Genomic DNA, 57,671 nt, shown 5'->3' with positions numbered 1-57,671 from the left:
GGGCTACGACCCCGTCGAGACGCCCCACCTGTTCCGGACGGAACTGTGGAAGAAGTCGGGCCACTACGAGAACTACGTGGACGACATGTTCCTCCTCGACGTGAACGACGAGGAGTACGGCCTGAAGCCGATGAACTGCCCCGGTCACGCGACCATCTTCGACCAGCAGTCGTGGTCCTACCGCGACCTGCCGGTGCGCTACTTCGAGGACGGGAAGGTCTACCGGAAGGAACAGCGCGGCGAGCTGTCGGGCCTCTCGCGTGTCTGGTCCTTTACCATCGACGACGGCCACCTGTTCGTCCGCCCCGACCAGATCGAAGACGAGATCAACCTCATCATCGACAACATCCTGACGGTGTTCGACACGTTCGGGCTGGACGCCGAAGTCGCGCTCGCGACGCGCCCCGAGAAGTCCGTCGGCAGCGACGAAATCTGGGAGCAGGCGGAGACGCAACTCCGAGCGGTGCTCGACGACAGCGGCATCGACTACGGCATCGAGGCCGGCGACGGCGCGTTCTACGGGCCGAAAATCGACTTCGCGTTCAAGGACGCCCTCGGTCGCAAGTGGGACGGCCCGACGGTCCAACTCGACTTCAACATGCCCGACCGCTTCGACCTCACCTACACGGGCGAGGACAACGAGGACCACCAGCCGGTGATGATTCACCGCGCGCTCTACGGCAGCTACGAGCGCTTCTTCATGGTCCTCATCGAGCACTTCAACGGCAAGTTCCCGTTCTGGCTCGCGCCCGAGCAGGTCCGCATCCTGCCCATCTCGGACGACCAGATGGGGTACGCGAAGAAGCTCCAGTACGAACTCGGCGACTTCCGCGTCGACATCGAGGACCGCTCGTGGACGCTCGGCCGGAAGATTCGCGAGGCTCAGACCGACCGCGTCCCGTACATGGTCATCGTCGGCGGCGACGAGGAAGAAGACGGAACCATCTCCGTCCGCGACCGCAAGGAGCGAGAGGCGAAGGACGTGAGCGTCGAGGCGTTCCGCGACCACCTCCAGAGCGAATACGACGAAAAGCGCCCCGAACCCGACTTCCTCGCCGACGAGGAGTGAGGGCCCCGGCCGTCAGGCGGTAACTGATTCTCTGTTTCGGCGGTTCCGTGCCGCCGCGTCCAACTCTCGCCGAACCGTCGTTCGGAACGACTCGTCTCTGATGAGGTTCGCGAGCACGCCGAAATGTCCGCAGTCCCACTCGCGGCGGTTCGGCCGCGGAACGCCCCACTCGTCGAGGAGCGCGCGGGCCGTGGACGCGGGAGCCATCTCGTCGCGCGTCCCGACGAACGGGAAGACGCGTTCGGGCGCGAGACACGGGTCTTTCGGCGGGTTCAACAGCGGTGCGAACTCGTGGAGCGCCTCGCCGGTCCAGCCGGCCGCGTCGAGCGCGTCGTCGATGTCGAGCAGTCTCGTGAGTCCCCCCGAGAGGAGCGTCTGGTCGATTGCGCCGGGCATCCCCACGGGGAACAGCAGGTCGGGGCGCATGGACTCCGGCCAGTCGCCGCACCGCCCGCCGACGTGGAGCGCGATGGCGCCCCCGAGGCTGACGCCGCCGACCCCGACGACAGGCGCGCCCTCGGTCCGCGCCCAGTCGATGAGGACGGCGGTCTCCAGCGCGGCCGCCGAGTAGAGCGTGAACAGGCCGACGGGCGCGCGGGCGATGTAGGGTTCGCCGCTGTACCGACCGAGTAGCTCGCGACGGCCGTGCCACGGCGCGTCGGGGAGGATGACCCGATAGCCCTCGGGGGCGAGCGCGCGGGCGACGTACTCCTCTTCGGGCCAGTAGGTGAGTTGGTCGTCGAACATCCCCCACCCGGAGTGGAAGACGAGCGTCGGCAGGTCGTCGGCAGCGTCGACGGGTTCGTACACCCGCGCAGTCGCCCGGTCGCTGAGATGCGGCGAGGGCGACCGGAAGCGGAGCAGGTACTCGACGGTTCCCGGCCCGCGGACGGTCGCGGAGCGCTCGACCCGGGGGAACTCCTCGGCCGCGCTGGACTCGGCGAAGCCGTACAGTCGCTCCGGTTCGGCGAGTTCGTGGTGCCAGCGGGTCCGCGCGTCCTCGGGAGAGGGTATCTCGAACTTCACCGGCGGCACGAGGTGTTCCTTCGGGAGGAAGCCGAAGATGTCGGTCGGTTTGGCCCGCCGTTCCGACACCTCGCGGCGCTCGCGCTCGACGGCGACGCGCTCGTCCGGCGTCGACTCGGCGTCGCCCCAGAAGACGCTGTCCCAGCGCTCCATCGTTTCGTCGTACGCGCCGCGGAGGCGGGCGTACTGCGCGAGGGCGCGTTCAATTCGGTCGTGGAGGTGTGGCGCAGGCGGCGCGCCGACCTCTCGGAGGTACGCTTCCGGACCCTCTGAGAGCGCCACGTCAGCCGCGGCGCGAGCGCGGACGACACCGAACTCGCGGGGAAGCGAGCGGGTTTTGAACGCCTCGAACGGGCGCGAGGTCAACAATCGGCCGGCAGGCGAGGTGAGCAACCGGTGTACCGCCGGGGTTTCGAGGTGGTCCATACCGTGTGATACGAGTGACAGGATAATGACCCTAGGCCCGCGTGTCGGAGAATGAGAACGGTCGGGAGGTGACGCCGCCGCTGGCACGACGACTCGGGAGACCGGAAACGGGGCTATCAGAGGTCCCCGTGATATTCTGCCTTCCGCGCCTCCTCTCGCAACGTGCGCGCGTCGTCCTCGTCTGCGCCGGGAGACGCGTCCGGTTCGCGCTCCCCGTTCGACTGCCGAAGGGCCAACGCCCACCCAGCGGTGTAGACGACTGCGGCGACCACGAGACCGACGCCGAGGCCGTACGCGTACCCCGAAACGGCGAACGCGAGAAACGCGATCGAAGGACCGCCGACGAGCGCGTAGCCGAGGTTGTCAGCGACGGTGCTCCGAAGCGACATGAAGCGTCGTTCGGCCGCCGAAGGCCAATAATTTGTGGCCACCGGTTCGGAGAGCAGAACCAGCCACTCGTCGTCGTAAATCAGATACTGCGATACGAAATGCCGTTCCGCGAGGACCGAGTCGTGCGATTCGAAAAGGAAGACAGTCGAGTGAGTCACTGGGAGGGGCGAAACAGAAACGGGGCGGCGCTCAGGCCGAACCGAACCGCCACCGCGTCGCGTCGGCCGGAAAGCCGGACCACGCCAGCACGCGCTCGGGTCGAATCCGAAACACCGGCGTCCCGTGTCGAATCCCGTACTTCGCCTCGTAGGCGTCGTCGATGCGAGCGAGGGTGGCCTCGTCGGCGGTTCCCTCGTCCAGTCGCTCGGCGACGCCTTCGAGGATGACCACGTCGGTCCCGCTTTCGGTGTGGACCGCGAGGCGCGGGTCGCTCGCGAGGTTCCTGACCCATCTGGTTCGCTCGCCGCCGCCGCAGTAGAACGCGCCGTCGACCCAGACGCCCCAGACCGGGCGGGCGTGCGGTCGGCCGTCGGGCCGGGTCGTCGTGACCCAGAACACCTCGTCGTCGGCGAACGCGGTTTCGACGACGCGCCACTCCAAGAGCCCCGCTTCCGATTCGGGGATGCCGTAACTCGGTTCGGTCACCGGGCGGTCGCGGGTCGTCGCGGGCGGCGCGTCGTCGGGCATGAGAGAAAGAGGGGCCGCGAGAGAGTAAGCGCGAAGCCCTACCACGTCGTGAGCGCGTCGGTCCCGTGGGACCACGTCAGGGCCGCGAGGAAGGCGAGGACGCCGGTGATGGCCGACGCGCCGCCGACGAAGAACACCCACTCCATGCCGACTTCGGCCATGAGGTAGCCGCCGAGGAGGGGCGCGACGACGCTGCCGGGCCGCCAGAGGAGTTCTCGGATACCGAAGCTACTGGCGACCCCCGCGCCGCCGGAACCCTCGTCGGCGAACAGCGCCATACTGGCCGGTTCGCGGAGACTGTCGGCGACGCCGAGCAGACCCGCGAGGCCGACAAGCGGGAGGAAGGCGGGCGAAAGCGGGCCGAGGAAGGGGAACACCGCGGGGAGCGCGAGCGCCTCGCCGACCGCGGGCGAGAAGGGGACGGCGAGCGCGATGAGGCCGTACAGCCCGCCGCCGACGAAGACGAACCGCGCCCGACCGTAGGAATCCGAGATGCGCCCGGTGTACGGCTGGCAGAGCATGTTGGTGAACTTCTCAGCGACGACGGTCGCGGCGACGGCGATGCCGCCGTATTCGAGGCCACCCGAGGCCGCGGAAACCCCGGCGTAGATAGGCACCCACGTCCGGACGAGGGTGACGGCGACGGCGTACTGGACGCGGAACGTCGCCATCGTCAGGATGCGCTCGTTGAGCGCGAGGTCCGTGAACGGAAAGCCGTGGACGCGAGTCTCGTCCGGGGGGAGAAACACCCAGATGGCGACGACGGCGATGGTGAGGAGAATCGTGATGACGATGAAGATGGGCGTGAAGCCGAACAGGTCGTAGAGGATACCGGCGCTGATGCTCCCGAGGATTGAGGCCGCGAAGCGGGCGGCGTTCGCCTTTCCGATGTGGTTCGCACGCGTCCCCTCGCGGGCGAGCTCGCCGACGAGCGCGAGCGACATCAGCCCCGCGCCGGTGACGGCGACGCCTTGTGCGGCCCGCACGAGGATAAACGAGAGACTGGAGTCGACGAGCGGGAACGCGGCGTAGACGACCGCGCCGAGACCGACCGTCCCCGCGAGCACGAGACGTTTGTCGTAGCGGTCGCCGGCCCACGACAAGGGTACGACAGCGACGGTCTGGGCGAGCGTGAAGCCGGTGGTGAACATCCCGATGACGAAGCCGCGAGAGAGGGAGAAGCCGCCGAGCGCGAGTCCGCCGAGCGCGAGTTCGGGGACGACGACCGCACCCGGGTCGAGTTCGTTGATGTACTTCGGGAGGAGCGTGACGAGCGTGATGAACCCGAAACCGCCGGCGAACCGAGTGAGATACAGCGTCCAGAATCTGAGACGGGTGCGGTCCATGGGCTGTGTGCGGCCAACCGGCGAAAAGAAGTTCCGGAACCGGCCGTCGCCGCGAGCGACCTAAAGCCCCATTCGATAACGGCGGTTAGCTTTATCTTTCACGGTGAGTGACATCTACTATGGAACTGGTGGGTGGAGCGATGGCGGCGAGAGGTGTTGAGACGCGCCTCATCAGAGTAGAGCGGGAGATGAACGACCACGGGGCGATGACCGTCCGCGTGGTCGAGACCGGAGAGTTGCGCACCGTGGTGGCGTGTGCGACTTCTGACCTGCGGGAGCGACTCGCCTCGGCGACGAGCGGGTCGGAGTTCCCCCTTCGACTCGCGGCGTCACCCGGCCGCGGGAACTCGTGGGTCGCGCTCGGTCGGTGAAATCAGGAGTCGAACAGGAGCTTCGCGCCGACCGCGAGGGCGCCGAAGAGCGCCACGAGCACCGCGCCCGCGACGACATCGGCCCCGAACAGCACTCCGAAATCCGGGGTGAACGCGGCGATGAACCGGTCGGGGTCGAAGTGCTCCCCGACGCCCGTGGCCAGCCCGAAGACGACGGCGACGAGAAGCGTAATGAAGACGAGGACCAGTTCGGTCCTGTCACTCTGGTTCATACTCGGTAGCGTTCGGAGCAGGGTATAAAACACCCGGAGGTGACGAGCGAGTCGGCAGTCCGACACGAACGGCCGAGACGGAGTCCCGACTGCCGGTGTGAGTCTGCGATGAAGGAATGGGCCGGACGAGATTTGAACTCCACTCTCTCCGCTCACTTCGTTCGCTTCGCTCCCTAGTTCAAATCGCACAGTCAACGTGGGCACACACTGAAAGCCCAGCCGCTCTCTGGGGACTGTGATTCCATCGGAAAGGTAGTGGGCCGGACGCGATTTGAACACGCGACCGTCTGATTAAGAGTCAGACGCTCTGCCTAACTGAGCTACCGGCCCTTGCAATCTCTCGTAACTGCCGGTAGGTAAAATGACTTTCCTTTCTGTACGACGACGGCAGGGACGCACACGCACGAAACAACGAACAAACGGTGGGTGTTAAGTGGCGGCCGACCGGAGTAGCGGGCAACGATGAGTGCAGGGGTCAGCATTTCCTCGATGTCTACGTACGCGATACTCGGCTGCGGGAGCGTCGGGCACGCGGTCGCCGAGGAACTGACAGACGAGGGAAAAGACGTCCTCATCCTCGACAAGGACGAAAGCCGCGTCGAAGCCCTGCGCGACCAGGACTTGAACGCGCAGACGACGGATATCACCGACCCGGAACTCGCCGACGCCGTCACCGGCCGCGACGTGATTCTCATCCTCTCGTCGGACGTCGAGGCCAACAAGGCCGCCGTCTCGACCATCCGCGACCGCGGCGAAGACCAGTTTATCGTCGTCCGCGCGTCGGACCCCGTCTCCGAGGACGAACTGACGAAACTCGGTGCCGACGTGGTCATCAACCCCTCCGAGGTCATCGCCGACTCGGCGCTCCGGAGCGTCGAGTCCGGCGAACTCGAATACAAGGCCCGCCAACTGGCCGACCTCCTGCGCGACACCGACCACGGGATGGCCATCCTCACCCACGACAACCCCGACCCCGACTCGCTCGCGTCGGCGGTCGCCTTACAGGCCATCGCCCGCGAATACGACGTCGAGGCCGACATCCTCTATTCGGGCGACATGGGCCACCAGGAGAACCGGGCGTTCGTGAACATCCTCGGCATCGAACTCACCCCGCGGGCCGACTCGAAGCCGCTCGAAGAGTACGGCGCGGTCGCGCTCGTCGACCACATGAAGTCGGGAATGCCCGACCTCGGTGACGCCGATATCACGGTCTTCATCGACCACTTCGAGCCTGACGACGGCATCGACGCCCGCTTTACCGACGTGCGGCCGAACGTCTCTTCGACCTCGACGATTCTCACGAAGTACATCCAGGAGTTCGACCTCAGCCCGTCGCAGGCGGTGGCAACGGCACTCCTCTACGGCATCCGCGCCGAGACGCTCGACTTCAAGCGCGATACGACGCCCGCGGACCTGACCGCCGCGGCGTACCTCTACCCCTTCGCCGACCACGATACGCTCGAAAAGGTCGAGTCGCCGTCGATGTCGCCCGAGACGCTGGACGTGCTCGCCGAGGCCATCCAGAACCGCGACGTGCAGGGCTCGCACCTCGTCTCGAACGCGGGGTTCATCCGCGACCGCGACGCGCTGACGCAGGCGGCCCAACACCTCCTCAACCTGGAGGGCATCACCACGACCGCCGTCTTCGGCATCGCCGACGACACCATCTACCTCGCGGCGCGGTCGAAGGACATCCGCATGAACATCGGGAAGATTCTGAGCGACGCCTTCACCGGCATCGGCGAGGCCGGTGGCCACTCCACGCAGGGGTCCGTCGAGATTCCGCTCGGCATCTTCACGGGCATCGAGTCCAACGACGACAACCGCGACACGCTCCTCCAACTCACCGAGGAAGCGGTAAAGCGCAAGCTCTTCCGTGCGATGGGCGTGGAGGGCGGCGAGAGCGGAAACGGAAGCTAAAACGTCAGACGACGAGCGACTCTTCGTCTTCTTCGGGATTCTTCAGGCGCTCGATGACGTCGTTGATGAGAATGACGTCACCGACGGCGCGGACCCACCGATACGGGATGAGAACGCCCTTCCCGGGTTCGATTTGATTGCGGAACAGTTCGTCGTTCAGCGCCGTCAACGCGAGACCGGTGACCGTCTCGTGGTCCAGGTCGAGGCGGACGTCTTCGACTTCGCCGACGAACACACCGTTGTTCGAGTAGACCTCCCGGCCTACGAGCGTCGTAATCTCTTCGGGCGTCCCGTCCATATCCGCCAACATGGGATGCCGGGTCTTAATTGTTCGTAGCCCGCGACTCGGGCCGCAGACACGCGGCAGACGGGCGTCCGACGCCGGCGGGAAATCGCCGGATAGTGTCGTGATATTCTGTTGAAAGGAGGCGTTCGAGCCGTCGGCCGCGACGGCTCGTTCTCGAGGGCGTTACAGCCGCGGCGCGACCAGTTGAATCGGGTGTTGCGTCGGCCGGCTGAGCAGCGAATCGAGCTGTTCGAGACAGGAGGTCCCGCTGGCGACGACGGTGCGGTCTCTGTTCTCGTCGGTCTGGAACTGCCCCTGTAGCTCGGAGCCGACGTCGACGCTGAGTTCGTAGTACTCCGACTTGTAGCCGAACGAACCGGCCATGCCGCAGCACTCCACGTCAGAGGTGGCAACGTCGTAGCCGAGGTCCGACAGGACCGCCTCGGTGTGGCCCTCGAGGCCGAGGGTGCGCTGTTGGCAGTGGCTGTGGTAAGCGACGCCCTCGCCCTCGCTCGTCGAGAGCGCGTCGGCGTCCGCACCGTGTTCGAGCAGGCCGAAGACGTACTCCATGACCTCGTAGCTGGCCTCGGAGATGCGCTCGAAGGACTTCTCGGGGAGGAACTTCTCGTACTCGGTTCGGAACATCGCGAGGTCCGAGGGCTCGATGACGACGATGTCGCGGCCGTCGTCGATGTGCTCCGCGAGGCCGGCGTACACGTCGTGAGCGTGGTCCTCCGCGGTCGCAATCATGCCCTGCGAGAGCGGGGCGCGGCCCGACGAGCGAACGTCGGGGACGATTACGTCGACACCGAGGGCTTCGAGGGTGCGGACGGCGGCCTTCCCGCGTTCGACCTGCACGTGGTTCGTGTACACGTCGGGGTAGAGCACGGCGGTCCGGACCGGGTCGTCGACCCGCGAAGTTCGGTTCTCGAACCAGTCTTTCAGCGTCTCGCGCTGGAAGGCGGGGAGTTCGCGGCGGGCGTCGATACCGAGGAACCGTTCCATGATGTCGCGGGAGACGCCGAGGCCGGCGGCCCAGTTGGAGACGGGCGCGAAGAAGCTCCCGACCTTCGCGGCCGTCTCGAAGTTGCCGAAGAAGCGCTTCTGGAGGCTGACGCCGCCGGGTTCCTCGTCGGGGGTGAGCCCCTCGACGAGCCAGTCGAGTTCGGACACCTCGCCGCGGTTGACTCGGTCGCGGACGACCGTGTTTATCCACGGGATGTCGATTTCGACCGGGCAGGCGGTGGTACACCGGCTACAGCCGGTACAGAGGTCGTTGAACTCCGCGGCGCTGTCGAGACCCTCGACACCGGCTTCCCAGCCGGTGCCGATGCCGCCGGAGTAGGTCTCGCCGCCGAAGGCGTGGCCGCCGACGTGCTGGAAGTTGGCGCAGACGTTGGAACACGCCGAACACCGGATGCAGTAGAGCGTCTCGCGCAGTTGGTCGTCCTCGCGCATGTCGAACCGCCCGTTGTCGATGAGGACGAGGTGGAAGTCGCGGTCCGTCTCGGTCGCCGAAAGCGGCGTGTCCGGGGCGTCGAAGTCGACGGTCGGCGACTCGACCGGCGGGGTCAGAAGCGAGATGTAGGAGGTGATGTCCTGTCCCGTCCCCGACTTGCCGATGAGTTCGACGAAGGGACGGAGGTCCTCGACGGTCGGAATGACCTTCTCGACGCCGGCGACCGCGACGTGCGTGTCGGGCACGACGGCCGTCTTCCGGGCGTTGCCCTCGGAGGTGACGAGCGCCATCGTCCCGGTGTCGGCGGTGATGAAGTTCGCGCCAGTCATCCCCACGTCCGCGCCCTCGATGAGTTCGCCGAGCTGTTCGCGGGCGAACATCGTGAGTTCCTCCGCGGTTTCGAGGGGCTCGTCGGGCTCGAACGTCTCGTTGAACAGGTCGGCGATGGCCTCCCGCGACTTGTGGATGGCGGGCGCGACGATGTGCGACGGCGACTCGTCTGCGACCTGCAGGACCCACTCGCCGAGGTCGGTCTCGACCACGTCGATGTCGGCGGCTTCGAGGTCCTCGTTGACCTCTATCTCCTCGGAGGTCATCGACTTCGACTTGACGACGCGCTCTGCCTCTTTGTCCTCGCAGACCTCGCGGATGTACTGGTTCGCGTCGGCCGCGTCGTCGGCGATGTAGAGCGTGCCGCCGTTCGATTCGACCGTCTCGCGCAACTGATCGATGAGTTCGGGGAGGCGCTCGATGGCGTCTTCCTTGATGGCCCGCGCTTCGGACTTCAGCCCCTCGTAGTCGTCGAGCGTCTGGACCGACTGGTAGCGCCCCTCGTTGAATCCGCGGGTGCTCGTGCCGACGGCGTCGCCCTCGGTCTCCATCAGCTGTCGGATCTTCGCCGCCTTGGCCTCGCGCGCCTTACTCATCGAGAATCACCACGTGGACTTCCTTCGGACCGTGCGCACCTTTCACCAGCGCGCCCATGTCGGCGGTGGCGCTGGGGCCGGTGGCGATGATGGCCGAGGAGTGCCCCGTGCGGAACTCCTCGCCCAGCCAGTCGAACGCCTCGGGCATGCCGGGGACGATGTCCGACCGCCGGAGGACGGCGACGTGGAGGTCGCCGAACAGACTCACCGGCTCGATGCCGTCGGGCGTGCCCTGCACGACGACGCTGCCGTAGTCCGCGATGCCCAGTCCGGCCGCCGTGATACCGGCGTTCGCCTCGTGGAGGTCCGCGGGGGTCGGGTCCGTGTTCACCCATTCGGGGAGGTCGACGCCGTCGTACGGGAGGTCAACGCCGATAGTCTGGTCCGAACAGAGTCCTTCGAGCACGTCTGCCAGCCCATCGGGAGACGCGTGTGTCCAGCCTACTTCGAGTCGTTCGAGGGAGTCCTCGAACGTCGCAACCGTGCCGGTTGACATACGTTGAGCTAGCGCGTTCTACATAATCGTTCTTCGGGTTCAGACACCCCGCTGTCGGTTAATTATGAAGGATAGGAGTCAGGAAAATCGGCCGGCCGCCTCGTCGGCGTCGGCGACCGTTCCCACCGCGTCGCGCTTGCCGGCGGCGGACTTCGTCACCGCGTAGGCCTGCACGACGAAGTAGCCCGCCCAGAGGAGGTAGCCGCCGGTCCCGCTCCCGAGGACCGTCGGGACCGTCCGGAACGTCTCGAGACCGATGGTGGTCAGCCACGTCCCGACGAGGAGGACGCTGAAGTAGCCATAGAAGCCCGTCGCCCACCACATGCCGACGACCCGCGCCCAGCCGGGTTGGATGTGTTCGGGGAGCCGAGTCGTGTTCATCACGAGGACGAGCGCGGTGTAGGGCCACATCATCACGCCGGACATCGCGGCCCCGACGACGAGGAAGAAAAACGGCTCTTGGCCCTCGAACGGTGAACTAAACAGGAGGATAATGACGACGCCCCAGACGCAGAAGGCGGTGAGGAGCCGCCAGAACAGTTTCGGGAGGTCCCAGCCGGCCTCCCGGCCGTAGGACTCGTAGAGGGCGTCGGCGCTGTTACGGACGAACGACTCGACAATGGCGTACTCGGTGGTAAAGAGCGCGACGAAGAGAACGGCGAAGACGAGAAAGGAACCGACCGGACCGAGCAGCGGGACGACATCGCCGAGCCACATCTGGATGGCGTTGGCGGTCGACCCCGACGCGTAGCGGATGGCCACGCTCATCAGCGCGGGGGCGACGAGGAGCAAACCGAACACGAACGTCAGGAGGTGTTCGAGTTGAACGACGCGCCACCAGCCGCGCCAGCGGCGGAGGTTCGTCAGCGTCGGGCGGAACGCGAACCCGTCGCGCTCGATGGGTTCGGGGTCGTCACCGCGCAGCGGGTTCTTCACGCGCCCCTGATAGTTGCCCATGCCGTAGCCCTTCTCCCGCATCCAGAGGCTCTGCGAGAGGTTCAGATAGCCGCCCGCGCCGGCGAAGGCGAGGCCACCGAGGAAGACCGCGATGTCGAGCCCCTCGGGGAGCGTCCCGACCGAGCCCGCGGCCGCGGGCAGGTCCGCGAACTCGACCCACGAGCCGGTGACGGCGACGAGCAACAGGGCCGCGCCAATGGCGACGAACAGGAGGCCGATTTGGAACACCTCGACGGCGTTGTACATGACCGACGACACCTGGTACGAGAGCCAGATGACGCCCATGAGGGCGGCGGCGACGAGCTTCCACGTCGCGAGCGACGCGCCGAAGAGCGCGACCGACCCGTCGAGTCCGAGCGCCGTCGTGGCGACCTGCGCCGCGCCGGCGGCCCACCCCGGCCACCCGAGGCTGATGAGGCCGCCGACGAGGAACGCCCACGGCCAGTACGACCCCACGCGTGCGAACGCGCGGAAGATACTCTCGCCGGTGGCGAGCGTCCAGCGCTGAAGCTCCGTGTTGATGAGGAACTGCGTGAAGACGCCGACGACGAACGCCCAGAAGACCCCCCAGCCGTACTGCGCGGTCAACACGGGCCAAAAGAGCGTCTCGCCGCTCCCGAGCGACGCCCCGAGCATGATGGCCGAGGGACCGACGACGTGGCCGACGCGGGGAACCCGCGGGAGGTCGGCGAGGCGGAACGACCCGCCCTCACCCGACTCGGGGTAGTCGTCCGAGTCGTCCGACTCCTCCAACTCCTCGTAGCGAAGTGGGAGATACCAGGTACCGCGGTACTGTTTTCCCTCGACTTCGGAGGCGTAGACGTCGTCACCGCCGGCGACGCTCGGTTCCGTCGAGGGCGCGGATTCCGAGGGTTCCGCGTTGGAGTCGTCCGAACCGGCGGATGTGTCCGCGTCTGAACCGGGGCGACCGTCGCTCACGAGCGGCCACACTCCGAGACGGAACTCTCAGACGACGAATCGCTTGACATCGATGCGTTTGCCGGAATTGTGGCCCGATAGTGTATAAATTCGTAGGGTGAGAGCCACGTTCGAAAATCGGACTACCCGCCGAGGAAGTGCCAGATGTGGCCGCGCTCTTCCGGCGGGTCGACGCCGGGCAGTTGCTTGAGCGCCGGTTGAATAGCGTTCCACCAGCCCTCGGCGGACTCGAAGCCGGCGGGGTAGTCGCGGTACACGTCCCGCAGGAAGTCCGCCTTTTTCGCCTCCGGATGGTCGGTGAGATACTGGTACGCCGCCGACAGCGCCTCGCGGCGGGCGTCGAGCATCGGGCCGCTCCCCGGCAGGTCGGCGCGCTCGATGGCGGACGAGACGGCGGGCGGGTGGTCGAGGCCGTCAGAGTCGTCGGCCTCGCCCGTGGCCGCGGTTTCAGGGGATGAGTCCGGGGCCGTCGAAGCCGCGGCCCGCCCCGCGGCCGAGTCCGCGTCGGCGGCCATCGGAATCCAGAACACCCGGCTCCGAGCGCCGACTTTCCGGGTGGCGAGGTCGCCGCGTTCTTCGAGTTCGTTCAACTTGTTGTGCGCGGTGCGCCGCGAGCAGTCGAGCGCCTCCATCACGTCGGTTGCGGTGAGGGGGCGAGCGGCGTCGTCGCGCTCCTCGAACACGTCCAAGACGGCGTCCAGCGAGATGCGTCCCACGTACTGTCCGTGCTCGTTTCGAGAGCGCGCGCGAGACTCATCTTCCATGATATGTCCTTTCCACACGACTGCATAAGCCTTTACACACGAGTGTACCACCGATTCAGTCGTGTGTTATGGCCGAGAAACACGTGTGAAGTGGCCGTTTCGGGGCTCGTTTTTTCCGATTTCGCTCCGAACCCGAACAGACAGGATAGACCATGAGGGACAAGATATCGGCGTTTAATCGCGTATTTGGCGCGTTATCCACGAGTGTACTGGATTCCGTACTCCGGAGAAGACGGCCCCAACCGATATGTCAGGAATAGCGACGAACGATAGATATATATCACAAAAGTTGTGTAGCGGATTCCACGATGCACCGCATCAGGCACGAATCTGGAACGGCACAGGCTGGAACGAACTGTGGGAGTGTGCGGTATGGTTAGCGCGACCGACGCGCTCATCGCCCTGCTCCCGCTCATCACCATCGCCTATCTGATGGTCGGGCGGTACTGGCCCGCGACGCGGGCGATGCCCGTCGCGTGGCTCGTCGCAATCGGGGCCGGCGTCCTCGGCTGGGGCATGACACCGCAGTGGATTATCGCGTCGACCATCAACGGCTTCATCACCGCCTCGAACATCCTGTACATCGTCTTCGGAGCTATCTTGCTCCTGTACACGCTCAAGCAGACGGGCGCGTTCGACGCCATCAACAACGGCTTCGCCTCCATCAGCGAGGATCGCCGCGTGCAGGTCGTCCTGCTGGTGTTCCTCATGGGCTCGTTCATCGAGGCGGCCGCCGGCTTCGGCACGCCCGCGGCAATCGTCGGCCCGCTCCTCGTGGGTCTCGGCTTCCCGCCGCTCGCGGCCGTCGTGGTCGCGCTGACGGGGAACCTCATGGCTATCACCTTCGGAGCGGTCGGCACGCCGCTCATCATCGGGATGATAGACATCTTCGACGACGTGCCGGTCATCACGAACGCGCTCGACGCGCAGGGTATGGGCGTCGAACAGTGGGTGTCCGAAATCGCCGTCTTCGCGGCGATGAACCACGTCGTCGTCGGCGTCGTGCTCCCCTTCATCGGCGTCGCCATGATGACGCGCTTCTTCGGCGAGGAGCGCTCTATCAAGCCGGCGCTCGAAGTGCTTCCGCTCACGCTGTTCGCGTGGGCGTCCTTCTCGGTGCCGTACTTCCTCACGGCCTACTTCCTCGGACCGGTGTTCCCCGGCCTCGTCGGCGCGATGGTCGGACTGCTGCTCACCGTCTCCGCGCTCAAGGCCGGCTTCTTCCACCCCGACGAGGAGTGGGACTTCGCACCGCAGACCGAGTGGCCCGACCACTGGGTCGGTGACATCCAACCCGGCGAGACGAGCAAACGCGGCGGCGCGGTCGCTGCTGACGGGGGCGTCGCCCAGCAGATGTCGCTCTGGAAGGCGTGGACGCCGTACGTCCTCGTTGCGGCCCTGCTCGTCGTCACCCGCGTGTTCGACCCGCTGACGAGTTTCCTCACGTCGAATCTCGTCTTCGAGTACGCCGACATCTGGGGCACGGGGCTGACCGGCGACTTCCAGTTGCTCTACCTGCCCGGCGCGGTGTTCCTCGTGGTCCACCTCGTCACCATCGGTCTCCACGACATGGACGCGAAACAGGTCAAAGCGACGTGGGCCGAGACCGCCGAGAAAGTCATGCCGGCGGTCATCGCGCTGCTGTTCGCCGTGGCGACCGTCCAGATAATGCTCCAGTCGGGTAACGCGACGGGCACCGACAGCATGCTCATCGTCCTCTCGGAGGGGATAGCCGGCATCGCGGGCGGTGCCTACCCGTTCTTCGCCGCCTTCGTGGGCGCGTTCGGCGCGTTCCTCGCGGGGTCGAACACCGTCTCCGACATCCTGTTCGGCACCTTCCAGTACGGCGTCGCCGACCAGATCGGCACGTCGAAGACCGTCATGCTGGGCGCGCAGGCGGTCGGCGGAGCCATCGGCAACCTCATCGCCGTCCACAACGTCGTCGCCGCGCTCGCGGTCGTCGGCCTCGTCGGCGAGGAGGGCCGCGTCATCCGCCTCGAACTCATCCCGCTTCTGTACTACGGGACCGCGACCGGCGTCCTCACGCTCCTGTTCAGTTACGTGCTGTTCCCGGGCGTGTTCTGACCGGTCGGCGCTCCCGACTCGGAGCGGCCTGACTCGTCCCGTGTTGCGCCGTCCCGGCCCGGACTGACTCAGACTGACCCGACCCGACTCGGTTCGGGTCGCGAATCGACTCGCAAACTACCCGCACGCGACCCGGAGCGACACCCGTCACCGGGTGTCTTTATCCGTTCACGCAAACCGACATACGACAGAGCTAATCAATGGCATCCAACACGCACGAACCGGCCACCGACCCCGCGCTCGCTGGCGATTACGACTACGTCAGCGACGACGTCGAGCGGCCGGGGCTGGTCGAAGACCTCGAATCCCTCGTCGAGGGCGACGTGCGCTTCGACTCCTACACGAGAACGCTGTACGCGACCGACGCGTCGGCCTACGAGCAAGTCCCCATCGGCGTCGTCATGCCGACCTCGACGGCCGACGTGGCGGCGGTGATGGAGTACTGCGCCGACCGCGAGATTCCCGTCCTCCCCCGCGGCGGCGGCACGAGCCTCGCCGGCCAGACCGTCAACGAGGCCGTCGTCCTCGACCTCGCCCGCCACATGGGCGGTGTCGAGGAAATCGACCCCGAGGCGCGGACGGCCACGGCCGAAGCGGGCGTCCGCCTCGGCGAACTCAACGAGGAACTCGCCCCCCACGGCCTGAAGTTCGCGCCCGACCCGGCGTGGGGCGACCGCTCCGCGCTCGGCGGCGCAATCGGCAACAACTCCACCGGCTCGCACTCGCTGAAGTACGGCAAGACCGACTACTACATCGAGGAGCTGGAACTCGTCCTCGCGGACGGCACGGTGACGACGTTCGGCGAGGTGAGCGTCGACGAACTCCGCGAGTCCGGCGACCCCGACGGCGACCTCGAAGCCCGAATCTACGCGGAGGTCGCGCGGATACTCGACGAGGAGGCCGACGAGATTTCCGAGCGCTTCCCCGACCTGAAGCGCAACGTCTCGGGCTACAACCTCGACATGCTCGTCGACGAGATGCGCGGCGAGCGACGCACGCCCGACGACGCGGGCATCGACGAGGACTGGGAGGCCGGCCGCGTCAACCTCGGTCGGCTCATCGCCGGGAGCGAGGGCACGCTCGGCATCGTGACGAAGGCGACCGTCTCGCTGGAGGAGATTCCGAACACCGCGTCGGTGGCGCTTCTCACCTACGACGACGTCATCGACGCGATGCACGACGTCGCGCCCATCCTTGAACACGAGCCCGCGGCCGTCGAGGTCATGGACGACGTGTTGCTCGACCTCGCGCGCGACACCGCCGAGTTCGCCGACGTGGTCGGCATGCTCCCCGAAGGCACGGACTCGACGCTCCTCGTGGAGTTCTACGCCGACTCCGACGAGGCCGGCAAACAGAAGGTGGCGAACCTCATCGAAGACCGCGTCATCGACCCCGACGGGACCGAGTTCGACCCCGACGAGGGCTCGGCCTCGGTGACAGAAACGGAGCGCCGCGCGACCGACTTCATGGAGGCCCACGACGCAGACACCCGCGCGAAGTTCTGGAAGATGCGCAAGTCGGGACTCCCGATTCTCCTCGGTCGGACGACCGACGAGAAGCACATCGCGTACATCGAGGACACCGCCATCCCGGCCGAGAACCTCCCGGCGTACGTCTCGGACTTCCAGGACATCCTCGACGAACACGACACCTTCGCCTCGTACTACGCCCACGCCGGACCGGGCGTGTTGCACATCCGCCCACTGGTCAACACGAAGACGGCCGAGGGCGTCGAGACGTTCGAGGCCATCGCCGACGAGGTGACGGACCTCGTCGTCAAGTACGGCGGCTCCGTCTCGGGCGAGCACGGCGACGGTCGCGCGCGGACCCAGTGGAACCGCAAACTGTACGGCGACCACCTCTGGAACGTCTTCCGCGACCTCAAGACCGCGTTCGACCCCGACTGGCTCCTGAACCCGGGGAACATCTGCGGCGACTACGACATGACCGAGAACCTCCGGTTTTCCCCCGACTACGAGTTCGACGCCGGCTTCGAACCGGCGCTGAACTGGGACAACGACAACGGGTTCGAGGGCATGGTCGAACTCTGCCACGGCTGTGCCGGCTGTCGCGGCCAGCAGTCCACGGTCGGCGGCGTGATGTGTCCGACGTTCCGCGCCGCCGAAGAGGAGATTCAGGCGACCCGCGGCCGCGCCAACATGCTCCGGCAGGCGATGAGCGGCGGTCTTCCGGAAGACGAGATGTTCACCGACGAGTTCGTCGACGAGGTGCTCGACCTCTGTGTCGGCTGTAAGGGCTGTTCGAAAGACTGCCCGAGCGAGGTCGACATGGCGAAGATGAAAGCCGAGGTCGTCCACGAGTACCACCAGCGCAACGGCTCCAGCCTCCGCGACAAGCTCTTTGCCAACATCGATTCGCTGTCCAAACTCGGGTCGGCGTTCGCCCCCCTCGCCAACGCGGCGACCAAGGTGCCGGGCGCGCGGACGGTCATGGAGAAGACCGTCGGCATCGCCAAGGAGCGGTCGCTCCCGAAGTTCCATTCGACGAGCTTCGTCGACTGGTTCGAGAGCCGCGGTGGGGCGGGCGTCCCCGAGGCGCAGGCCGACCGCAAGGTGCTGTTGTTCCCCGACACGTACACGAACTACAACCACCCCGAAGTCGGGAAGGCCGCCGTGAAGGCGCTGGAGGCCGCGAACGTCCACGTTCGGATTCCGGAGGGCGTCGCCGGCTCCGGCCGGCCGCCGCACTCGAAGGGCTTCCTCGACAAGGCCCGCGCCGACGCCGAACAGAACGTCGAGGTGCTCGCGCCCTACGTCGAGGAGGGCTGGGACATCGTCCTCTGTGAGCCCTCGGACGCGGTGATGTTCCAGTCGGACTACCTCGACCTGCTCTCCGGCGACGACGTGGAGGCCGTCGCGGCCAACGCCTACGGCGTCATGGAGTACGTCGACGCCTTCCGGCTGGACGAGTCGCTGTCGTTCCACCCGCAGGACGACTACCTGACCTACCACGGCCACTGCCACCAGAAGTCCACGAAGAAGGACCACCACGCGGTGGGCGTCCTCCGCCGCGCCGGCTTCGAGGTGGACCCGCTGGACTCGACGTGCTGCGGGATGTCCGGGTCGTTCGGCTACGAGGCCGAACACTACTCCATGTCGAAGGCCATCGGGAACATCCTCGAAGGCCAAGTGGCCGAGAGCCCCGGCGACGTGGTCGTCGCGCCCGGCGCGTCCTGCCGGACGCAACTCGAAGACATGGACGGCGCGAACGACGACCCGCCGCACCCGGTCGAAGTGCTCGCGCGCGCCATCGACGCGTAAAAGCGGACGCCGCGGCGCGTCTCGGTGACTCGGCGGCGGCCGCGGGACGGACACGACGGCGGTCACCGTCTCTCCTCGTTTTTCGACGCAGATACGTTTAGGGCGCTCCGCGGCCAACCGCGGGACGACCGAGATGCGAGTGAACCACCAATGACACCGATGGAACTCGACGACGTGCGTGTCGACGCGTACATGACGACCGACGTGGAGACCGTCGGCCCCGACGCGTGGGTCACCGACGTGGTCGACCGACTCAAGGCGGGGCCGCAGTACGGCGGGCTCCCGGTCGTCGACGGCGACGACCACCTCCTCGGGTTCGTCGGCGCGATAGACCTCTTGGAAGTCAACGGCGACGTGCGGGTCGAGTCGGTGATGAGCCGCGACCTCGTGGTCGTCCGCCCGGAGATGACGGTGAAGAATGCCGCGCGCGTCATCTTCCGCACCGGCCACCAGTTCCTCCCCGTCGTCGACGACGACCGGGTGCTGCTCGGCCTCTTTTCGAACGGCGACGCGGTGCGGAGTCAGATCGAACGGACGACGCCTTCGAAGGTCCAGAGCACCCGCGAGATGCTCGAACGGACCCACGACGCGTCCATCGGCGTCGCCGAGCGAGAGGTCACAGTCGACTCGCTGATTCCGACCCAACGGGAGGTGTACGGCGACGAGCTCGAAGGCCGGAAGTACGAGCTCCAGAACGGTCTCGCGGAGCCGCTCATCGTCGTCTCCCACGGTCCCGAAACGCTCCTCGTCGACGGCCACCACCGGGCGATGGCCGCAGATCGGCTCGACATCGACCGGATGCTCGCGCACGTTCTCACGGTCTCGCCGGAGGAAGTCGGCGCGTTGGGTCTGCGCCGAATGGCTCGCCTCGGCGGCCTCCAATCGCTCGCTGACGTGGAGGTCAACGACTACCTCCAGCACCCGCTCATCGAGAAGACCGAGCAGTAGGGCGGGAGCGACGCCGAAGGGTGCGAGTCGGAGCGGCGAGCCGAGTTACTCGGCGAGGTCGTCGAGCGCGTCGCCGAAGGCGGCGAGGCCGGCTTCCATCGCCTCGGGGTCGCCGCCGAGGGAGATGCGGAACGACTCCGGTGCGTCGAAGAAGCGACCGGGGACGACGAGCACGCCGCGGTCCCACGCGGCGTCCGCGACCGCGCCACCGTCGGCCAAGGCGTGGTCGAGGAAGGCGAACGTCCCGCCGGCGTGGATACGGCCGTCGAGTTCGTCGCGCTCGGCGACGAACGTGGCGAGGAGGTCGTGGTTCGCCGAGAGGTGCTCGCGGGCGGCGGCCTCTATCTCGTCGCCGTGGTGGAGTGCGCGCCGAGCGAGTTTAGTGCTCGGCTCGGCGACTGCGGGCAGGTACATCGACGCCGAGCGGGCGCGCTCGACGACTTCTTCGGGACCGATAATCCAGCCGACGCGGAGCCCACCGAGGCCGTAGAACTTCGTCAGCGATCCGGTGACGACGGTGTTGTCGAGGCCCGACGCCGTGATACCGCCGAAGGGACCGTCGGCGGCGGGGTCGACGAAGGGCGCGTACACCTCGTCGACGAGGAGGTAGCCACCGGCGTCGGCCGCGGCCGCTGCGACCTCGGCGAGTTCGGCGCGCGGCGTGAGCTTGCCCGATGGGTTGTGGCGGTTGGTGACGATAGCGTAGGCGAAGTCGTCTGTTGAGGCCCCGTCGAGGCGATGGGGTTCGAGTTCGTAGTCGTACTCGGGCGGGCGGACGAAGCGGTCGACGCGCGCGCCGAGCGCCTCGGAAGTGGCCACGAGCGGCTGGTAGCCGGGTTTTTCGACGAGCACCTGCGGGCGCGAGGCATCTTCGTCGTGGCCTTCGTCGTGGTCTTCGCCGCCATCGGTTGCGAGGTCGAGCAGGGCGCAGGCGGCGAGGAAGTTCGCGTTCGTCGCGCCCGCGGTGACGAGGACCGACGACTCGGGGACGTCGTAGCGCGCCGCGAGCTGTCCGGTGAGCGTCGCGTCCTCGGGGTCAGCGCGCCCCGCGAGGGCCGGCGGGACGAGGTCGTCGCTGCGCCGGGACGACCCGAGGTCGCTCGTCGCGAGGTCGTGGGCGGCCTCGTCCGCCCGGTCGACAATCCACTCTAGATAGGGGATTTCTGGGAACGTCGTCGTCATTGGGACTCCTTCGCGGTGGCTCCCGTAAGTCGTTGGGGTCGCGCGGACATCGGCCGCGGGCGCGGGGTCGTCAGCTCTTGTCGACCGGCGGTCGGGGGAGCGGCGAGGCGTCCGCCTGACAGTCCTCGATGCGCTCTCTGGCCCACGACACCGCCGACAGTGACTCGTTGTAGATGATACCCGCGAGCCCGTGTTCGGAGTACGCGACCAGGAACGCGACGGGACCGTCCGGGAGGTCGGAGACGACGAGACTGTAGGGAAGCGATTCGACCGACCGGAGCGAAAAGGAGTTGACCGACCACGCCTCGGCGAGCTGCGGCCGGTAGGCGGTGATGAGCCGTTGGATCACGTCGTCGGTGGCGACGAGGTCGACCGGAGTGCCGTCTTCGACGACTGCCCGGTAGTAGGCGTCGACCTGCGAGGGAAGCGCCCCACGGACGAAGCCGCGTATCGACGTCGAGCCCTCGACGAAGGACGTGAGCTTCGAGAGCGCGGGGCCGAGGCCGTCATCGGCGGCGACGACCTCACAGCCGTCGAGGAAGACCGGCGCGAGCGGCGCGTCCGAACTGAGCGAGTCGAGCACTGCGGCGGCCGCGTCGATGTCCTCCAGACACTCGACGAAGTTCGAGTACGTGTCGAGCGCCATTCGCCCGGCGAGCGTCGGGCGGTTGACGCGGTCGCTCGTCTCGACGAAACCCGCGCGCTCTAACTCGCGGAGGCCGCGGTCGACGGTCGAGCGCGACACCGGGAGCCCGCTCACGAGTTCCGCAGTGGTCCGAGGCTGGCGAACAACGGCCTCGAGCACGTCGGCCCGCGACGCGAGCACGTCGAACACCTCGTCAGCCTCGGACCGAACCATGTCGAACTACATGAACGTCGTACTACTTAAAGAACAGGAGAATCGAGCACAAGTATATAAAGAAACAATGTATTTATATACTCTAACTCACAGTGTGACTGAGTGATGCGATGGGTGAACTAAAGCGTGTAGCAGCAGTATGGGAGTGTGCCGGGGTGCCTCTGACAACCGGCTTTTCGTCCGAGCCGGGGTGCCCGGTCCGGTTCGGGCGTCAGAGGGGGGAGACATCCCCCTTCACATTTTGCTTCGAAATGCTGCTTCGACGAGCGGTGTCGCCGTCTCGACCGAGTCACCGCGCGCGAGGTGCGCGTCGCACGAACAGTCCGACGAGCCGAAGCCATCGACGGCGGTCGCGCCGAGCGACGACGCCAGTTCGACCGCGACCGCGCATTCCACGTCGCGGTCGGTAACGCAGACGACGCGCGCGAGTTCGACTGCCGGATGGCCACCGAGGTAGTCGACGTGCCAATGGCGAGCGTCGTGGTCGCCGGCCGCGACGCGCCGGTGGCGGAGGACGCGTCGCAGTCCGCCCGTTCCGAACGCGCTGCCGACGTAGACGTAGGCACCGGCGGAAACGCGGTGCTCACCCAACGCGCCGACGTCGATGGTCGCCGCGGGCGCGTCGAAGACCAACGCGTACGTTCCGACGGGCGACCGAGAACCGAGGGCCAGCGGGTCGTCGTCGGTGCCGAGGACCGCGGGGTCGAGCGAGTGGACTGTCGGGTTCTCGTCGGACGGGTTCCTCGGGTCGCTCATCGAGTGACGAACGTCGCCCCGACTACGAAAGTTCGGCGGGTCTCGGTTCGGCGTTGTCGAGGAGGTCCGAAAACAGACCGGCTGCGTCGGCGTCGAGGTCGTAGACGCTGTGGACGTCGTCGGGGTCGCGGCCGCGGCCGCTGGCGGTGCCGACGACCTTCGCGATTCTGTCGTAATTGTCGCGGACGAGACTGCCGAGGAGGCCGGGCATCCCGGCTCGATCGGTGAGTTCCTTCGCGGCGGCGCGGCCGGCGTAGACGCGACTCTCCCGCCGGTCGACGAGGACCATGGCGAACGGCACGTCCGCGAACTGGGCGTCGAGGAACGCCTGCGCCGCGTCGTCGTACCACGAAATCGCTTCCACGTCGTCGAGGCGCTTCAGCGCCGACGCGGCGACCGAGCAGTAGGCGCACTCGCCGTCGTAGATGAGGACGGCATCCGCGGATTCGTTCATAAGCTTCCGTCGGGACGCGAAGAACAAAAACGGCGTGGCTACTGTGACTCGTGCTACCACGCCAGAACTGCGACAGCGTTAGGGCGGCCACGTCCACAGTAGGCGTGTGGACGACCTCATCGAGTGGTTCCGGACCAGACCGTACTACGAGGGGCAGATTCGATCCCACCGCCGGTTCGAAGCGCGCGAGCCCACCTTCGCCGACGTGGATCTCGAACCGCGACTGGCGTCGGCCCTCGAAGACCGCGGCATCGACCGGCTCTACCGGCATCAGGCCGAGGCGGTCGAGGCGGTCCGCGACGGGAACAACGTCGTCTTGGCGACGCGGACCGCGAGCGGCAAGAGCCTCGCGTACACCGTGCCGGCGTTCGAGCGGGCGATGGACCACGGCGGCCGGACGCTCTATCTCGGCCCGCAGAACGCGCTCGTCGCCGACCAACTCGACACGCTGTCGGACCTCGCGCGCGCCCTCGGCTTCGGCAGCCGCGTCTCGGTCGACCAGTACACCGGCCGGCTGTCGAAGTCGGAGAAACGCGAGGTCAGAAAGCGGATGCCGACAGTCCTGCTTTCGAATCCCGACATGGTTCACTACGCGCTGCTCCCGCACGCCCACCGGCTGTGGGAGTGGTTCTTCTCCTCGCTTGAGACGGTCGTCATCGACGAGGTCCACGGCTATCGCGGCGTGTTCGGGAGCCATGTCGCCCTGCTCATCCGCCGACTCAAGCGCGTCTGCGAGCGGTTCGGTGCCGACCCGCAGTTCGTCTGCTGTTCGGCCACCATCGGCAACCCCGTCGAGCACGCCGCGCGCATCACGGGCGAGCGAGAGGACTCCTTCGCGCTCGTGGACGAGGACACGAGCGGGACCGGCGAGACCAACTGGCTCCTCTGGAACCCGCCGGAGTACGACAACCCCGACGCCGGCGGGTCGGGGCGGCGGCGCTCGGGCCACGTCGAGACCAAGAACCTCTTCGTCGACCTCGTCGCGCGCGGTCACCAGACGCTGGCGTTCACCCGAGCTCGACAGGCCGCCGAGCGGTACGCCTCCGAGAGCGCGAGCGACCTCCGGAGTCGCGGCGAGCACGAACTCGCCGGCGAGGTGGCGGCGTATCAGGCCTCGCTGACCCACAACCGGCGGCGGGAAATCGAGGCCGGCCTGCACGACGGCGACATCGCGGGCGTCTGGAGCACCAACGCGCTCGAACTCGGCGTCGACGTGGGGGGTCTCGACGTGGTGCTCATCGACGGCTACCCCGGCACGCGGATGTCCGCGTGGCAACAGGCCGGGCGGGCGGGTCGCGGCGATAGACCCGCGCTCGTCGTCCTCGTCGGCGGCGAGGACCAACTCGACCAGTACCTGATGAACCACCCCGCCGAGTTCTTCGACGGTGACCCCGAACGCGCCGTCTCGGACCCGGAAAACGACCATCTCCTCCCCTCGCACGTCGCCTGTGCGGCCGCGGAGAACTGGCTCTCGACCGGAGACGAGTCGCACTTCGGCGGGTCGTTCCCCGGCGTCGTCTCCAACCTCGAAGCCGACGGGACGCTGGCGCGCCGGGAGACGGACGACGGCCTCCGGTGGACCCACAGCGGGAGCGAGAGCCCGCAGCACGCGATGAGCCTCCGGACCATCACCGACCGCGAGGTGCAACTGATGGACACGCGGAACAACGAGACCATCGCCACGCTCGCGTTCGACGACGCGCTTCGAGACGCCCACCCCGGCGCGGTCTACCACCATCAGGGCCAGACGTACGAGGTCGCGGAGCTGGATTTGGACCGCGACGTGGCCCGACTCCAGCCGACGTGGGCGGACTACTACACCCGAGTCCTCCACGACAAGCACATCACGGTCGAGCGGGACATCCTGTCGAAACCGCTGTCGGCGCGGTCCGACGTGGAGGTCCGGTTCGCGGAGGTGACGATGCGCAAGCAGATAACGGGGTTCGAGCGCCGCGACCCGAAACGCGGGACGACCATCGGCCAGCAACTGCTCGACCTCCCGGAGACGAGTCTGCGGACGAAGGCGCTGTACTTCACCGTGCCCGGCGACGTGGAATCGGAGATGCGCGAGCTATCGGGCGACCGCCCGGAGGGGCGCGACTACGGCTTCAACGGCGGCATCCACGCCGCGGAACACGGGATGATTTCGCTGTTTCCGCTCCGACTACTCTGTGACCGCGGCGACATCGGCGGGCTCTCGACGCCGTACCACGCCCACACCGACCAATCGACTATCTTCATCTACGACGGCCACCCCGGCGGGGTCGGCATCACGCGCGCCGGCTACGACATCGTGGAGGGGTTGATGCGACAGACCGCCGACCTGATTTCGGACTGCGACTGCGAGGACGGCTGTCCCTCCTGCGTGCAGTCGCCGCAGTGTGGCAACGCGAACGACCCGCTGGCGAAGGACACGGCGGTCCTGCTGTTGGAGTCGCTGACCGGGGTGCGAGCCTGAAGCAGGGGATGGGCGTGAATCGCCCGCCCTCGACCACCTGCCGGATTAATTATCACTACATCGGCATTTCAGGCCCGCTATTCCGAACCAACAGCTATTTTTGGGAAGCCTAAATCCATAGGAGCAATGAACGCGGACATCTGCGTGGTCGTCCCGACGATTCGGGAGTACGAGTGCATGCGGTCGTACTTCGACAACGCGCGTGAACACGGGTTCGACCTCGACCGACTGTTCGTCCTCCTCGTCACGGAGGACTTCTGCGACGCCGAGGGGATGAAGTCGATGTTGGACGACGAGGGCGTCGCGGGCGCGGTCTTCGACGGAACCGCCCGCGAGGAGTGGTACGACGAACACGACGTCTCGGAGTACTCGCACCTCGTCCCGGCGGCGAGTCACGCCCAGACGAGCTTCGGACTGCTGTACATGTGGGCGCACCCCGAGTTCGATTACGGCGTCTTCATCGACGACGACACCCTTCCGCACGACGAGTGGGACTTCTTCGGTCGCCACATGGCGAACCTCGACCGCACCGACGAGGTGGAGTCGGTGTCGAGCGACGAGCGCTGGGTGAACGTCCTCTACCAGAACGCCGACGAACACGGGCTGTATCCCCGCGGGTACCCCTACTCGGCGATGGACGAGACGGTCGAAACCGGGACGCACGAACTCCGCGACGTGGTCGCCTCGCAGGGACTGTGGACGAACGTCCCCGACCTCGACGCGGTCCGCATCCTGATGGACGGCGACCTCGAAGGGCAGGCCCAGACCCGGACCGACTTCGACGACTTCGACGGCGACTTCGTCGCCGAACCGGGACAGTACCTCACCGTCTGCTCGATGAACCTCGCGTTCGAACGCGAGGTCATCCCGGCGTTCTACCAGCTCCCGATGGACGACAACGAGTGGGAGGTCGGCCGCTTCGACGACATCTGGTCGGGCGTCTTCCTCAAACGCGCCGCCGACGTGCTCGGAAAGGACGTGCTCACCGGCTACCCGCTCTGCGAGCACAACAAGGCCGCCCGCCCGACGTTCGACGACCTCAACAACGAGGTCCCGGGGCTCGAACTCAACGAACACCTCTGGGAGGTCGTGGACGCGGTCGGCGACGACGCCGACAGCTACGCCGGCGTCTTCGAGGCGATGGCCGACGCCCTCGCGGACGGCGACTGGTCCGACTACCGCAACGGCGACTTCTTCAACTACGTCGGCGAGCACATGCGCGACTGGCTGGACTGCCTCGACGCCCTCGCCGCGCCGCGGGCCGCCGCGCCGGCTGACGACTGATTGGCCGACGGTTGACCAATTGGTCGGCCGAGCGACGCGGGCCGGCGGACCGGCAATCGTCTCTTTGTCCCGCGGTTCGCCCGCTTTGCCCGACGAATCGGTAGGTATAAATGATTTAGGGAGACCTAAATCAATGTATGCAAGAACGCGACCGAGAGCTTCGCGGCCACAGTCGTCGCCGGTTCATCGCGACGACGGCGGCCCTCGGGGTCGGCACGCTCGCCGGCTGTACCGGCGGCGACGAGGAGACGGAGACGACGACCGAGTCCGGTACCGGCGGGGAGGTCGAACAGATCGGTTCCGGCCGCTCGCCGTTTGGTGACCGCGACATAACCGGCGGTGTGTCCGTCTCGGAGATGCCGGACCTCTCGGGCGAACTCACGCTCTACTCGGGCCGTGGCAAAGCGCTCGTCGGTGAACTCATCTCCTTTTTCGAGGAGTACTACGACGACTTCACCATCCGCCCGCGGTACAACTCGGCGACCGAACTGGTCAACCAGATCCAGACCGAGGGACAGAACAGTCCCGCGGACGTGTTCTTCTCAGTCAACGCCGGGTCGCTCGGCGCGCTGAAGGACGCCGGTCGCACGCAGGACCTCCCGAGCGAGGTGCTCGACCTCGTCCGCGACGAGTTCCACGACCCCGACGGGCAGTGGACCGGGACCTCGGGTCGCGCCCGGACCGTCCCGTTCAACACTGACCAGTTCGACGAGTCGGAGGTTCCCGACGACATCATGGCCTTCCCCGACACGGAGGCGTTCCGTGACAACATCGGTTGGGCCCCGACGTACTCCTCGTTCCAGGCGTTCATCACGGCGATGCGCGTCCTCGAGGGCGAAGAGGCGACCAGAGAGTGGCTCCAAGGGATGCAGGACCTCGGCGTCACGGAGTACAACGACGAGTTCCTCGTCTCGCAGGCCGTCGCCGACGGCGAAATCGGCGCGGGCTTCGCTAACCATTACTACATCCAGCGCATCCTCGCCGGCCGGTCGAACGCGCCGCTTTCGACCGCTTTCACCGCGGGCGACGCCGGCTCGATTTTCAACGTCGCGGGCGCGCTCGTCCTCGACACCGCCGAGGACCCCGAACTGGCGAGCAACTTCGTTCGCCACCTGCTATCGGCCGAAGCGCAGGACTACTTCGCGCGGACGACCTTCGAGTACCCCCTCGTCTCGGGCGTCGACCCAATCGGCGAGCTTCCGAGCATCGACGAACTCAGCCCGCCGGAGGGCCTCGACCTGACGCAGCTCTCGGACCTCGAAGGAACCGTGGAACTCTTGCGTGAGGTGGGTGTTCTCTGAGGTAGCTCACTCATGGCGACCGAACAGCAGACGGGGACCGGTGGGGGGGACGACGAGCAACCGCTCGGCCTGACCGTCGCCAGCGGGGCCGTCGCCGCCGCCGTCGTCGTCCCGCTGTTGTGGCTCGTCAAGACCGCGCTCGAAGTCGGGTTCGCCGAGGCGCTGTCGCTCGTCACCCGACCGACGACCGTCGAAGTGTTTCTGAACAGCGCCGTTCTCGTCACGCTCGTCACCGCCGCGTGCATCGGGCTCGGCGTCCCGCTGGCGTATCTGACCGTCCGGACCGACCTGCCGTTCAGGCGTTTTTGGACCGTCGTCGTCTCGCTCCCGCTCGTCATCCCAAGCTACATCGGTGCGTTCGCGTTCGTCTCGGCGTTCGGCCCGCGGGGCGCGTTCCAGCGGCTGTTGGCCCCGCTCGGGGTCGAGTCGCTCCCAGAAATCTACGGGTTACCCGGTGCCGTTTTGGTGCTGACGCTCTACACGTACCCGTACGTGTTCATCACCACCCGGGCCGCGCTGAAGTCGATGGACACCACGCTCATCGACGCCGCGCGGACCCTGAACCACACCCGCTGGGAGTCGTTCAAGCGGGTAACGGTCCCGCAGATACGCCCCGCGGTCGCCGCCGGGTCGCTTCTGACGGCGCTGTACGTCCTCTCGGACTTCGGCACGCCGGCCATCATGAAGTTCGACGCGTTCACCCGCGTCATCTACGTGGAGTTCGGGACGTTCGGCCGCGACACCGCGACGCTCCTGTCGCTCCAACTCATCGCCGTGACGCTCCTCATCTTGACGCTCGAATCGCAGATTCGCGGCGACGAGCGCACGACGACCGGCGGGCGCTCGGGAAGCCCAATGCCGCTCGGCCGGTGGAAGTACCCGGCGCTCGGCTTCGCGGCGCTCGTCGCCACCGTCGCCCTTCTCGTCCCGCTCGGCATCCTCTTTACGTGGCTCGCGCAGGGCGTCGCCGCGACGAGTCAGTCGCTTGCGTTCCAGCCCGAGTACGCGCTCAATTCGGTCCTCGTCGCGGCCGCGACGGCGGGCGCGGCGACGCTCGCCGGCCTGCCCGTCGCCTACCTCGCCGCCCGGCACCCCTCGCGGCTCAGTTCCGTCTTCGAGCGCGCGACCTACGTCGGCTACGCGGTGCCGGGCGTCGTCCTCGGGCTGGCGCTCGTCTACTTCGGGAGCTCGTACGCGACGCTCATCTACCAGACGCTCTACCTCCTCGTGTTCGCGTACGTCATCCGCTTTCTCCCGCAGGCAATCGGGTCGCTTCGGGCGTCGTTCCTCCGGGTCGACCCAGCGCTCCCCGAGGCGGCGCGGACGCTCGGCGAGACCCCGTCGGGGGCGTTCCGTCACGTGACGCTTCCGCTCGTCGCGCCCGGTCTGTTCGGCGGCGCGGCGCTCGTCTTCCTGACCACGATGAAAGAACTACCCGCGACGCTCCTGCTGCGCCCCTCGGGGTTCAGCACGCTCGTGACGCACATCTGGACGGCCTACGAGCAGGGCTACTTCGGCCAGGCCGTCGTGCCCGCGTTCATCCTGCTTTTCGTCTCCGGGCTTTCGATGCTCGTCATCATCACGCAAGAGGGATACGATGTCAAATAGCACACTTTCGACCACCGACCACTCGAACCGCACTGAATCCACCGGCTCCGAGGCCGACGACGCGGACGCCGGCGGCGTCCTCGAACTCGACGGCGTCTCGAAGTCCTACGGCACCGAGTCGGTCATCGCCGACCTCTCGCTCAGCGTCGAGGAGGGTGAAATCCTCACGCTCCTCGGCCCCTCGGGCTGTGGGAAGACGACGACGCTCCGGCTCATCGCCGGGCTCGACCGCCCCGACGGCGGCGAGGTCCGACTGAACGGGAACGTCGTCTCCGGCGGCGGCACCTTCCGCGCGCCCGAAGAGCGCGGCGTCGGCGTCGTCTTCCAGGAGTTCGCGCTGTTCCCGCACCTCACCGCGGCCGAGAACATCGCCTTCGGCCTGAAGGACCTCAACGAAGCCGAGCGCGACGAGCGCGTTCGCGACCTCCTCGACCTCGTCGGACTGGAGAGCCAAGGTGACAGCTACCCCGACGAACTCTCCGGCGGCCAGCAACAGCGGGTCGCCCTCGCCCGCTCACTCGCGCCGGAGCCGGCCATTTTGCTTCTCGACGAGCCCTTCTCGAACCTCGACGTTGACCTCCGCGTCCAGATGCGCGAGGAGGTCCGCCGCATCCTCAAGGAAGCCGGCGTGACGGCCGTCTCCGTCACCCACGACCAGGAGGAGGCGATGTCCATCTCCGACCGCGTGGCCGTGATGAACGACGGCGACCTCGAACAGATCGGCGAGCCCGAACAGGTGTTCCAACACCCCGAATCGCGCTTCGTCGCCGGCTTCCTCGGCTACGCCGGGTTCCTGCCGGGACGCATCGCGGGCGACGTAGTCGAGACCGAACTCGGGACGGTCGGCCGCGAGCAGATACACGGTCTCGCGCCCGAGTACGACGACACCGACATCGACATCCTCGTCCGCCCCGACGACGTGTCGGCGCACCCCTGCGGCGACGGCGGCGAGGGCCACGGCAAAGTCGTCGGGAAGCGCTACCTCGGGCCGACCATCCTCTACGAGGTCGAACTCCACGGCGGCGACAACCTGCTGTGTATGCACAACCACGACGAGACCGTCCCGACCGACGGCTGCGTCGAGGTGACGCTCGACGCCGGCCACGAACTCGCGTGGTTCCCGCGCGAACAGCGTCCCGAGACCGGCCCTTACTCGGACTGAGAATGGGTCGGCGAGACTCGAACACGGGCGGCTCTCTCCCGCTCGGCGGACGCGTGCGAGCCGCAGTCCGCAGGCTCGCGTTCGATTTTGACGTTACCATCGACATCGACCGGACTCGAACGCGAAGACGACTCGCCGCGCTCTGCGTCTCGCTCCTCGTCGGGCTCGTCGTGACGTGGTTCGCGGTCGACCTCTTTCCGTACCACACCGTCAACGACGACGAGGGCGTCTACCTCACGCAGGCCGCGATGCTCCTCGAAGGCAAGCTGTTTCTCTACCCCGGCCAGCTGACGGAGGCCGTCAGACCGTGGTTCTTCGTGGTGCAGGAGACGCCGAGCGCCCCCGGCGGCGTCCAGCTCTACTCGAAGTACTCGCCGGCCGTGCCGGCGCTGTTCGCGGTCGGCCTCGCGTTCGGGCTTCCGAACCTCGTGTTGGGAGCCATCGCCGCGGTGTCCGCCGCTTTGGTCTACACGCTCACGGCCGACGCGTTCGACCGGACGACCGGCGTCGTCGCGGCGGGCCTGCTCGGCCTCTCGCCGCTGTTTCTGCTCACGTCGTCGACGTTCCTCGCGTACGCGCCGACGACGATGCTCAACCTCGGCTTCGCCGTCTGCTACGTCCGGGCCGCCCGGCGTGACTCCTCAGGCTACGCCGTCGTCGCCGGCGCGCTCGTCGGCGCGGCGTTCTTCGCCCGCCCCTACACCGCGGTCCTGTTCGCCCTGCCGTTCATCACCCACTCGCTGTGGGCGCTCGCGACCGCCCGCCGCGCGGGGACCGGCTGGGTCGTCCTCCGCCGGTACGTCGCCGTCGCGCTCCCCGGCCTCGCGTTCGTCGGCCTGACGCTGGCCTACAACGCCGTCGTGACGGGTGACCCGCTCACGTTCCCCTACATCGCCTTCGCCCCGCAGGACGGCATCGGCTTCGGCGAGCGGGCCATCCTCGGCTACGAAGTCGTCTACACGCCCGCGATGGGCGTCGAGACCGCCGTCGAAGCCCTCGACCTGCTCGCGACGCGCTGGGGGCCGATGGGCTGGCTCGGCACCGTCGCCGCGGTGTTCGGCCTCGGCGTCACCGCCCGTCGCTGGTGGGGTCACAAGACCGGACGGAACCTCCGCGGGAGCGCGAGACGCCGCCACCACGGCCTCGGCGGCCGCGACCGCGCCTTCGCCGAACTCTCCGACGACGCCCTCGCCTGTGTCGTCGCGGCCGTGTTCGCCTCGGTGTTCGTCGGCAACGCCGCCTTCTGGGGGACGCACAACGGCCTCCGAAACGGCCTCATCGACCTCCTCGGACCCTTCTACCACTTCGACGCGCTCGTCCCGCTCGCGGTGTTCGGCGCGGCCGGAGTCGTCGCCGGCGCTCGCCTCCTCCGCCGGCTGGCCCACCGCCGCTTTTCGGCCTCGGAGGCCCGCGGTGTCGTCTTCTCGGTGCTCCTCGTCTCGGCACTCGTCGGCGGCGGCGTGACGGTCGAGGCCGTCGAGGAACCCTACGACGAGAACCGACTCCGAACCGAGAACCTCGCGGCGACCTACGAACCGCTCCTCGACGCCGGCTTCGAACACCCGCCGCTGACCCCGTCGGTCCCGGGCGTCGAAGCCACCGGTCTCGGGAACGGTGGCAGCGGAATTGGAGTCGGTGGCGACTCGGCCGCGGCGGACAACGAGACGAAGGCGCTCGTCTTCCACCCCAACCCCTACGGCGACTGGTCGGCCCATCCCTTCCAGACGCTCCGCAACGACCCCGGCTTCGACGGCCCGGTGGTGTACGCCATCGACGACGGGGCCGAGCAGGACTTCGCGGTCCTCGACGCGACGAACCGGACCCCGTACCGGTTCACCTATCGGGGGACGTGGAGCGGGGCCGAAGCGCCCGTCGAACCGGAACTGACCCGGCTCGACGTGCTCGCTGGCGAGCGGGTCGACGCGACGACGACGCTCGGCGCGCCCGAGGGGACGAAGACCGTGTCGGTTCGCATCGAGACCGACGAGGGTTACGCCCGCTACGACGCGGCGATGGCCGAAAACCTGACCCTCGAGTGGTCGCTGACGCCGGCCGGCGTGGCCGTGACGAACCGCCCGCTCGCCGCCGGCCCAGAACGGCTGTCGATTCCGCCGGGCACGAGCGAGGTCGACCTCGCGGTGACCTACGTCGGTGATTTCGGCGAGACGGTCACGTACCGACAGACCGTGACGGTCGAGCGCTCCGGCGACGAGGTGCGCGTCATCTGGCCGCCGGAGACCCGCGTCTGCCGGCTGACCACCGACTGCGGGACCGACGGCGAGTGGGTCGGTCCCGACGGCGACTACCTCGACGGCGTCTCGGTCGAGACGGACGCGCGCGTCGTCTGAGCGAGAGCCGGCGCTCTCGGGCAGTAGGTCGGAAAAAATGAAACGTCGCGTCGCGGTCGGCGGCTCAGTCGTCGGCCGGGCCGGACGTGCTCGACGAGCCGAGGAAGCCGTCGATAGTCGCGCGCTTCGCGATGTGCGGGCGGTAGACCCACGCGTTCAGCAGGAGGATGGGAACCATCGTCGCCGCGACGAGCGCGTAGCCGACGTGCAGGTTCGGCAGGAGCACCGACGAGTAGACGAGCGGGTAGGCGATGCCGCCGATGGTACCGACGCCGCCGACGACGCCCGCGACGGCCCCGGAGCTGTTGGGGAACATCGCCGGGACCTGCGCGAAGATGGCGCCTTCCGCGAACGCGCAGGCCATACCGACCATGAAGCCGGCGGCCACCGCGATGAGGACGGCCCCGGAGAGACCGGCGAGCGTCATGGCGAGCATGGCGACGACGATGAACGAGAGCGACACGAACGTCCACTGCTCGCGGTACCGGCCCTTGAACATGGGCAGGATGTCCATCTCCTTGCGCGCCAGCACGTCGCTGACGTAGCCGCCGATGGGCCGGAGTAGGCCGGCCGCGATGGAGAACGTGGCCGCGAACGTGCTCGCGAGCACGAGGTTGTTCGTGTTGAATGCCTCGCGGTAGTAGGTGGCGAGCCAGCCGTTCATCGAGAGTTCGAGGCCGAAGCTCATGACGTAGGCGAGCGCGAGCGCGACGGTCCCGTACCGGGTGGCCGTGTGGACCCACTGCTTGAGCGTCGCGTTGTCGGCGGTCGCCTGCCGACGCTCGTCGGTCGCCGCGGCCTCGCCGAGGACGTAGTAGGCGACCGCGAGCAGAATCGAGACGATGCCGGTGTAGAAGAACGCCGCGCGCCAGTTGCTCTGGAAGAGCGGCCCGCTCCAATCCGCCCCGAACACGCGGGGCAGGATGAGCGCGCCGCCGGCGGCACCGGCGTTCCCGACGCCGGCGTAGATTCCCTCTGCCATGCCGAGGTTCTCCTCTTCGAACCACTCCGAGACGTGCTGGATGCCGATGACGAACGTGATGCCCGCCGTGGCGACGATGAGGCGCTCGATGAAGAACACGGTGTAGCTCTCGGCGAAGGCGCTCGCCATCGAGAACACCCCGACGTAGCCGAGGACGATGGCGAACACCACCGGCGCGCCGAACTTATCGGAGAGCCAGCCGGTGAGGATGCGGCCGAACGGCGCGAGCCAGATGGCCGCGCTCGCCAAGATACCGATTTCGGCCAGCGAGAGCCCGAACTCCTCCGCCATCGGCCCCGTGAAGGGCGCGAACGAGAACCAGATGAGGAAGGAGAAGTTGAACCCGATAGTGGCGAGCAGCAACGTCCGCCACTTGGTCATCTTTACGAGACCCATACGCCGACCCCCGCCACAGTAGCACAATCGTGTACAATTCTGCCATTTTCTTGCATTGGTTTGGACATCATGTAGCGGATAGCACAGAGTTCTCATTGAAAAGCTCTGCCCACAATTCCCCATAAACACTTATCGAATGTTTAGAGAAATAGACCAAATAGGAACAATATTACCAATATTATTCGATAATATACCGAGTTGTACTGTGGACATATGTCCAAAAACACTCTGAGAATATGAATCTGGTGGTGAGTTCTCGGCGACCGTTACAGGTCGCGTCGCCAGATGACGGCCGCCCCGTTGGTGAGTGCGACCGCGAGCGTGTCGGTCGAGGGGGTCGAGTCGTCGAGCTCCTCGACGCCGGGAGCGACTAACGCCGGTTCTCAGCCGTCGGTACGGTCGGCGTGCAGGGTCGGGATGGGGAGTTCGTGCTCATGGTGTATCGGGCTGGTCGGGTCGAACGGCGGCGAAATCAGAGGTGGAGGCGAAATCGAAGGTGGAAGCGAAATCGGAGACCGCGCGAACGTGAAACGGGACGTGCGAGACGTTACGCGAGCGGGCAGACGACCACGTCGTCGACGCGGATGCCGCCCTCGGCGGCGACGGAGTCACCGGAGACGATATCGGTCGCGTCGACCGCGAGGTCGCCAACGTCGACCGTGGTCGCGCCGGGGGCGAAGTTGAGCGCACAGAGGTACGAACCGTCGTCGTGGTCGCGAACGAACGCGACCGCGCTGTCGGAGTCCGTCTCGTAGTCGATGCGGCGGAACGTCCCGTCGTACCGGAGCGCGGGCGTTTCGTCGCGGACCTCGATGAGGCGCTCGTAGTGCTCGCGGATGTCGTCGCGGGCGTGGTCCCACGCGAGGGCGTCGCGCCGGCCGCGCTGGCCGATTTCCTGCCCGCCGTAGACCATCGGCACGCCGGGGAGCGTAAACAGCGCGCCCGCAGCGGCCAGCGCCTCGTCCTCGCCGCACTCGACGATGTAGCGCGTCTCGTCGTGGTTTTCGAGGTAGAGCATGAACGCCGCGTGGTCGGGGAAGCCGACCTGCGTGCGCTGTTCGATGGCGTCGAGGATTCGTTCGGCGGGCTCGTCGCCGCGGCCGACCTGCCGGAGCGTGAAGTACAGCGTCGTGTCGAAGTGCATGTCGAACATGCCCTCGTGGAAGTCGGCGATGTACGGGATGGTCTCGTCCAGCAGCAGGAACTCGGGGTCTTTCGCCTTCACGCGGTCGCGAATCTCCTGCCAGAACGTGTCGGGGACGGCCCACGCCATGTCGCAGCGAAAGCCGTCGACCACCTCGGCCCACATGTCCACCGCATCGAGCAGGTAGCGACGGACTTCGAGGTTCCGGTAGTCGAAGTTAGCGATGTACTCCCAGTCGAAGTAGGTGCCCGGCTCGCCGCTTTCCTGCCACTCGTACCAGTCGTAGTACTCGGAGTCGGGGTTCTTGTAGGCGTCCTCGAAGAACGGGTGGGCGCGGGCGGAGTGATTGAGCACGAGGTCGAAAAGCACCTTCATGCCGTGGTCGTGGGCGGCCTCGACGAACTGCTCGTAGTCCTCGCGGGTGCCGAGGTCCTCCGCGATGTCGTAGAAGTCCACGATGTTGTAGCCGTGGGGCGCGTGGTCGTTCTGGAGGACGGGCGTGAGCCACAGGCAGTCGACGCCGAGCGATTCGAGGTAGTCGAGACGCTTTTCGAGCGCCTCGAAGGTGTTGTCGGCGTCCTCGTCGTCCGAGGCGTAGCCGCGGACGTAAATCTCGTAGAGCGTCACCTCCTGTGCCCACTTCGGCGGGTCGTTTGGCCGGGAGATGGACGCCCCCCGCGCGCCCGAGCCGTCGGCGTGGCCCGTCACGTCGGTCTGTACCGCGTCCGTCTCCGCCTCGGCGAACCCGCCGTCGGCGACGGCCTCGCGCTCGACGGTCACGGTGTCGGGCACGCTGTACGTCTCGTCAAGCGCGACCGCGTGGACGCGGAGCCGGTCGCCGACCGCCGAAAGCGGAACGCGAAGCTCCCAGCCGTCGGTCTCGACGGCCGCGTCGTCGACCTCGTCGCGGTCGTCGACGACGAACTCGACCACGAGGTCGTCGCGGTCGGTGTCGCTGTCGGGGTTCGGTTGCGGGTCGGCGCGGACGACGACGACGCCGTCTTCGACGGTCGCGTCGAGCCTGATTCGAGGACGGCCTCCCTGTCCCCGCTGGGCGTCGCCGGCACCGCTTCCGGAGCCGGACGCGCCGCCACTGAACCCCGCCGGGCGCGCGGAGCCGCTCTGTCCGCTGTAACCGCTCATTCCGCTCATCCCGCTCGCGCCGCTCCTGACGGAGCCGGCGGGCAGGTAGGAGCCGGGGAAGACGCGGACCGTGAGCGTGTGCGTCGCGTCGGGCGTGTCGAGTTCGACGACGTAGCGTCCGGCCGCATCGGGCGTGAACTGCACGATTGCGGTGTCTTCGTCGAATTCGAGGCTACTGGCGACCGGCGCGCTCCGAACCCGCCACGAGTAGTCGGCGTCGGGGTCGGGGTCGCGAGGCGCGAGTTGTACTGACTCGCCGACAGCCATGAACTGCGGCGGTCCTGGGTGTTGCATACTCACAACCAACGTGCCGGGTGACTTTGAGTTTACCCCTGGAGTGACCGACATACCGGTGGGAGACGGGTTCTACCGATTCGCCTCGGCGTCGGTCGAATTCGTCGGTTTGCAGGCATAAATGATGGGAGATGGGCGGCCAATACTTATGGTTCGAGACCCTCGTCTACCTCTATGCGACTTCGGACCGCCTTAAACGAATACAAACGCGACCGGGGCGGACGCTTCCCAGAGGAGTGTCGGACCTCGGACGGCGCGTTCTCCGGTCACGGAGACCGACTCGTCTACGTCGGCCTCGATGGGTCTCTCCGGGACTACTCTGCTTCGCTTTCGGGCCTCTACGGTATCGACCGTTCTCGGTTCGGCATCGAGGCGGACGGTGAGACGCACTGGTTCGACGAGTTGGAGTCCGTGCGACAACACTACTACCGGGAGACGAGCCTCGTCGAGACCGAGTACGACGCCGGGGAGTACACCGTCCACCAGTACGACCTGACGCTCGGTCGCGCTCACGTGACGCACGTCGAGCTTCGCGGCGCGATTCCCACCGACGCCCACCTGACCGCCTTTCTCACCTTCGCCCCCGAGGGCCGAGAGACGCGGGTCGGCCGCCTCATCCACGAGGCCGGCGGGCCGAACGACACCCAGGCGGTCGAGGTGTTCCACCGAAACGAACACGACTACGTCACCGCGTCGACCGGGCTCACCGACGTTCGCGGACAGATTCCCGAACGCTTCGACGAGATTCTCTCCGACGACAGCTTCGACTTCCCCCGGGAGGCCGTCCTCGACCGCTACGAGGACACCCACCTCTCGGGCGACGTAGTCGTCAGCGCCCCGCTCGAACAGGAGGGCCGCGCCGCGCGGACCACCCTCGTCACCCAGCTTTCGGACCACAACGAGATGGCGCGGACCGACGCCCTCGCCGACCTCCGACACTGTTCGGTCCAGCACGCGACCGCCGACGCGCTCCGGGAGGCCGCCCGCGAACAGGCCGAGGTGTTCGTCCCCGACGGGACGCCGCGCGAGCGAATCGTCCGCGCCGACCTCCGGGCGCTGTCGCTTCTGACCGCGCCCAGCGGCGCGCGCATCGCCGGCCCCGAGTTCGACCCGTTCTACGCCCACTCCGGCGGCTACGGCTACACCTGGTTCCGCGACGACGCCGAGGTCACGCAGGCGCTCGCACACGCCGACGGCGCCTTCGGCCTCGACCTCGGCGACCGCCTCGCCACGAGCGCCGAGTTCTACTGCAAGACGCAGCTCGCAGACGGCACGTGGCCCCACCGCGTCTGGGCCGTCGATGGGACCGTCGCCCCCGGCTGGGCCCACGGCCGCGTCGAAGGCTCCGGCGACGAGGAGTATCAGGCCGACCAGACGGCGAGCGTCGTCGCCGCGCTCGCGTCGCTCCTCACCGAGCGCCGCGACGACCTCGACGACGAACTCGTCGGTCGCATCCGCTCAACCATCGCCGCCGGCGTCTCGGGGCTCGACAGCAGTCTCGAAGACGACGGCCTTCCGAAGCCCTGTCAGAACGCGTGGGAGAACATGAGCGGTCGATTCACGCACACGGCCGCGACGTTCCTCCAAGCGTACGCTACGGTCGCCACCGCGCCCGTGAACGACGACCTCCGGGAGCACGCCGCCGAGCAGGCGACCGCGGTGTACGAGGGACTCGACGAACTGTGGTCCGAAGAGCGTGAAGTCTACGCCCTCCGCATCGACAGAAGCGGCGACCTCGACGACCGCCTCGATTCGGCCACGTTCGCCCTCGTCGACGCCGTCGACGCCTACGCCGACATCGAGGAGATCGATTCGAAGACCGGCAACCGGCTCGTCAAGCACATGGCCGCGACGCTGAAGGGGCTCTACCGGAACCCCCGCGGCGACGTGGCTGGGTTGGTCCGGTTCGAGGACGACTACTGGCGCGCCGACGGACAGGACGGCGAGAAGGTCTGGTCCGTCTCGACCGCGTGGGGCGCGAACGCCGCCGCGAAGTTCGGCGTCCTCTGTGACCGCATCGGCAAGGACGGCCGCCGGTTCGTCGAGCGCGCGACGAACCTCTACGAACTGCTCCAACCCGACGGCCCCCTCACGACAGAGGCGGGCTACCTCGCCGAGCAGGTGTTCGACGACGGGCGCTTCGACAGCGCGACGCCGCTCGGATGGCCCCACGCCATTCGGATGGAGACGACGGCCATCCTCGCCGACATCGACGCGCTCCCCGCGCCGAAGCCCGCACCGACCGGCCCGGAGAACCGACCGCGGTGGACGACCGGCGAGAAGTACGGCATCGGAACCGTTGCCGACCACTACACCGAGGACCCCTCGCGCGTCTGGTTCACCCTGACCGAGGGCGCGCTGACCGAGGTCCGCTTCCCGCGGGTCGACCTGATGAACCTCCGGACGCTCGACTTCCTCGTCGTCGACGCCGACCCCGACGACGAGTACACGGCGCGCACCCACAACGAGACACGGCGGGACGACCACGCCGACACGGTCGAACGCCGGGCCGAAATCGTCGAGGACGACGCGCTCGTCTTCCGCCACGTCGTCACCGAGACGGGCGACGGCCGCGGCCACGAGTGGGAACTCACCGTCGAGTACATCATCGACCCCGAACACGACGCGATGCTCGCGGACGTGCAGTTCGAGTCCATCGACGGCGACGAGTACGAACTGTACACCATCGCCGACACGGCGCTCGCGAACACCGGGACGAAAGACCGCGGTATCCGCCTCGGCCAACTCGGGAGCTACCACCTCGTCGCCCGCGACGCGGGCGCGTTCGACGCCGGCGAGGGCCACGAGCCACTCCTCATCGACCAGGACGGCAGGGAGTACAGCGTCGCCATCGCGCTCGCCGCCGCCGGCCGGTTCGAGTGGGCCACCGTCGGCGTCGCGGGCTCGCGGTATCTCGCGGACTTCTTCTCAAAGGGCGAGCTCCCGAGCGCCCAAGAGCGCATCGACGACGAGAACGTCGTGCTTGTCGGACGCATCGGCACGGGCGACAAACTCGCGGAAACGCTGGCGCTCGGCTTCGCCGAACACGCCGACACCGCCGCCGCGCTGGGCGAGGCGGCCGGCGCGCTCACCCACGGCTACGAGACGGCTCGGGCGGCCTACACCGATTCGTGGGCCGACTTCCTTGCCGACAAGGAGCTCCCCGGCTCGGTCGCCGACGACGGCGAACTCGCCGCGCAGTACAAGACCGCGCTCATGAGCCTGCGGGCGGTCGAAGACAAGACCTACCTCGGCGCGGGGCTCGCCTCGCCGTCGGTGCCGTGGGGCGAGGCCGTCCCCGCCGAGGAGGCGAAGGGGTACGGCTACAACTTCGTCTGGTCGCGTGACCTCTATCAGGTCTTCACCGTCTTCGAGGCCGTCGGCGACGTCGAGACGGCCATCGACGCGCTGGAGTACATCTACACCTACCAGCAGGACGACCGCGGCTTCATCCCGCAGAACACCTACCTCAACGGGCGGACCCGCTGGGGCGGCGAGCAGATGGACAACATCTCGTTCCCGCAGGTGATGGCGTACATGCTCAAAGAACGCGGCGTCACCTTCGACGACGTGGCCTACGACTACGAGAACGTCAAGTACTCCGCGGACTACGTCGCGCGGAACGGGCCGCCGACCGCACAGGAGCGCTGGGAGGAGGAAGCCGGTTACTCGCCGTCGTCCATCGCGGCCGAAATCGCCGGACTCGGCTGTGCGGCGTCAATCGCGCTCGACGAGGGCCACACCGAAGACGCGCTCGTCTGGCTGGCGCTGGCCGACGACTGGACCGAGCGCGTCGACGACTGGACCGCGACCCGAACCGGCACCGACCGCAACACGCACACGCCGTACTACGTCCGCATCACCCGCGACGGCGAGCCCGACGCCGGCCACCTGCGGACGCTCGCGAACAACGGGCCGACGCTCGACGAGCGCGAGATAATCGACGCCGGGTTCCTCGAACTCACCCGCCTCGGCATCAAGCCCGCCGACGACGAGATAATCCGGAACTCCGTGAAGGAAGTCGACGAGACCATCCGCGTCGACACGCCCCACGGACCGGCGTTCTACCGGTACAACGGCGACGGCTACGGCGAGCGCGAGCGCGACGAAGAGGGCGCGCCGTGGTCTGTCGACGCCAAGGGGAAGGGCCGACTCTGGCCCATCTTCACCGGCGAGCGCGGCGAGTACGAACTGCTCGCGGGAACCGAAGAGGGCGACCTCGCGCCGGACAACCTGCTGCGGACGATGGCCGCCTTCGCCAACTCCGGCCGCATGCTCGCAGAGCAGGTCTGGGACCGCGAACACGCGACCGACTTCAACTGGGAGTTCGGCGAGGGCACCGGCAGCGCGACGCCGCTGGCGTGGTCGATGGCCCAGTTCATTCGCCTCGCCCACGGCGTCGAGGCCGGCGAACCCGTCGAGACGCCCGCGTTCCTCCGCGAGCGATACGTCGAGTCCGAGCGCCCGAGCGGGCCGTCGCTCCGCGTGAGCACGCGCTTCAAAGGCGACAAACTCGTCGTCTCCGGGCAGACAGACGCCGCCGTCGTCGCGGTCAAGACGCCCGGCGAGACCCGACTCGTCGAGCCCGACGACGAGGCGTTCGAGGTCGAAGTCGCCATCGAGTACGGCGAGAACCAGGTGACCGTCGCCGCGGCGACCCACGAGGACCTGACGAAAGCCGGCACGACCGTCTCGCGCTTCACGCTCTGAGGCGGCGCGAGGCGACCGGCCGCCGACCTCGACTCGCGGTCGGCGATTGATTTCTTCGTCCCTTCGTTCGAACCATCCGCCAGCATCGCTTTTCCGTCTCCGGCCTAACGGTCGGGTATGCCGGTCTACCAGCGTCGAACCCGAATCGCCGCCCCGCTCGAGCGCGTCTGGGAGTTCCACTCCGAGGTGTCCGGACTGGAGGCGCTCACCCCGGTGTGGATGCACCTCGAAATCGAGTCGGTCCGCGGCCCCGACGACGAAGAAGACCCCGACGAACTCGTCGCCGGAGCGGAAATCGAGATGTCGATGCGACCGTTCGGCGTCGGCCCGCGCCAGCGGTGGACCTCACGCATCCTCGACCGCGAGTCGGGCGAAGGGACGGCGTGGTTCCGAGACGACATGGTCGGCGGCCCCTTCTCGCGGTGGGTCCACACCCACCGCTTCGTCGCCGACGGTGACGAGACGATTCTCGAAGACCGCGTGGAGTACGAGTTGCCGTTCGGCCCGCTCGGCGACCTCGCGGGCGTCTTCGGCGGTGTCGGCGTCGAGGGGATGTTCCGCGCGCGCCACGCCGAGACGAAGCGACTGTTGGAAGAACAGTAGAACAGCAGTCGGATCAGAGCGCCGACGGTTCAGTCATCGCTGAGCGAGAACCGCGGTTCGACCTCGGAGCGGACGCCGCCAATGTCGAACTCGAACCGCGCGCCGCCGAGGTCGGGTTCGGGCGTGGTGGCCACGATGTCCCACCCGTGCGCCTCGACGATGCTCTCGACGATAGAGAGCCCGAAGCCCGTGCCGGACTCGGACGTGGAGTGGCCGTGTTCGAAGACGGTGTCGCGCTCGTCGGCCGGGATGCCGGGACCGTCGTCGGCGACGTAGAAGCCGGTCTCGGTGGGACCGACGCGAACGGTCAGTTCGTCGCCCGCGCTCGTCGTGGACGACCCGGACGACGCGGTGTCGCCGGCGGGCGCGTCCACAGCTTTTCTCGACGCGCCGTCTGCGGAGGCGTCGTCGCCGCCGTCGCGGCAGGGACCACCGTGTTCCACGGCGTTCCGAAACAGGTTCTCGAACGCCTGCTGGAGCCGGCCTTGGTCGGCCTGCGTGGACCCGAGGCCGTCCTCGACGACGAGGACCGCGTCGTCGCCGGTATCGACCGCCTTCCACGCCCGCTCGGCGACGTTCTCGATGGCGACCGAGTGCGTCTCGCCGACCTTTCGGCCCTGTCTGGCCAGTTTGAGCACGTCGTTGAGGAGCGTGTCCATCCGGGTGACGCCGTCGAGCGCGCGGTCAAGGTAGGTCACATCCTCTTCCTCGCGAGCGAGTTCGACGAACCCCTTGGCGACGTTGAGGGGGTTCCTGAGGTCGTGGGAGACGACCGACGCGAACTCCTCGAGACGGTCGTTCTGCCGCTGGAGTTCGCGCTCGCGTCGCTGGCGGGCCAGCGTGTGCGTGACGTTGTTCGCGACCGAGCGCAGGAGGTCGACTTCGGTGTCGGTCCACGAGCGACTCGTCTCGACCACGTCGAAGACGACGAAGCCGACGAGCGCCCACTTCGAGACCATCGGGACGGCGACGAACCCACCGGTCTCAGCGTCGGTGAGTACGTGCTTCGTGTCCGACGCCTCGGGCGGGAGGTCCGAGACTCGGTGGAGGCGGACGTTTTCGAAGCGATGGAGTCGTTCGACCAGCCAGCGAGCGTCTTCGAGGGCGACGCGCGCGGGATGCTCGCGCGGGTCGCCGCCGCGCCAGTCGTGCATCCGCGCGGCGACGTTCGTCTCGTCGTCGTAGAGGTAGACCGAACAGCGGTCGAGGTCGGCCACCTCACCGACGGACTGGAGCGTCCACTCGATTTTCGTGCCGATTTCGTCGGTCTCGGCGCTCATCAACGACGTGGACGTGTCCAACACGGCGTCTTTCAGGCGCGTCTCGTAGCGCAGACGGTTCCGGCGGCGGCGGCGCTCGGTCACGTCCTGTAGCGTTCCGATGACGGCGGGTTCGTCGTCCTCGGTGGGACGGAGCGCGAGATGACCCTCGCACAGGAGGTCGTCGTCGTGCGGATACGCGGGACCGGGCGAAAGCACCGTCTCGAATCGTTCCGTGTCGGGGGCGTCAGGGGCGACGACTCGCTCGAAGGCGGCGCGAATCTCGTCGTCGGATTCGGCGGCGAGGTCGGCGAACTCACGGCCGATAATTGCTTCCCGGTCGTAGCCGGTGAGCTCGCAGAAGACGCCGTCGGCGGAGGTAAAGCGACCGGACGAATCGAGCGAGTAGACGCCGCTGTCGAGCACCTCGATGGCGGTGCCGTACCGCTCGGAGGCCGCCTTCGCGCGGTACTGCGAGACGGCGTTGACGACGCGGTTGGCGAGGACCGTGTACTGGTCCGTGCCAGTGTCTTTCTGCATGTAGTCGGTCGCGCCGACGCGGAAGGCGTCGCGGGCGACCTCCTCGGAGCCTTTGCCGGTAAAGAGGATGAAAGGGAGGTCGGGGTGTTCGGAACGGACCGCGCGGAGGAACTCCAGTCCGTCGATATCGGGCATGTCGTAGTCCGACACGACGCAATCGACCTGTTCCTGCCGGAGTCGTTCGAGGGCGTCGGCCCCCGAGTTCGACGTCGAGACCGAGAGGTCGACGTCGCCGGCCTCGCGTTCGAGGTAAATCGACACGAGGTCCGTCAGACTGGGTTCGTCGTCGACGTGGAGGACACGTACGTCTGCCCCCGACCCGTCGTCCATACGGAGTAGCGACCGCTCACCGTAATGAGCGTTGTGACGCGGTTATCAGCTCCGATAACGAACTCGGGGACAGGAGACGAACAGCCGCGTCTGCGGGCGATCATTCGAAGGCAGTGCCGTCCTCTCGAGGCGGGAGAGGTCAGGACGCGCTGACGTAGATACCGCCGAGGACGACCGCTCCGCCGAGGACGGTCGGGAGCGTGGGAATCTCACCGAGGAGAAAGAGCGCGAGAATCGTACTGCCGACGGGCTCACCGAGAAGAGAGACGGAGACGACGCTCGATTCGAGGTGGGCGAGCGCCCAGTTGATGACGGTGTGGCCGAAAACGCCCGGTCCGACGGCCATCCCGAGAAACAGAAGCCACTCGCGGGGCGGATAGCCGGTAAGCGGGTCGCCGCGGCCGACCGCGACGACGAGGAGCGCGGCGGCACAGACCGAGTAGACGACGACCACGTAGGGGACGAGCGAGACCCTGCTCCGAACGCTCCGGCCCGTGAGGACGTATGCGGCCGCCGTCACGGCCCCGACGACCGCCAGTCCGTTTCCGAGAAGCGGGCGCGGCGCGCCGCTGGCGGTGAGGAAGTCGGAGACGGACATGAGCACCATTCCCGCGAGGGCGACGCCGATGCCGATTGCGGTGCGGCGACTCACGCGCTCGTCGAGGACGGCCCACGCGCCGACGGCGACGAACAGCGGTTGAGACTGCACGAGCGTGACGCTCGCGGCGACCGTCGTGTGGTTGAGGCTCTCGAACCACGACGCGAAGTGGGCCGCGAGCGCGACGCCCGCACCACCGGCCGCGAGGAGGTCCCGACCCGAGATGGTCGCCAGCGCGTCGCGGTGGCGGACGAGCGCGACCGGCGCGAGGAGGGCCACGGTGAACAGGACGCGGTAGAAGGCCTTCACGAGGCTCGGCGCGGCGCTCCAGCGGACGAGGATGGCGCTCGTGCTGACCGCGAGGACGGCGATGCCGAGGCCCGCGAGCGGCGAGATTGGGGCGTCGGAGTCGGGCGTTGACACACCCCCACGTCGCGGGGGGTCCGCTTACCGTTTGTGGGTCTCGGTGAGTCGCAGCCGGCCGGCGGGAAACAGGGACGGGAACGGGTCGGGAAGCGGGGACGGGAACGGGGCGGGAAGCGGGGACAGGAACGGGTCGGGAAGTGGGGACGGGAACGGGGACGGGTTTTCCCCGACAGCGCTACCCCTTCCGGGCTCGAATCAGCGCCTTCGGGTTGGCGAACGAGACGACCTCGTCGCCGTCGAACACCACGTCGAACAGCGCTTTCGCCTCGTCGGGCGCCTCGCGGAAGCGGCGTTCGAGTTCGGCCCGGTCGTCGGGCGAGACGTTCGTCCGCTCGGTCCACGGGTCGAACTCGAGGCGTATCGCTGCGGTCTCGACCGCTTCGACCGACAGGCCCGCGGCCTCGAACCACTCGCGCCACCGCGAAACCGGGTGGAGTTCGACGTGGGTCGGGTCGCGGAGCACCTCGACGCCGTTGAGGAACTCGGCGAGAGTCGCGTCCTCGGGCGCGACGTTGTCCTCGAAGGCGAAGACGCCGCCGGGTTCGAGGACGCGGGCGACCTCGGCGACGAACGACTCGGGATCGGGGAAGTGGTGCGCGGCGATGCGGCAGGCGGCCGCGTCGAAGGAGTCGGCAGCGAAGGGAAGGCGCTCCGCGTCGGCGACGACGCCCGCGACGGGGTACTCGCGGACTGCGGTGGCGACCATCTCGGGGGCGGCGTCGGCCGCGATGACCGAGGAGACGCCGGTATCGGCTATCGCGCCCGCGGTGTGGCCGGCACCGGTCGCCACGTCGAGCGCGCGGGTTGCGCCGCGACACCACGACGCGAGCGTCTCGCGGTCCTCGCCGAGGCGGTGGACCTCGCTGTCGAAGTACGACTCGGCGGCGCTCCCGAACTGGGCGGCGGTTCGACGTTTCTCGTCGCTCATGGCGCGGGATTCGCGCAGGCCGGTGAAAAAGGGACGCGAGGAGACAGGTCGGGACGCGGGCGAAATTTCCTCGTTTCGTCGGCGCGCGGGGTGCGCGGCGGTCAGTGTGCGGGACGACGCTACGCCGCGTCAGCGTCCACGTAGTCCGGGCGCTCGGCGTACGGAATCGGGTCGCGCTCGCCGAGGTTCTGGAACGCCTGCAGGCGGAACGCACAGGAGTCGCAGGTGCCGCAGGCGGGTTCCTCGGCGCGGTAGCAGGACCACGTGTGTTCGAAGGGGACGCCGAGTTCGAGGCCGTGGCGGGCGATATCGGTCTTCGAGTCGTGGACGAACGGCACTTCCAGCGAGATGGTCGTGTCGGGTTTCGTGCCGACATCGACCATGGTCTCGAAGGCGTCGAAGAACTCGGGTCGGCAGTCGGGATAGCCCGAGTAGTCCTCGGAGTGCGCGCCGACGAAGACGGCGTCGCAGTCGTTCGCCTCGGCGTACGAGACGGCCATCGACAGGAGGTTAGCGTTGCGGAAGGGGACGTACGAGGTCGGAATCTCGTCGGCGTCCATGTCGGCGTCGGCGACGGCCATCGAGTCGTCCGTGAGCGACGACGCGCCGATCTGCTTCAGGTGGCTCGTCTCGATGTGAAGGAAGTCGCGGGCGTCGAGTTCGTCGGCGAGCGCGCGGGCGCAGTCGTACTCTTTCGACTCGGTCTTCTGACCGTAGGAGGTGTGGAGCGCGTAGAGTTCGTAGCCGCGTTGCTTGGCCTCGTAGGCGGTCGTCGCGCTGTCCATGCCGCCGGAGAGGAGGACGACGGCGCGCTTTTCATCGGTCGAATCGGGTTCGTCAGTCATGTGCGTTGGTGAAAGGGCGTGAGTTGGTTCGAAGCGGTTGCTCGACGATGCGAATCGGATCGCGCCGCGTCACGTCTCGGGCGCGTCGTTCCAGAGGTCGACGTGAAGTCGCGGCGTGTAGCGGTAACCGAACGTCGCAGCGAGGTCGGCGACCTCGGTCCGGGTGCGGGCGAGTTCGTCGCGGGTCTGTCCCTCGGGCATGAGCAGCACATCGCTGTCGCGCACCTCGCGGTCGGCGACGCCGCGCACGTCGGCGACGAGCGACTCGATTTCGCCGAGGTCGTCGCGGCCGGTGACGACGAACTTCAGTTGGAACTCCGCCGCGTGTTCGACCAACGAGGCGAGCGCGTCGAGGTCGACGCGGGCGTTTTCGTGTCGCTCGGTCCAGACGCCGGGGTCAACGTCGGCCGGGGCGTTCTCGGGCGTCGGCGTCGACGACGCGAGTTTCGGGCTGATGCTCGCGAGGTCGACCGGCGCGTCGGTTTCGAGCGTCCCGTTCGTCTCGACAGTCAGGTGGTAGTCGTCGGCGAGCGCCGACAGGAGCGCGTCGGTCTCGTCGTGGACGAGGGGTTCGCCGCCGGTGACGACCACGTGTTCGGGGGACAGCGACTCGACCTCGGCGACGATTTCGTCGAGGCTCATCCATGCGTGAGTCGGCTCCCACGAGGTGTGAAACGAGTCGCAGAACCAACAGCGGAGGTTACAGCCGCTGGTGCGGACGAACGTGCTCGGGACGCCGGCGAGTTTTCCCTCGCCCTGGAGCGACGCGAACAGTTCGTTTATCGGAAGGCGGTCGCCCGCAGAATCGGTGTCCTCGCGGGCGACGGTGTCGGAGACGGGCATCAGAAGCCGGCGCAGAGTTCTGACGTCTCGCTGACCGAGACGGAGACTTCGGAGACGGTATCGGGGAGCGCCGCGAGCAGTTTCTCCTCGAGGACGACGGCCATCACCTCGGCCGTCGGCGGCGCGTCGAGAACGACCGCTCCGTCGGCGTCGCCGGAGCGCTCGAACGCCTCGACCAGCGGGTCGCCCGACTCGACGAGGAAGCGGTGGTCCCACTCGTCGATGACGTCGGTGACGACGCCCTTGTCGACGACCCAGCCCTCGTCGGTGAGGTCGCCGACGACGCGGACCGAAATCTCATAGTTGTGCCCGTGCGGGCGGCTACACTTGCCGTCGTGGTGGAGGAGGCGGTGTCCGGCGCTGATGCGAATCGGCCGGTCGCGACCGATGTGGAGGGCGCGCTCGCCTGCTCGGGACAGCGGGGTCTCGTCGTCGGCTTCCGCCGACCGTGCGTGTTTTAGTGTTCCCCGAGGCATACCCGGATATTATCACGAGAGTATATAATTCTCCTGTCTCGGCCCAGTCGGGCGAATGTCGAGTCCTGTCGGTCGCGGTCTATTCGGGGAGACAGACAGGATGCGGCCGCGCGGTCGGGCGCGGTGGGTGCGGTCGGGTGCGGTCAGTCGCCGTCAGGCGCTACGGCTGGTCGGCGATTGCCTCGCGCCACTGGTCGGGGACGCGGGTCGGGCGGCCCTCGTCGTCCATGGCGACCTGGACCGTCTCGCCGGTGGCGACGACTTCGCCCTCGTAGGAGAGCGTGTAGTAGATGGGGAAGCTCTTTCCGCCGGGCTCGCCGGCCTCGACTTCCACCTCGACGGTGCCGACGCTTTCGATGGGCGCGCGGTAGTCGAGTTCGAGGTGCGCGACGACGATGTGGGGGGCAGAAAGCGGTGTGTCCATTACCTCCTCGAAGAAGCGGACGCGGGCCTGCTCGCAGTAGGTCGCGTAGACGGCGTTGTTCACGTGTCCGAACGAGTCGTGGTCGCGGAACCGGACTTCCACCTCGGCAACGAAGCTCATTGCGGTGCGCGACACGGGCGAGGAGTATAGCACCGACGGTTTGTCTCTGGTGGGACCGGTGGACGAGAGGACGGCGAGTGAACGAACTGGGACGGCTCAGTTCGCCGTCCGAACGGACTGGTCCGTGACAGTAGACTGCCGGCCGTGGAGTGCGACAGCCTTCCAGACGTTCGAACGCGAACCAGCGCGGACCATCTCGACGGGGACGCGAGCGCCCTCGGAGAGGGACGCCAGCGTGTCGCGGATGCGCTCTGATTCATAGGCCACAAGGTGGCGCGTTTCGTTCGTCTCGTGCAGTTCGACCGTCATCGTCTCGTGGTCGTTCATCTCGACGCGGACGTTCACCAACACCGGCGCGGACGCGAAGGTCACCATCACACTCACCTACGAATTCGCCCGGCATAAGCCGTTATAATACTGATATCTTCGGGTATGGACTCTACATAGACGACGAGAGAGCCACGACCGAGAGGGTGACCAGCAGGGGTACAGCCATGTCGAGTCGGGCCTAACGGCCGACCGATGGGCGACCCCGAGTCTCGACCCGGGCGCGACCCGGCCGGCCCGACCGTCACGGTCCGCGTCCGCGATACCGACGGCAAGCGCGTCACCGAGCTCAGCGTCGAACGTGGGACCGTCCTCCGCGACGCGCTTCTTGAGGCCGGCATCTCGCCGTACGCGCGTCTCACGAAGCGTACGAACTGCGGCGGCCGAGGCCTCTGTGCGACGTGCGGTGTCCGGATTCGTGCTGGCGAGCCGACGGCCGACCACTGGCACGACGACCTCGCGGCGCGGTTCGGCTACCCGCGACTCTCGTGTCAGATTCACGTCGACGAGCCGATGACCGTCGAACTGGTCGAGAAGACGGTGTGGGGCGGGCGGGAGTAGAGGGTGTTGTGGGCGAGACTAAGGGAGTGAACTGACCAGTACGAGAGAAGACAGTCCGCTCTCCCCGATTTGAACTCACTCGCAACGCTTCGCGTTGCTCGCTGCTCAAATCGGGTTGAGGAGTCCTTCACATTCAACACCGCTCGCTGCGCTCGCGGGTGTTGAAGTTCAGTCCGCTCTCCCCGATTTGAACCCAGTCAGACGACGCGTTCACTTCGTTCACGCGCTGCGACTGACCTGCTCAAACCGGCTCGACCGGATTTTGCAAGCAAAATCCGCTCTCCCCGATTTGAACGGGGGACAAGCCGATCTACAGTCGGCTGCTCTGCCAGGCTGAGCTAAGAGCGGTCAAGAGAATCTCAGTCTACGGTTAGACTTAAGAATTCTCATTCCGGGCGGCCAAGCGCCCGACGACGGCGCGATTACTCGTCGGACATCATCGACTCGGAACCGTCCGCAGACGCCGACTCCTCCCCGTCTGAGTCGGGGTCACCGTCACTCGCATCGGTGTCGAGGTCGTCAGAACTCGTCTCGCGGACGCGAATCCCCTTTCCGGCGAGGTGTTGCATCTGGCGCTGGGCGAAGTCCTCCTCGCTGGTCCCGCGGGTGGCGAGCACGTAGACGAGCGCGCTCCCCGTCGGACGCATGGTTCGACCGGCGCGCTGGGAGCCCTGCCGGCGAGAGCCGCCGAGCCCGGAGGCGACGATTGCGAGCCCTGCGTTCGGGAGGTCGATTCCCTCGTCGCCGATGCGGGAGATGACGAGCGTGTCGAGGTCGCCGTCGCGGAACGCCTTGAAATACGCTTCACGGCGGTGGTGACGGGTCTCGCCGCTGACGAACGGCACGTCGAGCGCCTCGGAAATCGCCTCGCCCTGGTCGAGATAATCGACGAAGACGAGCGCCTTCGAGTCGGCGTGGCGGGCGCGGAGCCGACGAATCTCGAATATCTTCCCGGGGTTCATCGCGGCGAGCATGTGCCGCTCGCGGCCGTCGCTGGACGCCCACTCGTTTCTGTCCATGTCGTCGCCCCAGCCCACGTAGCGAATCTCGACTTCCGGCTCCTGAACGTAGCCGGCGTCGAAGAGCTTCCCCCAGTCGGTGCCGATAGGCGGGCCGATGAGCGTGAAAATCTCGGCTTCCTTGTCGTCCTCGCGGATGGGCGTCGCCGACAGCCCGAGTCGGTGTTTAGACTGGAGGTCGGCGCTCCGCTGGAAGACGCGACTCGGGATGTGGTGGGCCTCGTCGTAGATGATGAGCCCCCAGCGACGCGAGTCGAAAAGCGAGCGGTGGCGGTCCATCCCAGCGGTCTGGTAGGTGGCTATGGTAACGGGTCGAATCTCCTTCGCGCCGCCGTGGTACTCGCCGATTTGGTCGGCATCGAGGTCGGTCGTCGAGAGGAGTTCCTCGCGCCACTGGCGGGCGAGTTCGCGACTCGGGACGAGAATAAGCGTCTCGCCGCCGACCGCGGCGAGCGCGCCGATACCGGCGATGGTCTTCCCCGCCCCGGGTGGGCCGACGAGAACACCGGCGCGCTGGTCGACGAAGCGGTCGACCCAGTCTCGCTGGTAGTCGCGGAGGTCGACGCCGAGCGTGACGTCGAGTTCCTCGCCCTCCTCGAGGTCGCGGTCGTCCTCGACGGGATAGCCTGCGTCGTAGAGGATGCGCTTTATCGCCGCGATTTCCTCGTCTCTGACCCACGCCTCCGTGTCCGAGATGGGCGCGTAGACGTGGTCGTCGTCGAGTTTCTGGAGCGCGACGTTGCCCATGAGGCTCTCGGTGGCCGCTTCGAGGACGGTGTAGCCCTCCTCGTGGGAGTAGAGGCGGAACTGGTGGGCGCGCTTCCATTGGTCTTCGACCCACACTTCGAGGTGCGGCGACCGCTCGGGGAGGACCGACCGAAGCATCGAGAGGAGCGAGTCGACGTCGTCGAAGGGCGCTTGCCACACGTCTTCCTGCCGAATACGATAGAGGTAGCCGCGGCCGCGACCCTCGCGGTCGCCGGTGGTATCGGCGAGGTGCGCGAACTGGGAGAGTCGCGCCCGCGTGTACTGAGTCGGGTTGTCGACGACGATTTCGCGACGCTTCGGGAAGAGGACGACCCGCTCGCGCGAGGCGAGTTCGCCCCACTCCGTCGGGTACCAGACGGTCGGGTCCGTCTCGACGTTCACCCGCTGGACCCGACCGGTGTCGGCGAGAGCGTCGAGTCCGTCCATCGCGTCCGCCTGCGAGACGCCGAGACGCCGCGCGACCTGTTGGGCGGTCACGACGGGTCGGCCCTCGGATTCGAGCGCTTCGTAGAACGACGCGAGCGAGACGCCGTCGTCGCCGTCGTCGCCTTCGCTCGCCCCCTCGGTGGTGGTTGGCGACGCGTCGGTCGCGTCTGCCAGTCGGTCGAGCACGTCTGCGGAGGCGTCGGCCTCGTTGGTCTCGGCGTCTCCGTCGGGAGGACTCGGGTCCTCGTCCTCGGCAGTCATCGAAGGCGGGTACGGCCGCGACGGGGAAACGGCTTGCGACACCGAGAGCGACTCGAACTATCGAGAACGAGGCGGTTTCGCCTATCAGGACTATCGGGACGTACTCGACTGCGCCGGAGCCATCCGGTCGAACACGGATCTGAAGTCGTCGCTGACGGTGAGGAACTCCGGGAACTCCTCGAGCGTCCGGACGCCGTCGAGGTAGACGTAGTCGACCGGTTCGGGCGGAATCTCCTCAAACACCTGAACTGGACCGCGTTCGGTGAGGCCGACGAACGGACGTCCCTCGGGGTCGGTCTGTGGAGTCAGTTCGTGTTCGAGGTACAGTTTCGCCATCGCGAGCGCGCTCGCGAGCGGGACCTGTCCCGGGGTCAACTGCCACGTGACCCCGCGGTCTTCGTAGTGGACGGTGGTCACGTAACCGTCGTCGAACCGGAAGCAGTCGACTCGCTCTCCCGAACGAGACCACCGGGTCTCCGTCGAACGGGAGCGTTCGAGGGACCACTCTCGGTCGTCCCCGCGGCCCGACACGGCTTCGCTGAGGCGCACCCACACGCGACTGAGCGCACGCATACGATATCGGTTCGTTCCCCTGGGTAATTGCATTGACGCCACGCTAACGACACTGTCCGTCGCGGGAGAACGTTCCGAGCGTGGGCGAACCGGGGTGCACGTGAGTCGCATGCACACCACGTTTCCGGTGAACGAGAGGGCAAAAGTCGAGTCGTAGATATCGACAAAAGTCGATGCCGACAGTCGGTCGGCACCGGTCAGTTACCGACCCGTTCCCGTGGGAAGTACCACACCTCGCTTCCGGTGAATCGCAACTCCGCGTGAAACGGTCAGAGACACCACGTTTCCGGTGAATTGGTCGAAATATACGGGGATGAAGACCGGCCTCGACGGCGAGGCTACCTCGAACCGCGAGAGTTGAGATCGCCGGTCGAGACCGACGGCAGAAGGTCGCATCGGCTGAACGTCGCATCGGCTGAACGTCGCATCGGCTGAACATCGCATCGGCTGAACGTCGCATCGGTGATCTCGCTTCGAAGTCAGCCGATTCCCGAGTCAGCCGCTGCCAACCGACCGAGCGGAGAACGTAGCAGCGCTGACAGACACCACGTTTCCGGTGAAATGCGACACGGTGGGGGGAGACAGTAATCACGTCGGAATCGGTGTCGGTCCGCTGGCGAGCCACGGGAACAGAGTCACGCGCACACCACGTTTCCGATGAACTGGCCCGAGCGTCTCTTGGTGGGAGGCGCGCCGAACAGTGGCCGTTGACGCCCGTCCCTTCTCCGTAGTTTTCGGCCTGGTCTGAATCGGTCCATTTATTACTAACACACCACGTTTCCGGTGAAATACGACGATAGAGGCGCGCTACTATCTATATCGACACAGGTCTCTGGACTGGTGTGAGACACCTCGTTTCCGGTGAGCGACTGGCCTGTGTCAACTACTGACGGTCAACTGGTCACTTTCTCCGAGTCAGTGGCACGGGAGCTCACGTATAACAATAGTTAAATAGTTTATTTGTGTTACCGACCATTGATACACTCGCAAACAAGATAATACTCGACACTCGAGTATCAGTCGACTCGAACGATACGTCTCAAGGCGCGTGTTTTCGGTGTTCTGGTCGTCTCTATCGATGCTTGCGAGTCTCTGAGAACCTGTGCTACCGGTCGTGTCGCCGGTTACCGCGGACGACGTTGATTGAACTCTGTTACGATGACAACGAGTACATTCAGCGTGGTCAGCACCGGTAATACCGGACTCTCGGGTTTTGTCTCCGTTTTTATCTTCGTTTTCGTCTTCGTTACTGGACGAGAGACGATCCGAGATTCCTCGACCCTCGCTGGGTTAGATAGACTCCCTCACACCGTGTTTCCGGTGAATCAATACCTCCGTTTCGTGTGGACGGGAAACCGAGGTTCGTGGTCGTTCACCGGAAACGTGGTGTGTGTGTGCTGGGTCGAATGGTAAGTCCTTTCACCGGAAACGTGGTGTGTTGCGAACATGCCTAACGCCAGCGACGACCTCTTCACCCGGGAGGACCCCATCTTCGCCAACAAGGAATTGTTGGAGATAAACCACCTTCCCGGGGAGGGTCGCATCGTCGGTCGTGACGACGAGATCTCGGATCTCGCGACCGCGGTGAACCCCGCCATCTTCGGGCAGAGCCCGAGCAACGTCCTTATCTACGGGAAGACGGGGACGGGGAAATCGCTCTGTGCGAAGTACGTCTCCCAGCGACTCGTCGAGACAGCCGAAGAAGAGGGAGTGAAAGCGACGTTCGCCTACGTTGATTGCGCGCAGGACACGACCGAGACGCAGGCCGTCCAGACTATCGCCGACAGCGTCAACGACACCGCGATTACCGGAATCAAAGTCCCCGACAAGGGGCTCTCGACGTCGACGTACTACAAACGACTGTGGCGCATCCTCGATTCGCTGTACGACGTTGTCCTCATCATCCTCGACGAAATCGACAAACTGAGCGACGACGACATCCTCATGCAGCTCTCGCGGGCGGGGGAGGCCGGCAAGATCGCCGGCTGTAAGCTCGGCGTCATCGGAATCAGCAACAAGATTCAGTACAAAGACCGGATGGACGAACGGGTGAAATCCAGCCTCTGCGAGCGTGAATTCGTCTTCCCGCCGTACGATGCGAACCAACTTCGCGACATCATGGACGCACGCAGCGACGCGTTCCGCGACGGCGTGTTGGACCCGTCGACGATTCCACGGGCCGCGGCGCTCGCCGCTCGCGAGCACGGGGACGCACGGAAAGCTATCGACATCCTGCGGTACGCGGGTGAGATCGCCCAGTCTATGGGCGCGAGCACGGTCAGAGAGAACTTCGTCACGCAGGCGCGACAGCGCGCGGAGACCGACCGCTTCCGCGAGTTGATTCGCGGGTCGACGCCGCACTCTCGATACGTGTTACAAGCGCTTGCTATCCTCTCGCTTTCGAACCAACAGCAGGACGGCTTCCGGACGAGTCGCGTCTACGAGGTTTACGAGAACATCTGTCGGCAGCAGGGTTCTGATAGCCTCTCGCTTCGGCGGGTCCGCGACCTGCTGAAAGAACACGCCTTTCTCGATATCATCGAACAGTCGAAACACAGCGGCGGAAGTGCGGAAGGAAGCTACACCAAGCACCAACTGCTCGAAGATCCGGACGTAGTGAAAGACGTCCTCATCGAGAACGCCGACACCTGACGGGGAATCAGGGTGCCGACCGAAAGCACGTAAGGGCCGAATCGTCTAGTGGGGGACGCTGCACCGCTGCAAGTACGTCTCTGTCGAGCGACCTCTTATATTTTATTGCAATTGGATGTGATTGGAATTATCACGTGTGACCGAGTCGGTCACGCTACCGGTTGTCGAGGGCGAGTCACAATTCGAGTTGCTCGAGCGGGATCGATGTCGAACAGACGGATTCGTACAGGCTCTCGACCCACGAGACGACCTCCGGGGCGTCACCGTCGACGAGGGCCGTCAAGTTACCGTGTTTGTCGTAGGCGGAGACGACCCCGTGGCCATCGACCAGTAAGAGGCCGAAGTCGAGGTTCTCGTCGGTGACTCGGAGTTCGAACTGGTCGAGGACCTGCGCGCGCTCGAACGACTCGGGGTAGACGTCCATCGACCGTTCGAGGACGTCGCGGTCGACGACGAGTTCCATCCGCGTGTCTGGGGCCAATACGTCTTTGGCCGACTCGTTGAACACCCGACTCACGATGGGCGTGACGCCGCGGAAACGGTCGACCGGCTCGTTTCCGACGATGGACAGGTATCTGTTGAGCGGTGCGTGAGGGTCGTTGTCGGCAGCGGTGGTGATGTTCATCTGGCTGAGGACGTCAGGGGGTGCGCCCTCACAGATTTCCGCGGCGTTCGCCAGGAACTCGCTCATCCGGTCGGCGCACTCGACCGTACTGATGAACTCCGCGTACTGGTCGTGGACCATCACACCACCCGCGGTGAGATGATAGACTCCCTCGGTCTTTTTGACCCACCCGCGGTCACAGAACCCTGCGAGTGTCCGCTGTGCCGTCTCCCTCGCACAGTCACAGATGTCTGCGAGGTCAGTTGGTCGGCGCGGCTCGACTGCCAGCGCTTGGAGAATAGCCTCCCTGCTTTGCGACCCGACGAGGAACGCAACGTCCTCCCGCGCACTCATGTGCCATCCGTTGGACTGTTCCGTATTTTACACTTTCGGGTGTTCAGGTCCGTATACGGCGAAAAATCGATAGTTCGGGAGCGTCTATCCGAGCAGTCCGAGCGCGTCGATGCGCTCGACGATCTCTTCGACTGCGGTTTCCGCGTCGTCGGTCCGCTTTCCGCCGGTAATGACGATTTTCCCGGAACCGAAAAGCAGGATGACGACCTTCGGCTCGTCCATCCGATAGACGAGACCGGGGAACTGCTCGGGCTCGTACTCGACGTCTTCGAGGCCGAGACCGATAGCCAGCGCGTTCAGGTTCAGGTTGTGTCCGAGGTCCGCGCTGGAGACGATGTTCTGGACGGTTATCTCTGGCTCGTCATCGACGGGAATCTTCAGCTCGCGGAGCTTGTCGAAGATGATTCCGAGTGCGTCGTGCACGTCGTCGATACTCTTTGCGCCCGTGCACACGATCTTCCCCGAACGGAAGATGAGCGCAGCGGCTTTCGGGTCCTGGGTGCGATAGACGAGGCCCGGGAAGTTGTCCGGGTTGAAATCTGCACCGGGGAGGTCGTCGGCGAGGGCTTCGAGGTCGAGCTCCTGACCGATCCCGGTCGATGCGACTACGTTCTGAATCTCGATGGAGTCTGCCGGCCCACTCATTGCTCGCACGTGAATCGTACCTCCGGCCTTATAAAGCGACCCGTTATAAACCGACTTCAACGGGTCGATTCTATCGACACCTCGCACGCACGCGAAACTAATACATTGATTTCTCGCTCAGTCGAATTGATGTCACAATTGACCGCGCGTGAAGTTATGGCACGCCTCGTGTCTATTTTTCTCACAGAGCCACTAAATCAACGGGGTTAAATGTATCCCCGGCATTCGGATTAATGCGAAGAAGCGCACGGGGGCACTCCCCCCGAAGGCTTCCACCGAACGCCCCCGACCCCAAGGTCGTCAGGCGCCCACCGGGATGACACACCTTCCCGGGGGTCGCCACGATACGACGGCCTTAAGTGGTCCAAGGCATTTCGGATGAATGCGAACGACACACCG

44 protein-coding genes and 2 tRNA genes (1 of these 46 running past the window's edge) are annotated in these 57,671 nt (G+C 66.7%); 16 read left to right on the top strand and 30 right to left on the bottom strand.

Annotated features, from left to right (window positions below):
• Positions 1-1,069 carry the 3' portion of a threonine--tRNA ligase gene (gene thrS / locus AM590_RS12570; protein WP_058827778.1) on the top strand. Its footprint begins 863 nt before the window's first position, so the window shows 1,069 of its 1,932 coding nt (coding positions 864-1,932); its start codon lies off the left edge, out of view; the stop codon is at positions 1,067-1,069.
• A gap of 12 nt (positions 1,070-1,081) precedes the next feature.
• Here the strand turns inward: thrS and AM590_RS12565 are convergent, their stop codons facing one another.
• The 4 genes from AM590_RS12565 to AM590_RS12550 form a co-directional block, all read right to left on the bottom strand.
• Positions 1,082-2,521, bottom strand: coding sequence for an alpha/beta hydrolase family protein (locus AM590_RS12565; protein ID WP_058827777.1), 1,440 nt, complete (start codon positions 2,519-2,521; stop codon positions 1,082-1,084).
• Between the two features lie 116 nt (positions 2,522-2,637).
• Complete coding sequence (locus tag AM590_RS20530) at positions 2,638-2,910, bottom strand: hypothetical protein (RefSeq protein WP_157575465.1); 273 nt, start codon at positions 2,908-2,910, stop codon at positions 2,638-2,640.
• Between the two features lie 190 nt (positions 2,911-3,100).
• Positions 3,101-3,598: a pyridoxamine 5'-phosphate oxidase family protein gene (locus tag AM590_RS12555; RefSeq protein ID WP_058827775.1), complete on the bottom strand. Its 498-nt coding sequence runs from the start codon at positions 3,596-3,598 to the stop codon at positions 3,101-3,103.
• A 38-nt stretch (positions 3,599-3,636) separates the two neighbouring features.
• On the bottom strand, positions 3,637-4,944 hold the full coding sequence (locus tag AM590_RS12550) for an MFS transporter (protein WP_058827774.1): 1,308 nt from the start codon (positions 4,942-4,944) through the stop codon (positions 3,637-3,639).
• A 119-nt stretch (positions 4,945-5,063) separates the two neighbouring features.
• Here AM590_RS12550 and AM590_RS12545 point away from each other — a divergent pair, with 119 nt between their 5' ends.
• Positions 5,064-5,315 carry a hypothetical protein gene (locus AM590_RS12545; protein WP_042664781.1) on the top strand — a complete coding sequence of 84 codons (252 nt, stop codon included), beginning with the start codon at positions 5,064-5,066 and terminating at the stop codon, positions 5,313-5,315.
• Between the two features lie 2 nt (positions 5,316-5,317).
• Here AM590_RS12545 and AM590_RS12540 read toward each other — a convergent pair whose 3' ends face one another.
• Positions 5,318-5,548: a hypothetical protein gene (locus AM590_RS12540; protein ID WP_058827773.1), complete on the bottom strand. Its 231-nt coding sequence runs from the start codon at positions 5,546-5,548 to the stop codon at positions 5,318-5,320.
• Between the two features lie 256 nt (positions 5,549-5,804).
• Positions 5,805-5,878: transfer RNA gene (locus tag AM590_RS12535), tRNA-Lys, on the bottom strand.
• 132 nt (positions 5,879-6,010) lie between these two features.
• Here AM590_RS12535 and AM590_RS12530 point away from each other — a divergent pair.
• Positions 6,011-7,468 (top strand): DHH family phosphoesterase, encoded by a 1,458-nt coding sequence (locus AM590_RS12530; RefSeq protein ID WP_058827772.1) that lies wholly within the window; start codon positions 6,011-6,013, stop codon positions 7,466-7,468.
• 4 nt (positions 7,469-7,472) lie between these two features.
• Here the strand turns inward: AM590_RS12530 and AM590_RS12525 are convergent, their stop codons facing one another.
• The 5 genes from AM590_RS12525 to AM590_RS12505 form a co-directional block, all read right to left on the bottom strand.
• Positions 7,473-7,766: a PRC-barrel domain-containing protein gene (locus tag AM590_RS12525; protein WP_007274456.1), complete on the bottom strand. Its 294-nt coding sequence runs from the start codon at positions 7,764-7,766 to the stop codon at positions 7,473-7,475.
• A gap of 171 nt (positions 7,767-7,937) precedes the next feature.
• A complete protein-coding gene (locus tag AM590_RS12520; protein WP_058827771.1) occupies positions 7,938-10,139 on the bottom strand; it encodes an LUD domain-containing protein in 2,202 nt (733 codons plus the stop codon).
• Positions 10,132-10,635: an LUD domain-containing protein gene (locus AM590_RS12515; protein WP_058827770.1), complete on the bottom strand. Its 504-nt coding sequence runs from the start codon at positions 10,633-10,635 to the stop codon at positions 10,132-10,134. Before AM590_RS12515 ends, AM590_RS12520 begins: the two co-directional genes overlap by 8 nt.
• 78 nt (positions 10,636-10,713) lie before the next feature.
• The gene (locus AM590_RS12510; protein WP_058827854.1) at positions 10,714-12,531 is read right to left on the bottom strand and encodes an Nramp family divalent metal transporter; all 1,818 of its coding nucleotides are present in this window, start codon (positions 12,529-12,531) and stop codon (positions 10,714-10,716) included.
• Positions 12,532-12,653: 122 nt separating this feature from the next.
• The gene (locus AM590_RS12505) at positions 12,654-13,295 is read right to left on the bottom strand and encodes an HTH domain-containing protein (RefSeq protein ID WP_058827769.1); all 642 of its coding nucleotides are present in this window, start codon (positions 13,293-13,295) and stop codon (positions 12,654-12,656) included.
• 372 nt (positions 13,296-13,667) lie between these two features.
• On the opposite strand from AM590_RS12505, the gene AM590_RS12500 reads away from it, so the two are divergent.
• The 3 genes from AM590_RS12500 (at position 13,668) to AM590_RS12490 (ending at position 19,609) form a co-directional block, all read left to right on the top strand.
• A complete protein-coding gene (locus AM590_RS12500; protein ID WP_058827768.1) occupies positions 13,668-15,380 on the top strand; it encodes an L-lactate permease in 1,713 nt (570 codons plus the stop codon).
• Positions 15,381-15,580: 200 nt separating this feature from the next.
• Positions 15,581-18,661 (top strand): FAD-binding and (Fe-S)-binding domain-containing protein, encoded by a 3,081-nt coding sequence (locus AM590_RS12495; protein ID WP_058827767.1) that lies wholly within the window; start codon positions 15,581-15,583, stop codon positions 18,659-18,661.
• 159 nt (positions 18,662-18,820) lie between these two features.
• Positions 18,821-19,609, top strand: a complete 789-nt coding sequence (locus AM590_RS12490) for a CBS domain-containing protein (RefSeq protein ID WP_082677719.1) — start codon at positions 18,821-18,823, stop codon at positions 19,607-19,609.
• Positions 19,610-19,654: 45 nt separating this feature from the next.
• Here the strand turns inward: AM590_RS12490 and AM590_RS12485 are convergent, their stop codons facing one another.
• The 4 genes from AM590_RS12485 to AM590_RS12470 all read right to left on the bottom strand — a co-directional run bounded on the left by AM590_RS12485 (position 19,655) and on the right by AM590_RS12470 (position 22,860).
• Entirely contained in the window at positions 19,655-20,791 is a 1,137-nt protein-coding gene (locus AM590_RS12485) for a pyridoxal phosphate-dependent aminotransferase (RefSeq protein WP_058827765.1), read from the bottom strand.
• A gap of 70 nt (positions 20,792-20,861) precedes the next feature.
• The gene (locus AM590_RS12480) at positions 20,862-21,650 is read right to left on the bottom strand and encodes a winged helix-turn-helix domain-containing protein (RefSeq protein ID WP_058827764.1); all 789 of its coding nucleotides are present in this window, start codon (positions 21,648-21,650) and stop codon (positions 20,862-20,864) included.
• A gap of 234 nt (positions 21,651-21,884) precedes the next feature.
• On the bottom strand, positions 21,885-22,406 hold the full coding sequence (locus AM590_RS12475) for a DUF123 domain-containing protein (RefSeq protein ID WP_058827763.1): 522 nt from the start codon (positions 22,404-22,406) through the stop codon (positions 21,885-21,887).
• A gap of 22 nt (positions 22,407-22,428) precedes the next feature.
• A complete protein-coding gene (locus tag AM590_RS12470) occupies positions 22,429-22,860 on the bottom strand; it encodes a DCC1-like thiol-disulfide oxidoreductase family protein (protein WP_058827762.1) in 432 nt (143 codons plus the stop codon).
• Between the two features lie 106 nt (positions 22,861-22,966).
• Between AM590_RS12470 and AM590_RS12465 the strand changes: the two genes are divergently transcribed.
• The 6 genes from AM590_RS12465 (at position 22,967) to AM590_RS12440 (ending at position 33,021) form a co-directional block, all read left to right on the top strand.
• Positions 22,967-25,318, top strand: a complete 2,352-nt coding sequence (locus tag AM590_RS12465) for a DEAD/DEAH box helicase (protein WP_058827761.1) — start codon at positions 22,967-22,969, stop codon at positions 25,316-25,318.
• A gap of 126 nt (positions 25,319-25,444) precedes the next feature.
• On the top strand, positions 25,445-26,602 hold the full coding sequence (locus tag AM590_RS12460) for an alpha-1 4-glucan-protein synthase (RefSeq protein WP_058827760.1): 1,158 nt from the start codon (positions 25,445-25,447) through the stop codon (positions 26,600-26,602).
• A 137-nt stretch (positions 26,603-26,739) separates the two neighbouring features.
• Entirely contained in the window at positions 26,740-27,903 is a 1,164-nt protein-coding gene (locus AM590_RS12455) for an iron ABC transporter substrate-binding protein (RefSeq protein ID WP_058827759.1), read from the top strand.
• 12 nt (positions 27,904-27,915) lie between these two features.
• Positions 27,916-29,511 carry an iron ABC transporter permease gene (locus AM590_RS12450; protein WP_058827758.1) on the top strand — a complete coding sequence of 532 codons (1,596 nt, stop codon included), beginning with the start codon at positions 27,916-27,918 and terminating at the stop codon, positions 29,509-29,511.
• Positions 29,501-30,673 carry an ABC transporter ATP-binding protein gene (locus tag AM590_RS12445; protein WP_058827757.1) on the top strand — a complete coding sequence of 391 codons (1,173 nt, stop codon included), beginning with the start codon at positions 29,501-29,503 and terminating at the stop codon, positions 30,671-30,673. Before AM590_RS12450 ends, AM590_RS12445 begins: the two co-directional genes overlap by 11 nt.
• A 2-nt stretch (positions 30,674-30,675) precedes the next feature.
• Positions 30,676-33,021 (top strand): glycosyltransferase family 39 protein, encoded by a 2,346-nt coding sequence (locus tag AM590_RS12440; protein ID WP_058827756.1) that lies wholly within the window; start codon positions 30,676-30,678, stop codon positions 33,019-33,021.
• Positions 33,022-33,085: 64 nt separating this feature from the next.
• Here AM590_RS12440 and AM590_RS12435 read toward each other — a convergent pair whose 3' ends face one another.
• Positions 33,086-34,384, bottom strand: coding sequence for an MFS transporter (locus tag AM590_RS12435; RefSeq protein WP_172795803.1), 1,299 nt, complete (start codon positions 34,382-34,384; stop codon positions 33,086-33,088).
• Between the two features lie 562 nt (positions 34,385-34,946).
• Positions 34,947-36,980, bottom strand: a complete 2,034-nt coding sequence (gene malA / locus AM590_RS12430) for an alpha-amylase MalA (protein ID WP_305728227.1) — start codon at positions 36,978-36,980, stop codon at positions 34,947-34,949.
• Positions 36,981-37,154: 174 nt separating this feature from the next.
• On the opposite strand from malA, the gene AM590_RS12425 reads away from it, so the two are divergent.
• Together AM590_RS12425 and AM590_RS12420 are read left to right on the top strand one after the other, a co-directional pair.
• Positions 37,155-41,690, top strand: a complete 4,536-nt coding sequence (locus AM590_RS12425) for a glycoside hydrolase family 15 protein (protein WP_058827753.1) — start codon at positions 37,155-37,157, stop codon at positions 41,688-41,690.
• Between the two features lie 117 nt (positions 41,691-41,807).
• Positions 41,808-42,293, top strand: a complete 486-nt coding sequence (locus AM590_RS12420) for an SRPBCC family protein (RefSeq protein ID WP_058827752.1) — start codon at positions 41,808-41,810, stop codon at positions 42,291-42,293.
• 29 nt (positions 42,294-42,322) lie between these two features.
• On the opposite strand, the gene AM590_RS12415 is transcribed toward AM590_RS12420, so the two are convergent.
• The 8 genes from AM590_RS12415 to AM590_RS12380 form a co-directional block, all read right to left on the bottom strand.
• Complete coding sequence (locus AM590_RS12415; protein WP_058827751.1) at positions 42,323-44,422, bottom strand: response regulator; 2,100 nt, start codon at positions 44,420-44,422, stop codon at positions 42,323-42,325.
• A gap of 139 nt (positions 44,423-44,561) precedes the next feature.
• On the bottom strand, positions 44,562-45,443 hold the full coding sequence (locus AM590_RS12410) for a DMT family transporter (RefSeq protein ID WP_058568011.1): 882 nt from the start codon (positions 45,441-45,443) through the stop codon (positions 44,562-44,564).
• Positions 45,444-45,621: 178 nt separating this feature from the next.
• Positions 45,622-46,374: a class I SAM-dependent methyltransferase gene (locus AM590_RS12405; protein ID WP_058827750.1), complete on the bottom strand. Its 753-nt coding sequence runs from the start codon at positions 46,372-46,374 to the stop codon at positions 45,622-45,624.
• A 119-nt stretch (positions 46,375-46,493) separates the two neighbouring features.
• On the bottom strand, positions 46,494-47,219 hold the full coding sequence (queC, locus tag AM590_RS12400) for a 7-cyano-7-deazaguanine synthase QueC (RefSeq protein WP_058827749.1): 726 nt from the start codon (positions 47,217-47,219) through the stop codon (positions 46,494-46,496).
• A gap of 69 nt (positions 47,220-47,288) precedes the next feature.
• Complete coding sequence (locus AM590_RS12395; RefSeq protein ID WP_058827748.1) at positions 47,289-48,062, bottom strand: 7-carboxy-7-deazaguanine synthase QueE; 774 nt, start codon at positions 48,060-48,062, stop codon at positions 47,289-47,291.
• On the bottom strand, positions 48,062-48,538 hold the full coding sequence (locus tag AM590_RS12390; protein ID WP_058827747.1) for a 6-pyruvoyl tetrahydropterin synthase family protein: 477 nt from the start codon (positions 48,536-48,538) through the stop codon (positions 48,062-48,064). Before AM590_RS12390 ends, AM590_RS12395 begins: the two co-directional genes overlap by 1 nt.
• Positions 48,539-48,698: 160 nt before the next feature.
• Positions 48,699-49,082 carry a thioesterase family protein gene (locus tag AM590_RS12385; RefSeq protein WP_058827746.1) on the bottom strand — a complete coding sequence of 128 codons (384 nt, stop codon included), beginning with the start codon at positions 49,080-49,082 and terminating at the stop codon, positions 48,699-48,701.
• Between the two features lie 96 nt (positions 49,083-49,178).
• Positions 49,179-49,457 carry a hypothetical protein gene (locus tag AM590_RS12380; protein WP_058827745.1) on the bottom strand — a complete coding sequence of 93 codons (279 nt, stop codon included), beginning with the start codon at positions 49,455-49,457 and terminating at the stop codon, positions 49,179-49,181.
• A 147-nt stretch (positions 49,458-49,604) separates the two neighbouring features.
• Here AM590_RS12380 and AM590_RS12375 point away from each other — a divergent pair, with 147 nt between their 5' ends.
• Complete coding sequence (locus AM590_RS12375) at positions 49,605-49,970, top strand: 2Fe-2S iron-sulfur cluster-binding protein (RefSeq protein ID WP_058827744.1); 366 nt, start codon at positions 49,605-49,607, stop codon at positions 49,968-49,970.
• 274 nt (positions 49,971-50,244) lie between these two features.
• Here AM590_RS12375 and AM590_RS12370 read toward each other — a convergent pair.
• The 3 genes from AM590_RS12370 to AM590_RS12360 form a co-directional block, all read right to left on the bottom strand.
• Positions 50,245-50,318: transfer RNA gene (locus tag AM590_RS12370), tRNA-Tyr, on the bottom strand.
• A 74-nt stretch (positions 50,319-50,392) separates the two neighbouring features.
• Positions 50,393-52,444: a DEAD/DEAH box helicase gene (locus tag AM590_RS12365; RefSeq protein ID WP_058827743.1), complete on the bottom strand. Its 2,052-nt coding sequence runs from the start codon at positions 52,442-52,444 to the stop codon at positions 50,393-50,395.
• Between the two features lie 90 nt (positions 52,445-52,534).
• Positions 52,535-53,017, bottom strand: a complete 483-nt coding sequence (locus AM590_RS12360) for a hypothetical protein (RefSeq protein WP_058827742.1) — start codon at positions 53,015-53,017, stop codon at positions 52,535-52,537.
• A 1,446-nt stretch (positions 53,018-54,463) separates the two neighbouring features.
• On the opposite strand from AM590_RS12360, the gene AM590_RS12355 reads away from it, so the two are divergent.
• Entirely contained in the window at positions 54,464-55,669 is a 1,206-nt protein-coding gene (locus AM590_RS12355; protein ID WP_058827741.1) for a Cdc6/Cdc18 family protein, read from the top strand.
• Positions 55,670-55,844: 175 nt separating this feature from the next.
• Here AM590_RS12355 and AM590_RS12350 read toward each other — a convergent pair whose 3' ends face one another.
• Positions 55,845-56,414, bottom strand: coding sequence for a hypothetical protein (locus AM590_RS12350; protein WP_058827740.1), 570 nt, complete (start codon positions 56,412-56,414; stop codon positions 55,845-55,847).
• A 297-nt stretch (positions 56,415-56,711) separates the two neighbouring features.
• Positions 56,712-57,272 carry a TATA-box-binding protein gene (locus AM590_RS12345; protein ID WP_004041616.1) on the bottom strand — a complete coding sequence of 187 codons (561 nt, stop codon included), beginning with the start codon at positions 57,270-57,272 and terminating at the stop codon, positions 56,712-56,714.
• Positions 57,273-57,671 lie beyond the last annotated feature (399 nt).

The organism is Haloferax sp. Q22 (assembly GCF_001482285.1).
In the GTDB taxonomy this organism is placed as follows: Archaea; Halobacteriota; Halobacteria; order Halobacteriales; family Haloferacaceae; genus Haloferax.
Note: the sequence above shows the minus strand (reverse complement) of the source record. Positions and strands in the feature narration are given on the sequence as shown.

Excerpts from the sequence above, each read along its gene's own strand:
- AM590_RS12565 (WP_058827777.1), bottom strand. The coding sequence starts at position 2,521 with ATGGACCACCTCGAAACCCCGGCGGTACACCGGTTGCTCACCTCGCCT.
- AM590_RS20530 (WP_157575465.1), bottom strand. The coding sequence starts at position 2,910 with ATGTCGCTTCGGAGCACCGTCGCTGACAACCTCGGCTACGCGCTCGTC.
- AM590_RS12555 (WP_058827775.1), bottom strand. The coding sequence starts at position 3,598 with ATGCCCGACGACGCGCCGCCCGCGACGACCCGCGACCGCCCGGTGACC.
- AM590_RS12550 (WP_058827774.1), bottom strand. The coding sequence starts at position 4,944 with ATGGACCGCACCCGTCTCAGATTCTGGACGCTGTATCTCACTCGGTTC.
- AM590_RS12545 (WP_042664781.1), top strand. The coding sequence starts at position 5,064 with ATGGAACTGGTGGGTGGAGCGATGGCGGCGAGAGGTGTTGAGACGCGC.
- AM590_RS12540 (WP_058827773.1), bottom strand. The coding sequence starts at position 5,548 with ATGAACCAGAGTGACAGGACCGAACTGGTCCTCGTCTTCATTACGCTT.
- AM590_RS12530 (WP_058827772.1), top strand. The coding sequence starts at position 6,011 with ATGAGTGCAGGGGTCAGCATTTCCTCGATGTCTACGTACGCGATACTC.
- AM590_RS12525 (WP_007274456.1), bottom strand. The coding sequence starts at position 7,766 with ATGGACGGGACGCCCGAAGAGATTACGACGCTCGTAGGCCGGGAGGTC.
- AM590_RS12520 (WP_058827771.1), bottom strand. The coding sequence starts at position 10,139 with ATGAGTAAGGCGCGCGAGGCCAAGGCGGCGAAGATCCGACAGCTGATG.
- AM590_RS12515 (WP_058827770.1), bottom strand. The coding sequence starts at position 10,635 with ATGTCAACCGGCACGGTTGCGACGTTCGAGGACTCCCTCGAACGACTC.
- AM590_RS12505 (WP_058827769.1), bottom strand. The coding sequence starts at position 13,295 with ATGGAAGATGAGTCTCGCGCGCGCTCTCGAAACGAGCACGGACAGTAC.
- AM590_RS12500 (WP_058827768.1), top strand. The coding sequence starts at position 13,668 with ATGGTTAGCGCGACCGACGCGCTCATCGCCCTGCTCCCGCTCATCACC.
- AM590_RS12495 (WP_058827767.1), top strand. The coding sequence starts at position 15,581 with ATGGCATCCAACACGCACGAACCGGCCACCGACCCCGCGCTCGCTGGC.
- AM590_RS12490 (WP_082677719.1), top strand. The coding sequence starts at position 18,821 with ATGGAACTCGACGACGTGCGTGTCGACGCGTACATGACGACCGACGTG.
- AM590_RS12485 (WP_058827765.1), bottom strand. The coding sequence starts at position 20,791 with ATGACGACGACGTTCCCAGAAATCCCCTATCTAGAGTGGATTGTCGAC.
- AM590_RS12480 (WP_058827764.1), bottom strand. The coding sequence starts at position 21,650 with ATGGTTCGGTCCGAGGCTGACGAGGTGTTCGACGTGCTCGCGTCGCGG.
- AM590_RS12475 (WP_058827763.1), bottom strand. The coding sequence starts at position 22,406 with ATGAGCGACCCGAGGAACCCGTCCGACGAGAACCCGACAGTCCACTCG.
- AM590_RS12470 (WP_058827762.1), bottom strand. The coding sequence starts at position 22,860 with ATGAACGAATCCGCGGATGCCGTCCTCATCTACGACGGCGAGTGCGCC.
- AM590_RS12460 (WP_058827760.1), top strand. The coding sequence starts at position 25,445 with ATGAACGCGGACATCTGCGTGGTCGTCCCGACGATTCGGGAGTACGAG.
- AM590_RS12455 (WP_058827759.1), top strand. The coding sequence starts at position 26,740 with ATGCAAGAACGCGACCGAGAGCTTCGCGGCCACAGTCGTCGCCGGTTC.
- AM590_RS12450 (WP_058827758.1), top strand. The coding sequence starts at position 27,916 with ATGGCGACCGAACAGCAGACGGGGACCGGTGGGGGGGACGACGAGCAA.
- AM590_RS12445 (WP_058827757.1), top strand. The coding sequence starts at position 29,501 with ATGTCAAATAGCACACTTTCGACCACCGACCACTCGAACCGCACTGAA.
- AM590_RS12440 (WP_058827756.1), top strand. The coding sequence starts at position 30,676 with ATGGGTCGGCGAGACTCGAACACGGGCGGCTCTCTCCCGCTCGGCGGA.
- AM590_RS12435 (WP_172795803.1), bottom strand. The coding sequence starts at position 34,384 with ATGACCAAGTGGCGGACGTTGCTGCTCGCCACTATCGGGTTCAACTTC.
- malA (WP_305728227.1), bottom strand. The coding sequence starts at position 36,980 with ATGCAACACCCAGGACCGCCGCAGTTCATGGCTGTCGGCGAGTCAGTA.
- AM590_RS12425 (WP_058827753.1), top strand. The coding sequence starts at position 37,155 with ATGCGACTTCGGACCGCCTTAAACGAATACAAACGCGACCGGGGCGGA.
- AM590_RS12420 (WP_058827752.1), top strand. The coding sequence starts at position 41,808 with ATGCCGGTCTACCAGCGTCGAACCCGAATCGCCGCCCCGCTCGAGCGC.
- AM590_RS12415 (WP_058827751.1), bottom strand. The coding sequence starts at position 44,422 with ATGGACGACGGGTCGGGGGCAGACGTACGTGTCCTCCACGTCGACGAC.
- AM590_RS12405 (WP_058827750.1), bottom strand. The coding sequence starts at position 46,374 with ATGAGCGACGAGAAACGTCGAACCGCCGCCCAGTTCGGGAGCGCCGCC.
- queC (WP_058827749.1), bottom strand. The coding sequence starts at position 47,219 with ATGACTGACGAACCCGATTCGACCGATGAAAAGCGCGCCGTCGTCCTC.
- AM590_RS12395 (WP_058827748.1), bottom strand. The coding sequence starts at position 48,062 with ATGCCCGTCTCCGACACCGTCGCCCGCGAGGACACCGATTCTGCGGGC.
- AM590_RS12390 (WP_058827747.1), bottom strand. The coding sequence starts at position 48,538 with ATGCCTCGGGGAACACTAAAACACGCACGGTCGGCGGAAGCCGACGAC.
- AM590_RS12385 (WP_058827746.1), bottom strand. The coding sequence starts at position 49,082 with ATGAGCTTCGTTGCCGAGGTGGAAGTCCGGTTCCGCGACCACGACTCG.
- AM590_RS12380 (WP_058827745.1), bottom strand. The coding sequence starts at position 49,457 with ATGGTGACCTTCGCGTCCGCGCCGGTGTTGGTGAACGTCCGCGTCGAG.
- AM590_RS12375 (WP_058827744.1), top strand. The coding sequence starts at position 49,605 with ATGGGCGACCCCGAGTCTCGACCCGGGCGCGACCCGGCCGGCCCGACC.
- AM590_RS12365 (WP_058827743.1), bottom strand. The coding sequence starts at position 52,444 with ATGACTGCCGAGGACGAGGACCCGAGTCCTCCCGACGGAGACGCCGAG.
- AM590_RS12360 (WP_058827742.1), bottom strand. The coding sequence starts at position 53,017 with ATGCGTGCGCTCAGTCGCGTGTGGGTGCGCCTCAGCGAAGCCGTGTCG.
- AM590_RS12355 (WP_058827741.1), top strand. The coding sequence starts at position 54,464 with ATGCCTAACGCCAGCGACGACCTCTTCACCCGGGAGGACCCCATCTTC.
- AM590_RS12350 (WP_058827740.1), bottom strand. The coding sequence starts at position 56,414 with ATGGTCCACGACCAGTACGCGGAGTTCATCAGTACGGTCGAGTGCGCC.
- AM590_RS12345 (WP_004041616.1), bottom strand. The coding sequence starts at position 57,272 with ATGAGTGGGCCGGCAGACTCCATCGAGATTCAGAACGTAGTCGCATCG.